The sequence below is a fragment of the Arthrobacter sp. DMZ02-1R genome (assembly GCF_057747935.1).
Map to the genome: position 1 here is coordinate 3,520,427 of NZ_CM173230.1, position 56,616 is coordinate 3,577,042.

A 56,616-nucleotide genomic window follows, 5' to 3' on the forward strand; every position below is an offset into this window, starting at 1 on the left:
GGCGTAGGACGAGTTGCGCAGGAGCCCGTGGCTCGCGTTGTTGCGGGACACTTCGGTGATGTCCAACTGCTGCTTCCCCCCATCGAGGTACCAGACTCCGTCCTCCACCCGGTTGGCCCACGGCGCCAAGGTGATTCCAGTGGCGCCGGGTGGGAGTTGATCGTCACCGTAGCTTTCCGTGAGCTGGACACCGGCGCGGCTGAACAGGCGCAAGCCGGCAGCGAGCTCGGTGACGACGGCGAGTGCGTCGCCACGGCGGATTTCGAATTGGCGGCCACTGGCAAATCGCCGGGATACGGTCTCTTCGCCCGGTGCGGAATACGGTGTTGTGGGAGGCATGGCACCACCGTACTGCATCCCGCGTGACACTCGGCCTCGTCGCTTAATGTTCAATTTTGTTAGATATTTTGCCTTTTTGAGCACCCTGTGTCACCATAAATCCATGACTCGCCTTACCAGCACACGCCTCGCCGACGGTCGGGAGCTGATCTATTTCGACGACGCCGGCTCACCGGAGCGTGAACCCGGGTCGCTGACAGATCACCGGGACCTCCCTCCACGCGCCGATCCCGGCGAGTTGCGTTACGATGCGCTGAGCGGCGAATGGGTCGCTGTCGCGGCGCACCGCCAAAGCCGCACGCACCTGCCGCCCGCGGACCAATGCCCGATCTGCCCGACCACGCCCGCGAACCCTTCGGAAATCCCCGCGCCGGACTACGACGTCGTGGTTTTCGAGAACCGTTTCCCCTCGCTCGGCCCGGCAGTCGGCACAATCCCCGGCGCTCCCTCTTGGGGAACATCGGGGCCGGCCTACGGCCGCTGCGAAGTTGTCTCGTTCACCCCCAGCCACACTGGATCCTTCGCTGAGCTTGGTGAAACGAGGGCACGCACCGTGATCGAGGCCTGGGCACACCGAACCGAGGCCCTCAGCGCCCTTCCGGGAATCCAGCAGGTGTTTCCGTTCGAGAATCGCGGCGCCGACATCGGCGTAACCCTCCACCATCCGCACGGACAGATCTACGCCTACCCCTACGTCACCCCGCGGGCGGCAAGCCTTGGCGTCGCCGCGGTCCGGCACTTCGACGACGCCAAAGGCGGGGAATCGCTGACGTCCTCGATCCTCAAAGCCGAACGGCAGGATGGAAGCCGCATGGTTCTCGAGGCCGAGCACTTCAGTGCCTACGTACCGTTCGCCGCCCGCTGGCCGCTGGAAGTGCACCTAGTCCCGCATCGGCAAGTTCCCGACCTCGCCGCCCTGAGTGGCGAAGAACGCGACGAGCTGGCCCACGTCTACCTCGAGTTGCTCAAGCGCATGGACGGCCTGTATCCAACGCCAACGCCGTACATTTCGGCCTGGCACCAGGCACCCCTGGATGCCGCCTTGCGCCGGTCCGGCCACCTGCATCTGCAGCTCACCTCCCCGCGCCGTGCCGCCGACAAACTCAAGTACCTTGCCGGGTCTGAGGCCGCCATGGGAGCCTTCATCAACGACACCACGCCCGAATCCGTGGCCGAACGGCTTCGCGCCGTCGCCAGCGATTCCCCACGAGCTGTTCCGGAAGGGGCTACAGCATGACCTCCACTCCCGACGCCCCTGCGCTGAGCGTCCTGTTCGAACGCTTCGAGTCGACTTTCGGTTCAGCGCCCGACGGCGTGTGGCAGGCGCCGGGACGCGTGAACCTCATCGGGGAACACACCGACTACAACGAAGGCTTCGTGCTGCCCTTCGCGATCGACAAGACCGCGAAAGTTGCGGTCCGGATCCGCGACGATTCACGCATCCGGCTGCTGTCCACTTTCGGCGAGCAGGGCCTGGTCGAAGCCGACATCACGGCGCTTGCCCCTGGATCCGCCAAGGGCTGGACGAAGTATCCCCTCGGTGTGGCTTGGGCCCTGGAACAGCGCGGGATCCATATCCCCGGTTTCGACCTGCTCATGGACTCCGATGTGCCCCTTGGTGCTGGGTTGTCCTCCTCACACGCCATCGAATGCGCCGTCATCTCGGCACTCAACGACCTCACCGGCGCGGGACTCGGCGCCGAAGACATGGTGCTCGCCACGCAAAAGGCTGAAAACGACTTCGTCGGCGCACCGACCGGGATCATGGACCAGTCGGCCTCGCTGCGTGGATCCTCGGGCCACGCCGTCTTCCTGGACTGCCGCGACCAAAGCGTGCAGTTGGTTCCCTTCGACGCCCAGGAGGCGGGCCTCGTCCTGTTGGTCATCGACACCAAGGTCTCCCATTCGCACGCGGATGGCGGCTATGCCTCCCGCCGGGCTTCTTGCGAACTGGGCGCCCAGGTGCTGGGAGTCCCAGCCCTCCGCGACGTCGGAATCGGCGATTTGGAGGAAGCCAGCGGGCTCCTGGACAGCACGACTTTCCGTCGGGTGAGGCACATTGTCACAGAGAATGACCGCGTGCTGCAGACCGTGGAGCGCCTCACCACGGACGGTCCAGCCCACATCGGCCTACTGTTGGACGCCAGCCACGTGTCCATGCGCGACGACTTCGAGATCTCCTGCCCGGAACTCGATCTTGCGGTGGAAACGTCCCGGGCCCACGGCGCCATCGGCGCCCGCATGACGGGAGGCGGATTCGGCGGCTCAGCCATCGCCCTCACCCCGGCGGGCCATGAGCAGGAGGTGCGCGACGCCGTCGTACGCGCCTTCGCAGCGGCCGGTTTCACGACGCCGGACATCTTCACCGTGACCCCGGCTGCGGGGGCGGCGCGCCTGGCCTGAATCCGGGCATCCGCCCGCATTCGGCTCGCGGCCCCGGCGTAAGCTGGGGACATGACTGAGGCTGTCATTGTTGCCACTGCCAGAAGCCCCATAGGACGAGCCTTCAAGGGGTCCCTGAAAGACGAACGTCCGGATGACCTCGCGGCGGCGATGGTGACTGCCGCGCTGGCAGAAATTCCCGCTTTCGATCCGGGAGCACTGGATGGCCGGGGCCTCGACGACCTTTACCTTGGCTGCGCCGAACCCAGCGGTGAGGCCGGTTCGAACTTGGCACGCGTGGTGACCGTCCTGGCCGGCCTGGACACCGTCCCCGCGTCCACGATCAACCGCTTCTGTGCCTCGAGCCTGCAGACTCTGCGGATGGCCTTCCACGCCATCAGCTCCGGTGAGGGCCACGCCTTTGTCTCCGCGGGGGTCGAATCCGTGTCCCGCTACCAGAACTGGGTTGGGGCCGGGGAAACGGACACCAGCCTGCATAACCCCCGGTTTGAAGGGGCGCGTGCCCGCACCGCAGCCCGGGCCGCGTCCAACACCCCATGGACGGATCCCCGCATGGGTGGACGGATGCCGGACGTCTACATCGCAATGGGACAGACCGCGGAAAACGTCGCCACAACCCACGGAATCAGCCGGGAGGAACAGGATCGGTGGGCGGTGCTGAGCCAGAACCGCGCAGAGGCGGCCATAGCCTCCGGCTTCTATGCCCGTGAGATCACGCCATACACCCGCAAAGACGGCTCCGTGGTGGACCGCGACGATTCACCCCGTGCCGGCGTCACCCTTGAGGCGGTCAGCGCGTTGGAGCCGGTCTTCCGCAAGGAAGGAACAGTAACGGCCGGCAACGCATGCCCGCTTAACGACGGCGCTGCCGCCGTCGTAGTCATGAGCGATTTCAGGGCCCGGGAGCTTGGCCTCGAACCGCTGGCGCGCATTGTCTCGACCGGAGTCAGTGCCCTTTCCCCGGAACTCATGGGCATGGGACCCGTGGAGTCCTCACGCCGGGCCCTGGCTTTGGCGGGGCTCAGCATGGCAGACATTGACCTCGTGGAACTCAACGAAGCCTTCGCCGTCCAGGTAGTGGCGAGCGCTCGCGAACTCGGCATCGATCCGGAGAAACTCAACGTGCATGGTGGCGCGATCGCCCTAGGGCACCCTTTTGGCATGACAGGTGCCCGAATGACCATCACTTTGCTCAACGGCCTCCGCGAACGGGACGGCACCTTGGGACTCGCAACCCTGTGTGTTGGCGGCGGCCAGGGCATGGCGGTGGTCTTCGAACGGCTGTCCTAGGTACCCCGGGTGTCCTAGGCCCCCGGGAGTGGGTGGTTAGTCGTCCCCGCGTAGGATCGCGAGCAGGCGGATGATCTCCACGTAAAGCCAAACGAGCGTGACGGTCAAGCCAAAGGCGGCAGTCCAGGAGTACCTCTGGGGAGCACCCTGCTGGACACCCTGCGCGATGCTCGTGAAGTCCATGACCAGCGAGAAAGCAGCCAGGCCAATCGCCAGGACTCCGATGAAGACGCCCAGCGGGATGCCGAAGATGTGCACGCTGGTGCCCAAGCCGAATGGCGAGTGGACAACGCCGGTCCACACCATGACCATGTTGATCACGGCGAAAACAAGGTAGCCGAGGGTGGCAACCATGAAGAAGCGCACCGCTTTGGGGGTGGCCCGCACCTTGCCGCTCTTGAAGAGAGCCAGCGTCACCCCGAACACGGCGAGCGTGCCGATGACGGCTTGCAGTCCGACTCCCGGGTACAAACCATCCAGGAGGCGCGTCAGGCCGCCGAGGAACAAGCCTTCAAGACCGGCGTAAGCGAGGATCAGTGCCGGAGATGGCTGCTTCTTGAAGGTGTTGACCATGGCCAGAACGAAGCCGCCCAACGCACCGACCACCATGAGGAGACTGGCCGTGCCAGGAGCCACGAACAAGGTGATGGCCGCGCCAAGCAACAGCACGGCGAGGCAGGCGGCAGTCTTGACGATGACGTCGTCGAAAGTCATGCGGCCGGTTTCGGCCGGACCGGCTGAAGGCTGGTTGTACATCTGCTGCAGCTGATCGCTGCTCATCTGCGGCTGGGCTGCCCAGGCGGGCTGGCCGTACTGGTTCTGGCCGTAGTGGGCCTGGCCGTACTGGTTCTGGCCGTGCGAATAGCTGGGAACAGGCGGTGCCTGCGTAGCTCCACGGAAATTCTTTCCGTTGAAGACCGGGTTGCCTCCGAGTGCCATGGTGGATGTCCTTCTTGGTAAGGGGGCGAAGTGATAGTTCACGCTACCAATTCCCACGCCTGGTCGGCAGCGAAAGTTCCACATGTTCGCAGACTCTTTAGTTACACCCGGGATCAACAAAGGTTTACGTTAGCTGGACTAACCGAATAGTTGCCTGCAGCTTCACAGTTGTTATCTGATCGCGACGTCCCGCGCCCTCTGGGGGGCATTTTTAAGGCTGGGTGAGCGGTAGCATAAGCGGATATGGGTGACGAATGTCACAAAGGCGGTGTCACTGCAGTGTGATGCTGCCGCGGAGCCCATGACCGTTCGCACCGGCCGCAATGGCGCAGCCGGGACCACCCCCAATGTGGAAGGTTTTCCATCTTGAGAAGCACATCCAGAGACCGGTCCAAGAGACCGTCCATGGGACTGCAGAAAGCCATGGGGGCGCTATTCGCCGTCCTCTTGGCGGCACTGCTCGCAGCCCCGGCGGCACAGGCAGACACCCCATCGCCGTCACCCGCCCCGGAACAGTTCCAGAACAGCATCAGCGGCTTCCTGCGTGACGATAACCGCGCCCCCATCCCCGGTGTCAAGATCACTGCAACCGGCAACGGCTTCGAGGGATCCGCGACATCAGGTGCCAACGGAGCTTGGAGCATCGGGGTCCCCGTGCAAGGGGCCTATGAGGTCAAACTGGACACCTCCACCCTGCCCAACGGCATCAAACTTGCCGAAGGCCAGGAGAATCCCCGCAAAGTCACCTTTAGCCAAACCTCCAACCTCTCGGTGATCTTCGCCTTTGGCAAGGGCATCGTGGTCACACAGCAGGACTTCGGCCAGAACCTGCTCAACCGCCTGGTTGCGGGCCTGAGCTTCGGGCTCCTGCTCGCGCTGGCCGCGGTCGGCCTGTCCTTGATCTTCGGCACCACCGGCCTGACGAACTTCGCACATGGCGAGATGGTCACGCTCGGAGCCGTGTTGGTCTTCACCTTCAATGCGATGAACCTGCCGTTCTGGCTGGCTATCGTCCTCGCATTGCTTGGCGGCGGACTCTTTGGCTACGTTCAAGACGCCGGACTCTGGCGCCCGCTGCGGCGCCGCGGAACCAGCCTGGTACCCATGATGATCGTGAGTATCGGCCTGGCCTTGGCGATCCGCTACGTCATCCAATTCTTTTTCGGCGGCGCCACGCAGCAGTTGCCCTACGCCCAGAGTACGGAAATCCAGATTGGACCAGTGTCCATCTCGCCCAACAACCTCTGGTCCCTGGTCATCAGCGCCGTGGTTATTGCCTTGATCGGCATCGTCCTGCTCAAGACAAGGCTCGGCAAGGCAACGCGCGCAGTGGCGGACAACCCCGCCCTGGCCGCAGCCTCCGGCATCGACGTCGACTCCGTCATTCGCATCGTGTGGATCGTCGGCGGCATGTTGGCAGCCCTCGGCGGCATCCTCTGGGCCTACTACCGGCCAGGTGTCACCTTCGACATGGGTTCGCAGATCCTGCTGCTAATCTTCGCCGGCGTGACCCTCGGCGGTCTTGGAACCGTCTTCGGCGCACTGATCGGTTCGATCGTCGTCGGAATCTTCGTAGAGCTGACTACGGTGTTCGGCCTCGCCGCCGACCTAAAATACGTCGGTGCCTTGTTCATCATGATTGTTGTCCTCTTGTTCCGGCCGCAGGGTATCCTCGGCCGGCGTGAGCGTGTGGGTTAGGAAACGGCCATGGACTTTGGATTTATTTTCTCCAGCGCTGCGGGCGAATTGATCAGCCCCACGACGGCGGCATACGCCCTTGCCGCGCTCGGCCTCGCCGTACACTTCGGGTACTCGGGCCTACTGAACTTCGGCCAGGCAGGATTCATGGCGGTCGGCGCGTACGGCTTCGCCATATCGACCCTGACCTTCAAGGTTCCGTTCTTTGTCGGTTTGCTCATCGCGGTCATCTGTTCGGTGGCATTTGCGTTCATCCTGGGTATTCCCACACTGCGGCTTCGCGCGGACTACCTCGCCATCGTGACTATCGCCTCCGCCGAAATCCTGCGGTACATCGTCACCACCAACCAGCTGACCGGCTTTACGGGATCGGCTAACGGCTTGGCGGCCTTCGAAGGCGATTTCTTTGTGATGAATCCGTTCCCGCCCGGCACATACCTGGGCATGAACAACCGCGACTTCTTCATCAGGGTTGTCGGATGGGGCTTGGTCGTCGTCTGCTGCATCTTGGTGTGGCTCCTCATGCGCAGCCCCTGGGGGCGCGTCCTGAAGGGAATCCGTGAGGACGAGAACGCCGTCCGTTCGCTCGGCAAGAACGTTTACTCCTACAAGATGCAGGCCCTGATGATCGGAGGCGTGCTTGGCGCCCTGTCAGGGATGATCTTCACTCTTCCACGAGGCGCGGTCCAGCCGTCCAACTACGGTACGGAGTTGACCTTCTTCCTTTGGACCTGCCTGCTCTTGGGCGGAATGGCCACGGTCCTCGGGCCCGTAATCGGCGCCATGATCTTCTGGGTGGTCTTGTCCCTGACCCAGAGCATCCTGTACGGCCTGATCGAGTCCGGAGCGGTGACATGGCTCACTACGGTCCAGGCCGGCCAGCTGCGCTACATCCTGGTGGGCGCGGCCCTCATGCTCCTGATGATCTTCCGCCCGCAGGGCGTCTTCGGCAACAAGAAGGAGCTCGCGTTCGCATGACTGAGCCTCGCGACAATTCGCATAACGTGAAAACAGAAGAAATCAACTACATGACCGATTCCCGGCCGATCGCCATCGGCGAGAACCTACCGGGCTGCAAGAAGAGGGACCCGATCGTGGTGGCGGAAAACGTCACCCGCAGCTTTGGGGGTATCAACGCCGTCGACGTCGAATACCTTGAGATCCCGCGGCACAAGATCACGGCACTCATCGGCCCCAACGGGGCCGGCAAAACCACCCTATTCAACCTGCTGACAGGCTTTGACACGCCTAATTCCGGTGAGTGGAAGTTCGAAGGAAACAATATCGCGGGAGTGTCTTCCTACAAGGTGGCCCGTATGGGCATGGTCCGCACTTTCCAACTGACAAAAGTCATGGGCAAGCTCACCGTCATGGAAAACATGCGGCTCGGTGCCGCCAACCAGCCAGGCGAGCGTCTCTCGAAAGCCCTGTTCAAAGGCATCTGGGGCGGCCGGGAAAAGGAAATCACGGCCCAGGCAGATGTCCTGCTGGAGAAGTTCAAGCTGGACGCCAAGAAGGACGACTATGCAGCCTCCCTCTCAGGTGGACAGCGCAAGCTCCTGGAGATGGCCCGTTCGCTCATGGTCCGGCCGAAGCTTGTGATGCTCGACGAACCCATGGCAGGCGTCAACCCGGCGCTGACCCAGTCCCTCCTTGACCACATCAAGAACCTGAAGGCCGAAGGCATGACCGTGCTCTTCGTGGAGCACGACATGAACATGGTCCGGCACATCGCCGACTGGGTGGTGGTGATGGCTGAAGGGCGGATAGTCGCCGAAGGTCCACCAGGTGAAGTCATGAAGAACCCGGCCGTGATCGATGCCTACCTGGGCGCCCACCACGACGTCGATCTCGGCAACGCCGAGGGCATCAAGGAACTCGAGGCCGAACTCGAGGCAGACGAAGAATCGATCGTGGGCACGGAAAATGCAGGCATTATCGCCCCCGAAGTCGTCGTCGCCCACCTGGAAAAGGAGGATGGCAGATGAGTGCAACCAGCGCAATGCCGGAAACGGGCAGCACACCGGCCGACGAGGCCGTGGTGAGCGTCACCAACCTGGTGGCCGGGTACCTGCCAGGCGTCAACATCCTCAACGGCTGCAGCATCGAAGCCCGCAAGGGTGAACTGATCGGCATCATTGGGCCCAACGGAGCAGGTAAGTCCACCCTCCTGAAGGCGATGTTCGGGCTGGTGAAGGTCCACTCCGGCTCGGTGGTGGTCCGCGGGCAGGACCTTACGGGGCTGAAGGCCAACAAGCTGGTGACGAAGGGAGTCGGTTTCGTCCCGCAGAACAACAACGTGTTTGCCACGCTTACCATCGAAGAGAACCTCCAGATGGGCATGTTCCAGAAGCCCAAGGCTTTTGCCGAGCGCTTCGATTTCGTGACCGAGCTTTTTCCAGAGCTGGGCAAGCGCCGCGCCCAGCGTGCGGGCTCTCTCTCCGGCGGAGAACGCCAGATGGTAGCCATGGGACGCGCCCTCATGATGGATCCGGCCGTCCTCTTGCTGGATGAGCCGTCCGCAGGCCTCTCCCCCGTCAAACAGGATGAGACTTTCCTGCGCGTGCACGAGATCAACCGGGCAGGTGTCTCGGTGATCATGGTGGAACAGAACGCCCGCCGCTGCCTCCAGATCTGCGATCGCGGCTACGTCCTGGACCAGGGCAAGGACGCGTACACCGGCACAGGCAGGGAGCTCATGAAGGACCCCAAAGTCATCCAGCTTTATCTCGGCACCTTGGCCGATACCGTGGAGGGCGAGGGACACTAAGCAAAAAGCCCGGCACTGCGTTGCCGGGCTTTTTGCTGCCCGCTTTGGCGCGCTCTCCAGCAGCCCGCTCTACCCGCTCCGGCAGCGAAGGGGCAAAGCAAAGGACCCCCGGAGGTTCTCCGGGGGTCCTGCTTACTTCGCTTCGTTATGGTTCAGTCTGGTCCAGCCTCCGGCTTAGAGCTTGCCGAATTCTTCGCGGATCGGCTTGTAGGTGTTGTCGTCGGAGTACTTGTAGATACCGATGTAGGCCTCGCTCGGATCACCGTTCTTGTCAAAGGTCACCGGACCGGACTTGCCGTCATAGTCGATGTCCTTGCCTTGGCGCAGTAGCGTCACGCAGCTCGGGAAGTCGAAGCATTTCTGGCCACCCTCGGACACATCCTGGAGATGACTAGCGATATCGGCGCCCTTCGTGCTCTTCGCTTCTTCGGTTGCCAGGGCGATCAGGTTGACAGCGTCCCAGGATTCACCAGCGTAGCTGTAGTCCTTCAGGCTCGGGTCGATGGCCAGGAGCTGCTTCTTGAAGTCATCCTTCGCGAAGGTGCCGGGGATGGTGCCCTGGGCTCCGGTCATCGTGCCTGGCTTGAAGTCCTTGCTGTAGTCGGAGGTGTTGCCGTCAACCATGAACAACTGCGTTGGCTTGACGCCCTTGCCTGTCAGCAGAGGAACGATGCTCTTGGCCTGGTCGAAGGAAATCAGGGCGATCGCGTCAGGCTTGGCTGCAATTACCTTGTCCACCTGGCTGCTGAACTGGGAGTCGCCTTCATTGAAGAGTTCCTCCGCAACAACCTTTCCACCGGCTGCTTCGAACGCTGACTTCACGTTCTTCTGCAGGCCTGTGCCATAGGCGTCGTTCAGGACGATCATGCCCAGGGTCTGGGCGCCGCAGGATGCCATGTAGTTTCCGAGGACCTTGCCCTGCAGGACGTCAGAGGGGGCGGTGCGCCAGTAGAGGCCCTTGTCGTCCCAGGTACTGAAGTCCGGCGAGGTGTTTGCCGGGGAGAACTGGATGACGCCGGCGCCCGTGATCTGGTTGATGACGGTCTTGGAAACGCCCGAAGACGCTGCACCGACGATAGCGCTGACTCCCTGGCCGAGGAGGGCCGTGGTCGATTGGGTAGCGATATCCGTCTTCGTGTCACCGGAATCACGGTGGATCACCTCGACCGGGTGGCCGAGGACCCCGCCTGCGTCATTGATCTGCTTGATGGCAAGGTTCACGCCCGCGATTTCGGGCGGGCCGAGGAAGGCCAGCGAGCCGGTCGTAGGCAGAAGCGAACCGATCTTCAAAGGCGCGGCGGAAGTGGTGGTCGAGGGAGGCACGGGACCGGTAGTTGTTGCAGTCTGGCTTGCGCCAGCACCTGCTCCCGCGCTGGGTGCGGGACAAGAGACGCCTGCAGGCGCGGCGGAACTGCTTCCAGTGGAGCTTGGGGTGGATGATCCACCACAGGCCGTGGCTAGAAGAGCGACGCCGATGCCAAGCGCGGTGAGCTTGGCCGCACGGGGTGCCGCTTGGGAAAGATCAAACATGGATTGTCTCCTCGATCGAGAGGTGCGATCTGCCATTGATGCGATTGATCAGGTGTTCCTGAATAAGACTCAAACTAATGCAATTGGACCGTGAACATAAGTGATTCAGGTCACAGCCCTATAACACTCGTTGCATGGGGGAAATCTTATGGTCAGCTGGGAGTTTCCCTGGACGTTTGCGTCAAGTCCAAGGCCATCCGCGCCGTGGCAAGGAATGCTAGCGTGCCCCAGCCGGGACTCGAACCCGGACTGAGCGGATTTTAAGTCCGCTGCCTCTGCCGATTGGGCTACTGGGGCGCCCGGATAATGGTAACCCAGCCCGCGGCCGGGCAGCGTCAAAGGCCAAGAGTCCGGCGCCCGTGGGGCGCTTCGAAAGGCGCGGCATAGCGGAAGGTGCCGCTGACGCCGTCGGGCCATGTCTTAAGAGGCAACAACTGGAAATGGTCTCCCCACGCGGGGTCGGGCGCCGTCACACCCAGTTGGCTGGCCGGAAGGTATCCGAAGCGCGGATAGAAATCAGCGCTGCCCAACAAGGCGATGCCCGGTTCGCCCGCGTCCTCGGCCCGTCGGGCGGTCTCCCTCAAGAGCGCAGATCCGATGCCGCGCCGCTGCAGGTGCGGCTGGACGCTGATGGGGCCGAGTCCCAAAAGTTCGAGATTTCCGAGCCAGGCGCGGGTGCTGATGATGTGCCCCACGATCTCCCCGCCGATCTCGGCCACGATGCTGAACTCCGGAAGATACTCGTCGCAGTCGAACAGTTCGCGCAACAGCTTCACTTCCGCCGGGATTCCTTCGACCGGCAGGCCCGTGACCGGGCTGATCGAGAACGCGCTGGCCGTCAGGTCCAGCACTCCCTCGCGGTCCGCTGGCATCTCCGTCCGCAGCACCAGCCCCTGTGCCAGCCGCAGCAGCACCTCCATGGCGTGCCCGCGGCCGGGGGATGGAACCAGCAGGTGGTCGTGATGGAACCCGGCCAGGACATTGCAGCTGATACCGGCTGCGGTGAGGGCGGAACTGACGGCCGCTGTCAGGCCCACCGCTTCCAGCGCGGAGTGAATCTGAAGGGTGATCCACGCGGCCTCGAAATCATAGGACAGTCCGAGACGCTCGGCTTCTTCGCGGCGCAGCACCACGGTGAGGCCCTCCGCTTCGCGGACAGCGGCTTCGATGTTGCCCTCAAGCGGTTTGCCATGCGGCCACAACGCGTACACATAGTCACCATCGCGAACCACGGGGTGCATGGATGTCAGAAGGGTTGTCAGATCGCTCTCGCCAGCCATGCAGACAAGTCTAGGACGCGCGGTCCCAGACAGAACCGGCCCCGTCGTCGCGGAGGCCTGGCCTTAACGACGACGGCGGCCGCCTCCGGGTAGGAGACGGCCGCCGTCGTCAGGACTGCTTCGGTATCGCTACTTGGCGTCGGCCGTAACCGGGGCCTTGGCCTCGGCGGGCTCAGCAGCCGGAGCGGGAGCCGGTGCAGCAGCCGGCTTGGGGGCCGGGGTAGCTGCGGACACGAACGCGCCGCGCGGGTTGTCGAGGTCCATCAGCTGGGTGGTGTCGCGTCCCATGATCATGCCCAGGAGCCAGTTGAAGATCACACGGACCTTGCGCTCACCGGTGGGGATGGCCAAGCCGTGGTAGCCGCGGTGGGCCAGCCAGGCGAGACCGCCCTTGAGGCCGATCCGGCCCAGGAGGTTGATGTTGGCAACCCCCTTCCATTCGCCGAAGCCAGCAACCGCACCGAGGTTCTTGTGCTTGTAGTCGCCCATGGGCTTGTCCCAGCGGGAGGCCCACAGGTTCTTGGCGAGGCGCTTGGCCTGGCGGAGTGCGTGCTGGGCGTTCGGAACGCAGGTACCGTCCGGCAGGCCACTGCCAGTGAGGTCCGGGACGGCGGCGATGTCGCCGGCGGCCCAGGCGTTGTCGATGATGCCTTCGTCGCCCGCGATGCGGAGGTCCGGCAGAACACGGACTCGTCCGCGGGGCTCCAGCGGGAAGTCGGTGGAGCGGATCATCGGGTTGGCCTGCACGCCTGCCGTCCACACGAGGGTGTCGGCTTCGAATTCCTGGGCGGGGGTCTTGTCCGGCAGGTTGATGAGCTTCAGGCTACCCTCGGCGTTGTCGAGGGAGGTGTTGAGCAGGACCTCGATGCCGCGGCTGCGCAGGTGTTCAACTACCCATTCGGCCTGGGCAGCGGTGACCTCGGGCATGATGCGGCCCATGGCTTCGACGAGAACGAAGCGGATTTCTTCCTGGCGGATGCGGGAGTTGTTCTTGACGGCGGCGCGGGCGAGGTCTTCCATCTCGGTGATGCACTCGATGCCGGCGAAGCCGCCACCCACAACCACGAAGGTCAGGGCCTTGGCGCGCTCAGCAGGGTCCGTCATGGTGGAGGCGACCTCGATGCGCTCGAGGACCTTGTTGCGCAGGGCTACTGCTTCTTCGATGGTCTTCAGGCCGATGCCTTCATCGGCGAGGCCCTTGATCGGGAAGGTGCGGGTGATGGCGCCGGCGGCAACCACGACGTCGAAGTAAGGAATCTCGAAAGGCGCGCCACCGTCAGCCGGAGCAACAACTGCGGTGCGGTTCTGGTGGTCGATGCTGGTGACGCGGCCCTGGATGAGTTCCGTCTGCTTGAGGTGCTGGCGGTGGGAGACGACGGCGTGGCGTGCCTCGATGTTGCCGCCGGCCACTTCGGGAAGGAAGGGCTGGTAAGTCATGTAGGGAAGCGGATCAACGACGGTGACGATTCCGCCGGCATTCGCGATCTTCTTCTGCAGCTTGAGTGCTACGTACAGGCCGACGTATCCGCCGCCGACAACGAGAACACGGGGACGGTCAATGAGCTCAGGGGTGGTTGCCATGAGAATAGAGTACAGCACCTTGTGAAAATCTTCACTAACTATTTCCCGGCGCCGCCACACCGGCGCCACGGACTATTTCGGCGTACTCGGATCCACGACGTCTGCCGCGCCAGTGGCTGGTTCTTCGAGCAGTTCCGGAGTGCTCCGGTAGGCGCGCCTCAATTGGACCGAGGCACCCGCGACGATGGCCACGAAGAGCGATCCGAAGCCGATGACCACCGCAGCGGGAACGGCTGTGTCCGCCTGGGAGGGCGCCTTCGCCACGGGAACCGTCGGATCCGCCAAGGTGGCTGCGGGGCTGCTGGGCTTGGACACCGGCTCTGGTGTGGGGCTACTGAGGTCCCCGCGTCGATGGACCCGGATCCAGTCCACGATGGAACCCACCGGATTGCTCTTGGCCTCGGGCACATCGGCTTTCAATGCCGCTTCGGCGTTGAGAATGCCGTAGCCATAGATGGGGTCCTTGCCAGGCGCTCCGGCGTCCTCTGCCGTGGACACAATCCGGTTGATGACCTGCTTGGCGCTCATATCCGGCCATTTCGAACGGATCAGGGCCGCGACACCGGAGACCAGGGGCGCGGAGCCGGAGGTTCCGGCCCAGTCTTCATAGCTCCCCCCGGGCAGGCCGCCCACCAGCTTTTCCGCGGGCGCCGAGACGCCGATGCTGATCCCCTGCGAAGAAGCATCGACGCTGGCAGTGCGGTTCCGGTCAAGGCCTGCCACGGTCAATACGCCGGGAATCGTGGCCGGCGCGCCCACCTGGACATTCCCGCCAATGCGGTTGCCCGCCGCGGCCACGATCACCACGTCCTTCTGTTCGGCATAGAGGAACGCCGCATCCCAACTCTGGGGCCAATCCGGCGAGGTGCTCCCGAGGGAAATGTTGATGACTTTGGCACCGTTGTCTACGGCCCATCGCACAGCCTGCGGAATCTGCTCCTGGTCCGTCTTTCCGGCAGGGTTCGGCGAACCGAGCCAAGCGGAGACAGACAGGATCTCGGCCTCGGGGGCGACGCCGACGATTCCGTCCGGGCCAACGGATCCGGAGGAGGGCGTGGACGACGGAGACGCCGACGGGCTGGCTGAAGCGTGTCCGCGGCCAGCCAGGAGCGTAGAGACGAGGGTCCCGTGCTCGGGTTTGGCGCCGATGCTCTTCTGCCCGTTTGGATCGCCCGAACCGGAAACGTCAGTTCCGCCGACCACGGCTCCCTTGAGATCGGGGTGTTGCCCATCTACCCCGCTGTCTATGATGGCGACTTTCACGCCCGCGCCCTTGGATACCTGCCAGGCGGCGGAGATGCCGTATTCGTTGAGCCAGTATTCCTTGTCCCGCCAGGAGTCTGCGAACGCCGCGGGCGCAGTCAGCAGGGCCCCTGCCAGGCTTCCCCCGGCCAACATGGCGGCCAGCGCGGCCGATGCGGTTCGGCGGCGCCAACGGTGCGGCAACGTCATCAGCGAATACTCAGCGCGATGCCGTCGAGGATGTCATGCTCGCTGGAGGTGGCCACGCTGATGGATCCATTCCCGAGTTCAGCCAGGCGCTGGAGTATGCGGCGCCATACGAGTGCTCCGGCTCCGATGACGTCGACGCGCCCAGGGTGCATGTAGGGCAGCCTGGCGCGCTCTTCGCGGCTCATTTCGAGCAGGCTCGTTGCGGCGTCGCTGATGGTCTCCAGATCCAGGCTGGCGCCGTGGATCAGTGCGGGATCGTACTCACTCAGGCCCAGTGCATGTGCCGTGATGGTGGTGATGGAACCCGCAACGCCCACGACGGCGGTGGCCCGGCCCAGCGGGACCGTGCGGCCGGCGAGGTCAATGGCTGCGTCGACGTCGGCTTCCGCGGCGGCGATCTGCTCCGGCGTAGGGGGGTCGTTGCGGAGGTGGCGTTCGGTCAGCCGCACGCAGCCGATATCAACGGATTTGGCCGCGATGACGCCGTCGGAGTCTCCAAGGACGAACTCGGTGCTTCCACCCCCGAGGTCCACCACGAGCAGCGGATCCTTGCCACGCGAAGGAAGCACGCTGCTTGCCCCGGCGAAGGACAGGGCGGCTTCTTCATCGCCTGAGATGACCTCGGGTTCGACCCCCAGCAGGTCCCGGATGCCGTCAACGAAGACGTCCCGGTTGCGCGCGTCGCGGCTGGCGGACGTCGCCACGAAACGGACACTCCCGGCCCCGTGATGGCGGATCAGTTCGGCGTAATCGCCCGTTGCCGCAAAGGTGCGTTCGAGCGCCTCCGGGGCAAGTTCGCCGGTGGCGTCCACTCCTTGGCCGAGGCGAACCACGCGCATCTCGCGGACAATGTCGCGCAGCGGAGACCCCGCATCGGCACCGCTGGAGTCCGCGATGAGGAGGCGAATCGAATTAGTGCCACAATCGATGGCGGCTACGCGGCTCATGCGTCGTGCTCCCCTGCAAACGGCTCGCCCGAAAATGCATCGGCGGTCTTGGAGTTGCGGACAGGCGCGGGACGGCCCACGATGCCCGGAAGCCCCTGCGGGCCGTGGCGGCTCAGGTCCTTGGACGGGGCCTCCCCCGCGCTGTCCCAAGCGCCTTCGCAGTAGCAACGGTCCGCGGTCCACCATTCGCTGATCGCTTCAATGGCCTCGTCGCCGAGCGGATTGACTCCGGGCCCGGCCGCCAGGGAGTGGCCAACCAAGACGTGGAGGCATTTGACGCGCGTGGGCATTCCGCCGGCCGAGACCCCCGCGATCTCCGGGACCGGTCCCGTCCCGGCACGTCCGGCGATTTCGTCACGCGCGCGAAGATAGGCCTCGTGGGCGCCCCGGTAGGCCGTTGCCAAAGGCTCGTCTGCCGTGAGCCGTTCATTCATTTCATTCATGAGCCCGCCCGCTTCCAGCCGCGACACTGCGGCGGTAACGACGGGGTGCGTCAGGTAGAACGTCGTGGGAAACGGTGTGCCATTGCTCAAACGCGGAGCAGTTGCCGCGACCAACGGATTGCCGCACACGCAGCGCGCGGGGATTTCGACGACGTCGCGGACAGGCCGCCCGAGCTGGCGGCTGAGTATTTCCAGATCGTGAGCTGATGGCTTGCGGGACTCCTGCGATGCAGGTGCCGAGTTGTCTTCCACTGGCGCTGCCATCCTTCCTGCCCTGTTTTGGCCGTGCCTATCAGGGCACGACGGCGGCGGGCACCGCGTCTAGTCTGTTGCCGAGCGTCTGATGGATTCCCACAGCCCATCCACCCACGGCAGATTGGCGGGGCTTCCGGAAGCTCCTGAGCCGGTGCGTCCGCCCGGTGTGCCGGCGGGAACTCCGCCGCCAAACACCCAGTAGCCTGCTTCACCCGGCATAACCATGTTAATGCGGTCGCGGGCCTGTTGTTTCACGTAGTTGGGGTCCTGCCAGCGGGTGATCTGCTTCTTGAGGCCTGCTTGCTCGGCCTGCTTGCTCGCGATGTCGGCCTCCAGGGCGGAGATTTCCGCCTTTTTCTCCAGGAAAATCTTGACCGTGGGCGCAAGCATGATGGTGATCGCAACCATCACCACGGCGAGTGCAAGCATGCGCCCTGAGAAGGCCTTTGCGGGCACGGGGCCGGTCGCTTTGTCCTTGCCGGGGTCTGCCTTTGAGGCAGACTTGGGCTTGCTTTGGGCGCCGCTTTCGGGTCCGGCAGTGGACGCCGTCTTGGACCCAGCGTGAGCCGGGGCCTCCTGCTGGGCAAGCGTTGCCTTACGGGACTCGCCGAAGTCGGCACGGATGATATGGCCGCCGTCGGGGTTCTTTTGGGGGGACCGCCCCAGTGCGTCGGCTCGGGGGACCTTGGGACGGCGGGTGGCCATGACACTCCTGTAATGCCTGGTGCTTGCCTGGCGGGTTGCTGCGCTTTGTGTGCCTCATGGAGCCTACGGTCTTGCCGAAGTGCTCTCACATTTCGTTAAACAGAACCGGTGGCTACGGTCTTTCCACCATAGCCACCGGTCAGCTGTTTCAACGGATACTAGCCCTTGAAACGCGGGAAAGCGCTGCGGCCGGCGTAGCGTGCGGCGTCATCGAGTTCTTCTTCGATGCGCAGCAGCTGGTTGTACTTCGCGACGCGCTCGGAGCGGGCCGGGGCACCGGTCTTGATCTGGCCGGCGTTGGTGGCAACGGCGATGTCAGCAATGGTGGTGTCCTCGGTTTCGCCGGAGCGGTGCGAGGTGATGGTGGTGTAGCCGGAACGCTGGGCCAGGGAAACGGCGTCCAAGGTTTCGGTCAGGGAGCCGATCTGGTTGACCTTGACGAGGAGCGAGTTCGCGGTGGCGGCGTCGATGCCCTGCTGCAGGCGGACAGGGTTGGTCACGAAGAGGTCGTCGCCAACCAGCTGGACCTTGTCACCGATGGAGTCGGTGAGGGTCTTCCAGCCTTCCCAGTCGTTCTCGTCCAGCGGGTCCTCAATGGAGACCAGCGGGTAGTCTGCAACGAGCTCGGCGTAGTAAGCGCTCATCTCGGTGGCCGAGAGGGCCTTGCCTTCGAACTGGTAGGCACCATCCTTGTAGAACTCGGAGGAGGCGACGTCCAGCGCGAGGGCGATGTCCTTGCCCGGGGTGTAGCCGGCGTTCTTGATGGCTTCCTGGATCAGGTCCAGTGCCGCGCGGTTGGACGGGAGGTTCGGCGCGAAGCCGCCTTCGTCACCGAGGCCGGTGGAGAGGCCCTTGGCCTGCAGGACGGACTTGAGGTTGTGGTAGACCTCAACGCCCCAGCGCAGGCCTTCGGAGAAGGTCTCGGCACCGATCGGGACGATCATGAATTCCTGGATGTCGACGTCGGAGTCGGCGTGGGAGCCACCGTTGAGGATGTTCATCAGCGGGACGGGAAGGACGTGGGCGTTCGGGCCGCCCAGGTACTTGTACAGGGGCAGGTCTGCGGACGCGGCGGCGGCGTTGGCCACGGCGAGGGAAACACCAAGGATGGCGTTGGCGCCGAGCTTGCCCTTGTTCGGGGTGCCGTCGAGGTCGATCATGGCCTGGTCGATGCTGCGCTGGTCCGTCGCGTCGAAGCCAATGAGGGCCGGGGCGATTTCGTCGATGACCGCGTCAACGGCCTTCTGGACGCCCTTGCCGAGGTAACGGCCCTTGTCGCCGTCGCGCAGTTCAACGGCTTCGTGCTCGCCGGTGGAAGCACCGGAGGGAACTGCCGCGCGGCCGATCTGGCCATCGGAAAGCAGAACTTCAACTTCTACTGTCGGGTTTCCGCGGGAATCAAGGATCTCGCGGGCGTGGATGGCATCGATAAGCGCCATGGACTGCTCCTTATGGTGAAGCGATTTACTGGGAATCTAGAGGGAAATTCTCGACGTCCTCGTCGCCACTAGCCTAGTCGAGAGCGGCCAACGTTACGGAACGGCGTCGGACCACTCACGTTATGTGGCTTCGCCGTCGCGTCCTTGGTAGCGGCGGACAGCGGCACGCAAGGCCCGTTCGGCGTCGAATCCCTTTTCTTTTGAGCCCGCGACGACGCCAAGCAGGAAGTCTCCAAGTGCGGCTTCGGAGTCGGGAACCTCCGTTGCCGCAACCGGGCGGCCAGCGCGTTCCGGACCGCCTGAGCGCGCCGCGCGCTCGGCACGGTCAAGGGACTTCTGCGCCAAGGCGAGGGCAGGGAGGTGGGGCGGAATGCCTTCGAAGGGATCCGAGCGTTCGGGCTTCTCGGCCTTCTTCACGGCATCCCACTTTTCGACGATTTCCTCCACGGTGGCCGGGAAGGATTCCTGCAGGGACCCGTCCGGCTTGAAGACGTGCGGGTTGCGCCGCACCATCTTCTCCGTAATGGCGCGGGCGACGTCGTCGAACGTGAACTGTCCCTGCTCCTCAGCGAGCCGGGCGTGGAGCACCACTTGAAGCAGCACATCACCCAGCTCGCCGCGAAGTTCGTCGGAAGTATCGGAACCGGAGGCCCCTGCCTCGATCGAGTCGACCACCTCATACGCTTCCTCGATCAAGTACTCGACCAGGGATTCGTGGGTCAGCGCACCCATCCAGGGACAGTGCTCGCGCAAAGAACCGATCCTTTGCACGAGCACCGCTATGGGACTTCCGGAGGCCGCGCCTGCAGGAGTTTGCTCAGGCAAGGTTGGCGTAGGCGTCGTTGATGTACTCCACCAACGCTTCTTTTTCGTCCAAGGGCAGGAACGACGACTCGGCAGCGTTGAGGGTCAGTTCCAGGAGGTCGTCGAGATCGTAGTCAAAGGTCTCCACGAGAAGCTCGAACTCGTCGGTGAGCGTGACGCCGCTCATGAGCCGGTTGTCAGTGTTGATGGTGACGTTGAAGCCCAGCTGGTAGAGCATGTCCAACGGGTGGTTCTCGATGCCTTCGCCGAAGTTCGCGATCGCTCCGGTCTGCAGGTTGGACGAGGGGCAGATTTCCAGCGCGATTCCGCGGTCGCGGACCCAGCCGGCCACCTCACCCAAGGTGACCATGCCAACGGTGTCCTCGGCGTCGTCGTCGGCTTCTTCGCCCTCGGCATCTTCGTATTCAACGGTGATGTCCTCGGCGATGCGCACGCCGTGGCCCAACCGCAGGGCACGGCCGTCCACCAGCGCGGACTGGATGCTCTCCAGGCCTGCTGCTTCGCCGGCGTGCACGGTAGCCGGGAAGTTGTGTTCTGCGAGGTAGGTGAAAGCGTCCTTGAATCGGGAAGGCAGGAAGCCATCCTCGGCTCCGGCGATGTCGAAACCGACCGCGCCGTTGTACCGGTGGCGGACGGCGAGCTCGGCGATCTCCTGGCCGCGGTCCGCGTGGCGCATCGCCGTGATGAGCTGGCCCACCTGGATCTGGCGGCCGGACTCCTCTACTGCATCCACGCCGGCGTCGAGCCCTTCCTGGACGGCGTCCACAACCTCGTCCAAGGTGAGGCCCTTCTGCAGGTGCTGCTCAGGTGCCCAGCGGATCTCGCCGTAGACAACACCGTCGTCCGCCAGGTCCTCCACGAACTCCTTGGCGACGCGCGCCAGGCCTTCCTTGGTCTGCATGACGGCTATCGTGTGGTCAAAGGTTTCGAGATAGCGGACCAAGGAACCGGAATCTGCGGACTCACGGAACCACTGGCTAAGAGCTACGGGATCCGTGGAAGGCAGGGTGTGGCCGACGGCCTCCGCCAGCTCGATGATGGTGGCCGGGCGCAGTCCCCCGTCCAAATGGTCGTGAAGGGAAACCTTCGGGAGGCTCTTCAGATCGAAGTCAAGGGCAGGGGCGGCATCAACAATAGGCTCAGTCACGTGTCCAACTCTAGGGGGACGGAAGGAGCTTAGCCAGCAGGGTTTGAGCGCTCGACGCCGGCAGTCGCCTTGACTGCGGTGCCTGCATCTGCCGCGGCTGCTTCCGCGGAAGCTGCTTCCTTCGTCTCAGCATCTTTCTTCTCAAGGTGCTTGTGCCACCAACGGAGGGTGTGGTCCACAATGACGCCGAGCACCACTGCGAATGCTACGGCAATCCCCACGCCGAGGAGCGGGTTGTTGTGCACCCAGTGGCCTGCCAGCGATCCAATCCCGATCGAATAACCTACCCAGGTGAAGCAGGCGAACGCATCCAGCCAGAAGAAGGTCTTGTGGCGGAACCCGGTTTGTCCAGCGACGTAGTTCACTGCCACGCGACCCCACGGAATATACCGTGCGGTGAAGATGAGCACGGCGCCGCGTTTATCCAGCTCGTAGTGTGCCCAGGCGAACATCTTCTTGACCTTCGGCTTGCGCATCCATTTCCAGCGGTCCAAGCCGATCTTGCGGCCAAGCATGTAGGCCGTGTTGTCGCCGGCCATGGCCCCGACCAGCGCCGTGGCGCCGAGGAGCCACAGGTTGGGCTCGCCGCGGTGCATTGCAAGGGCTGAGAGTCCTACAATCGCGGTCTCACTTGGAAGGATCGTGGCAAAGCCGTCGATGAAAAAGAAAACCAGGAGCACCGGGTAGATCCACGGTTGCCCGGCGGCGTGCTCGAGCATGTGGTTCATGAATTCCACGCAGGCATTGCTCCTCAAGGAAAGTCACGCGGTTGCGTGACACAGATCGCTATCCAGTGTCCCACGGCCGGACGATCGTTCGCTACGCCCCGGCCGGAGTAGAACACAACTTAACGCTAGCTTGAAACTTGGCTAGGTGACGGCTTCCTCTTCGGCCTCCCCCGCATCTTCGACCGCTTCGACCTCTTCTGGAGAGGGCGTGGAGCCACGAACTGTGCTGATGACCCGGTCCACGATGATTCCGAGGATGACTGCCGCGACGATCGCGATGATCGCTCCGAGCAGGTGGTTGTGTTCGAACCACTGCCCGAAGAACAGACCGATCGCCACCGAGTAGCTGGCCCACAGAACGGCAGACATGGCTGTAAGCGCCACAAACACGCCGTGCGAGAAGCGCGTGGCACCAGCGGTGAGGTTGACCGCCACACGGCCGATGGGGATGAATCGGGCCACCATGATCAGCGACGCGGCCCGGCGTCGAAGTTCCCGTCCAGCCCAACGGAACGCGCCCTGCATCCTTTGGGAACGCATCCACCGCCATCGGCGAACACCTATTTTGCGGCCGATCAAGTAGGCGATGTTGTCGCCAGAGAAAGCCCCGAGCGCGCCCACCAGAATCAGCAACCACGCGTTGGGCACTCCGGCCGTCGCGGAGACGGCAGCCAGTCCAACCACTACCGACTCGCTGGGAATGGGTGGGAGGAAACCATCGATCACGCAGCAGGCAAAGACCAGAAGCAGGACCCAGGGCTGCCCTGCGGCGGCGAGGATGAAGTCGTTGATTGCCTGCACGGTCTTCCTAACGAATGGCCGTAAGGATTGTCTCCCGGGCATCCGAAAATGCCCGGGAGACCAGCCTAGGAGATCCGGTCGATGATGAGCCGCTGTGCCGGCCGTGAGCCTTCCGGCGCGATGAGCACGGCCCCTTCCAAGGCTTCCTTGGCTCTTTCGAACTTTTCCGGGGTGTCGGTCAGGAGGGTCATCAGCGGCTCCCCCGCCCGCACCAAGGCTCCCGGCTTGGCATGCATGCGCACGCCTGCACCGGCTTGGACAATGTCTTCCTTCCGGGCCCGGCCAGCACCGAGCCGCCACGCAGCCACGCCCACGGACAGTGCGTCCAGTTCCACCAAGACGCCATCGGCCGGGGCAGGGATGATCTCGGATTCCTTGGCCACGGGCAGCACCGCACGCGGATCGCCGCCCTGCGCTTCGATCATGCGGTTCCAGACGTCCATTGCCCGGCCGTCCTTGAGCGCGGCCGCGGGGTCGGCGTCGCGCACGCCAGCACAGGCGAGCATCTCCTCGGCCAGCCTGATGGTCAGCTCGACGACGTCCTCCGGACCGCCACCGGCAAGCACCTCCACCGATTCCTCCACTTCGATGGCATTTCCCGCCGTCAAGCCCAGCGGAGTGCTCATGTTTGTCAGGAGGGCCACCGTGTTCACGCCGGCGTCCTTGCCCAGCGCCACCATGGTTTCGGCCAGCTCACGGGCGCGTGCCTCGTCCTTCATGAAAGCCCCCGAGCCCACCTTCACGTCAAGCACCAGGGAACCCGTGCCCTCGGCGATCTTCTTGCTCATGATGGACGAGGCAATCAGCGGGATGGCTTCCACGGTGCCCGTAACGTCCCGGAGCGCGTAGAGCTTCTTGTCTGCCGGCGCCAGTCCCGTGCCGGCAGCGCAAATGACCGCCCCGACGTCCTGCAGTTGGGCCAGGATTTCCTCGTTGCTCAGATCCGCACGCCACCCGGGAATTGCTTCCAGCTTGTCCAAGGTGCCGCCGGTGTGGCCCAGCCCCCTGCCCGAAAGCTGGGGAACCGCCACTCCGAAGACCGCCACCAACGGCGCCAGCGGAAGAGTGATCTTGTCCCCGACTCCCCCGGTGGAATGCTTGTCGGTGGTGGCCTTCATGCCGCCGTCGGGACGCCGAAGGCTGGAGAAGTCCATTCGCTCGCCCGAGGCGATCATCGCCGCGGTCCAGCGCGAGATCTCGTCGCGGTCCATCCCGTTGAGCAGAATTGCCATATTCAGGGCGGCCATCTGCTCGTCGGCGATGACGCCCCGGGTGTAGGCATCGATGGTCCAGTCGATCTGTTCGGGGCTCAGGGTGCCCTTGTCCCGCTTGATGCTGATGATCTGAACGGCATCAAACGCTTCAGTCTGTGTCACCGGTTCTCCTCGAGGTTGTCAGGACCGAAGGCATCGGGCAGCACTTGGTCCATGGTCTTGATGCCTTGTGTTGTCATGAGCTGCATGCCGGGTGCACGGAATTCATACAGCAATTGCCTGCATCGGCCGCACGGCATGAGGACGTTCCCCTTCGCATCGACGCAATAGAACGCCTGCAATCTGCCGCCGCCACCCATGTGGAGGTCACCCACCAGGGCACACTCAGCACACAAGGTGAGGCCATAGCTGGCGTTCTCGACGTTGCAGCCGCTGACAATCCGCCCGTCCACGGTGAGGGCGGCCGCCCCCACCGGGAACTTCGAGTACGGAGCGTAGGCCTTACCCATGGCAGCGACCGCAGCAGCCTCCAGGGCCGCCCAGTCCACGCCTCCGGTATCCGTGACTGCCACGGTCAACCCTTCACGTACGGTATGCCGCTTGCCGCCGGAGGCCGGGACCTGCCTACCAATCCAGCGACGGCGAAGACCGTCAAGGCATAGGGCAGCATGGCCATGAACTGGCTCGGCACGGGCGATCCGATGATGGTGATGACGCTCTGGAGGTTGTCCGCGAAGCCGAACAGCAACGCGGCCAGGAACGCGCCGATCGGGTTCCACCGCCCGAAGATCAACGCCGCCAGCGCGATGTACCCGCGGCCTCCGGACATATCCTTGCTGAAAGCGTCCACGGATACCAGCGTGAAGAAGGAGCCGCCAATGCCTGCGATCGCGCCGCCCATCAGCACGTTCCAGAAACGGGTCCGGTTGACATTGATGCCGACGGTGTCGGCGGCTTGAGGGTGCTCGCCGACGGCCCTCACACGGAGGCCCCACTTCGTGTGGAACAGGCCGAGGTAGACCACGATCACGGCGATGTACATCAAATAGCCCACGAGGGACTGGTGGAACAGGATGGGACCAATGATGGGGATATCGGACAGGAAGGGGATATCCACCGGCGGCAGGCGGCCGGGCTTGTTGAGGCCTTCCGGGTCGGCCGTCAGCAGCGTCGAGAACAGGAAGCTCGTCAGTCCACTGATGAGGACGTTGAGCACGACGCCCACGATGATCTGGTTGACGAGGTACTTGATGCTGACCACGGCCAGAACAAGGGAAACCAGCGCCCCTGCCACCGCCGCGGCGACCAGCCCGGCGTAGACGTTGTGCGTCACCGTGGCCACAACGGCCGCGGAAAACGCACCCAAAAGAAGCTGTCCTTCAATTGCGATGTTGACCACGCCCACGCGTTCGCACAGGACCCCGGAAAGGGAACCGAACACCAGCGGCACGGCCAAGGTCACGGATCCGGCGATCAGGCCGGCGAGGGAGATGGACGGCTCGGCGTCATTTCCGTGGGCAACGATCCAGACCATGAAGCCGATCAGGAAAAGGGCGGCGAAGGTACCTCCCACCCACCGGGGAATGGGCCGCTTTGCTTGCGTGAGGTACACCGTGTAACCCGCCAGGCCCAGCAAAACGACCGCGCAGATCCAGCCTATGGCCGCGGAAGGAACCGTGATCCGGACAACCTTCGCGACTCCGAGCGCGGCGAGGCCGAGGACCACCACAGCGGCGACAGTGGCCGCGGGCAGCCAGCCAGGCACCTGGCCTGAACCCGACGCGAGGCCTGAACGACGGCGGACGAACCATAGGTATCCGAGCCAGGCTGAAAGCAGAAGGGCCAGGACCAGCGTGACCCACGCAGCTACATTGGAGGCCGCTTCATTGGCTGCCTCGGCGATGCCGAAACCTGCCGACTTCGAATTGGACATGAATCCGAACAGCACGGTTCCCAGGATTGCGAGCAGGGACAGTCCGATTCCGGCCTTCCAGCTCACCAGTTCGCTGACACCCGGTTTTCCGGAGCGCGCAGGGGCGTCGCCGGCGGGCGTGCCACTGCCGGATGTTGTTGTTGTGGTGCTCATGCTGTTGCCGCTCCGCTCTCAATTTTTCCGGAGGGGACCGTTCCGGAGCCAGGGCCGCCCGGGGCCTTCTTCTTTTTCCGGGGATTCAGCCCGAAGATCGCACGCACCAATGGCGGCGCCGCAATGAACAGGACGATCAGCGACTGGATGACCAAAACGATATCGATCGGGGTCTGCGTCTGTGCTTGCATTGCGACCCCTCCAGCCCTGAACGCACCGAACAGGAGACCGGCGAAGAAGGTTCCCCACGGCGTCGAACGGCCCAACAGGGCAACGGTGATGGCGTCGAACCCGATGGAAGCCGCGACGCCTCCCGAGAGGTATTTCTCCGTCCCTGATACCTGCGCGATGCCAGCCAGGCCCGCAAGCGCACCGGCAATCGCCATGACCAGGATCACGGCCCGTGGAACATTGATCCCGGCGGTGCGCGCGGCACTCTGGTTGGCGCCGACGGCCCGGAATTCGAAGCCAAGGGTAGAGCGGTTCAGGAGCCACCAGACGAAGACCGTTGCCAGCACGGCCAGGAGGAAGCCTGCGTGGAGCCTGAACTGCGGACCGAGCAACTCCGGAAAGAGCGCCGACTGGTCCAGGAAGGGCGAGATCGGGTTGGTCGAGCCCTTGCGCTGGAAAGCCGGCGTGGTCAGGAGGAAAAGGAGCAGGAAGTTGGCGATGTAGTTCAGCATGATGGTCACGATGACCTCATGAGCGCCGGTCCTCGCCTTGAGGAGACCGACGACGGCGCCCCACACCGCGCCGCCGACAAGTCCGGCAACGATGACCACCAGCAGGTGGACCAGGAACGGCAAGTGCCACGTGAAGCCGACGTAGGCGCCGAACAGCGCACCAAAGATGATTTGACCTTGCGCGCCGATGTTGAACAGTCCCGCACGGAACGCCAATGCCACGCCAAGTCCGGCGCAAATCAACGGTGTGGACACCGTCAGTGTTTCTGTAATCGGGTACAGCTGGGCTGCGGCGTCGGCCCCGGCCCAGTTGAACAGCGAGCCCTGGACTAGCGCCACGTAAGGCCTGAACACCTCGGTGAGCATGTCCCCCGGCTGCGCGAAGAAATATCCTGCCGTTTCGGCCACTTTGGGGTTGGTCACGGCCATGAGGATTCCGCCGAGCACAATCGCGAGCAGCACTGACAGCACTGACACCATGGCGTTTCCGGTCACGATCTGCCGGAAGACCGAACCACCGGCGGCGTGCGGGATCCGTCCGCCCTGGCTGGTAGCCGGAACCGCTGACGGGGCCATCGCACCGTCAGCGGTGTCCAGTGCGACATCCAGGACGACCTCGTCATTCACTGTTTCCGGGCGCTCTGGCTCGACCTCGTTTTCCTGTCGAGGGGTGTTGGACTCAGACATGTGTTCCTCCCTCGAGGGTTTTGTGCGCAGTCAGTTCTGCCTCGTGTTCCGGAACGCCTGCCATCATCAAGCCCAACACATCGCGGGAGGTACCTGCTGGGACAATCCCCACGAGCCTTCCGCGGTAGAGAACGGCGATCCTGTCAGCGAGCTCAAGCACTTCATCGAGCTCTGTGGAGACGATCATCACCGGAGTTCCGTTGTCCCGTTCGGCAATGACCCGTTTGTGCACGAATTCGATGGAGCCGACGTCGAGCCCCCGGGTGGGCTGCGATGCAATAAAGAGCCTCAATGGCCTGGACAGCTCCCTTGCCAGCACCACCTTTTGCTGGTTTCCGCCGGAGAGCGTACCCACGGCCACGTCGATCGACGGCGTGCGCACATCGAACTCCTCGACCTTTTTCTCCGCATGGGCAGCAATCAAGGCCGGTTTCATGCCAATGCCCTGGGCGAAAGGCGGCTTGTCGTACAGGTCCAGGATCATGTTCTCGGAAATGGAGAACGTCCCCACCAGACCGTCGATCTTTCGGTCCTCGGGGACGAACCCGACGCCGGCGGAAAGGACTTGCTTGACGCTCTTGCCGAGCAGTTCGACGTCGTCGAGGATGATGGATCCGGTGACATGGGGCTGGACGCCTAGGATGGCCTCGGTGAGCTCGGTCTGGCCGTTGCCTTGGACTCCGGCGATGGCAAGCACTTCACCCTTGGCGATGTCGAAACTCAGCCCGTCCACGACGTGCTGGCCATTGTGGTCAACAACGGTGAGGTCCCGGACCTTGAAGGTCGCCTCACCCGGTTGGGCAGGCTTCTTTTCCAAGGTCAGGCTGACTGCCCGGCCCACCATCGCCGAGGCGAGTTCCGTTGGGGACGCCGAGGGGTCAGCCGAGCCCACCACTTTCCCCCGTCGGATCACTGTGATGATGTCCGAAATTTCCTTGACCTCACGCAGTTTGTGCGAAATGAAAACAATAGATTTTCCAGCAGCCTTGAGCTGCCGAATGATATCCAGGAGCTCGTCTGTTTCCTGCGGAGTGAGAACGGCAGTCGGTTCATCCAGAATCAGGACTTCGGCGTCGCGCACGAGCGCCTTGATGATTTCGACCCGTTGCTGCACTCCCACGGGAAGGTCTTCCACGAGGGCATCGGGGTCGACGTGGAAACCATATTGCTTGGAAATCTCGGAAATCTTGCGCCGGGTTTCATCCAAGTTCAGGAAACCGGCCGCCTTTGTGGCTTCGTTTCCCAATGCGACATTTTCGGCCACCGTGAAGACCGGAATCAACATGAAGTGCTGGTGGACCATGCCGATTCCTGCCGCCATGGCGTCGCCGGGACCCTTGAAGACCACAGGCTTGCCGTCGACCAGGATTTCACCGTCACTGGGGTCGTAAAGTCCGTAAAGGACATTCATCAGGGTGGATTTACCGGCACCGTTTTCCCCCAAAAGGCAATGGACTTGGCCGGGTTCAACCACGAGGTCGATGTGGTCATTGGCTACGAGGGATCCGAAGCGCTTCGTGATCCCTTTCAGTTCGAGTTTCAAAACTCCAACCCATCTATAAAGGATGGCTCCTCGTCATCACCGTGCTCCCAGCATAGTGCTCGGCAAAGGAGTGTCGAAGAGCAAAATTGAAGGCAACGCAGAACGCGCTGCCCTTCTGCCAAAACTCGGCTGAAGGGCAGCGCGGCGTGGTTTAGCCCGGACTATTACTTGGGGCTGGACTTTGATTGGACCTTCACTGCGCCGGAGATAATGTCCTTCTTCAGCTGGTCAAGATCGCTCTTCATGTCAGCCGGCACCGCGGAGTCGAGATCGTGGAACGGGGCAAGTGCCACGCCCCCGTTGTCGAGGGTTCCAACGTAGGGGCTGGGGTCGAACTTGCCGTCCTTGTCCGCCTTGATGACCGTTTCGACAGCAGTGGCCATGGTCTTCTGGACCGAGGTCAGGATGACCGACTTGTAGGCGGGTGCCGTCAGGTAGCCGTCCGAGTCGACCCAGATCAGCTTGGCGTCCGTGCCCTTTGCCTTGGCGTCAAGGATGGCACTGCCGGCGCCCGCACCAACGGGACCAGCGACTGGAAGGACGACGTCGGCGCCCTGATCCAGGAATCCCTGGGTGAGGACCTTGCCCTTGTCGACCTGCTTGAAGTCGCCTACGAACGTTCCGTCCTGCTTGTCCTTGTCCCAGCCAAGCAGCTGGACGGACTTGCCCTTCTTCTGGTTGTAGTACTTCACGCCGTCAGAGAAGCCGTCCATGAAGATACTCACGGTGGGAATGTTGAGACCACCGAACGTGGCAACCTTGCCCGTCTTGGAGGTACCTGCCGCCAGGTAGCCGGCCAGGAACGAGGCCTGGGCCGTGTCATAGACAATCGGTTTGACGTTCTTCGGGAAGGTGGGGTCCGAGTAGTCGATGATGGCGAAGTGGCTGTTCGGGTTTGCCGTGGCAATCGACTTGGTTGCATCCCCCAGGAGGAAGCCGACGGTAACCGTCAGCTTGCAGCCCTGCTGGACCATGGAACGAAGGTTGGGGTCGTAGTCCGTGTCGGCCTTGGACTGGACGTGCTTCTCCTGGATGGCAAGATCCTTGGCGGATGCCTGAAGGCCTTCATAACCTGACTGGTTGAACGACTTGTCGTCGAAGCCACCGGAGTCGGACACCATGCAAGCGGTGTAGTCCGACTTCGTGGCGCTGCCCGAGCTCGACGCAGACGGTGCGCTGCCGCAGCCTGCCAGCAAAAGAGTAGCGGCGCCCGCAGTTGCGACGCCTGCAAATGAACCGCGCTTCAGGGTGGCACGCAGTGATTGCTTCAATTTTCCTCCAGGAAGAAAGTGATTGATGCTACGACAGTTGGTCAATGAGTGTCCGTTTCGAAAACTCGAGGCTGAAATTCTGTTTTCACTGATGCTTCGCAGCACTGCGCCTGGGGCGCACTGATGCCACAACTTTAGTGGGATGGAACACACCCCGGTAACACAAAAGCCCAACAACCCTAAGATTGTTGGGCTTTTGTTACCAAGCAGTAGTGGAACTCCCAGCCAACGGTCCTACGATCCGGGCCGGAGCAGATGGGCCGTATCGCCCGGGGGTACGTCGCGCAGAGGTACTCAGTGCAGTCGGACCAGCATTTTGCCGGTGTTGGCCCCGTCAAGGAGATCAATGAAGGCCTTTGGCGCGTTTTCCAGCCCGTCTACGATCGTTTCGTCGTAGCGGACGGTTCCATCGGCGAGCCATCCGGCCATCTTCCCGGCAAACTCGGCGGCGTGCTGGCGCTGCCCACTGACGAGGAAGCCGCGGAGGGTCAGTTGCTTTCCAATGGCCACAGCCAGGTTGCGGGGGGCAGCTGCGGGTTCCTTGGAGTTGTACTGCGAGATCGCACCGCACATCGCCACGCGGCCGCCCACCGTGAGGACCGCGAGGGCAGCCTCAAGGTGCTCGCCGCCAACATTGTCAAAGTAGACGTCGATGCCACGCTCCCCCGCCGCCTCACGGAGTTGAGCCACCACTGGACCGTCGTGGTAGTCGAAGGCGGCGTCGAAGCCGAGTTCCAGCAAGCGCGCCACCTTCTTGGGGGAACCGGCACTGCCAATCACCTTCGAGGCGCCCATGGCCTTGGCGATCTGGCCCACGATCGAGCCGACGGCTCCTGCCGCGCCGGAAACGAAAACGACGTCGCCCGCTTTGAATTCGGCCACCTTGAGCAGCCCGGCATACGCCGTCAGTCCCGTCATGCCGAGTGCACCAAGGAACGCGGAGGTCGGCGCGAGGCCGGCCGGAACCGGCGTCACATGTGTGCCGTCCACCACGGAGAACTCGCGCCAGCCGAGCTGGTGCACGACGACGTCGCCCACCTTGTGCGCCTCGGAACGGGACGCGATCACCTCACCCACCGCGCCGCCGTCGAGCGCTTCATCGAGACGGAAAGGTGCCGAATAGGACTTCGCGTCATTCATGCGGCCGCGCATGTAGGGGTCAACCGACAAGTACTCGTTGCGGACCAGGATCTGGCCGTCCTGCAGTTCCGGCAGATCGGTCTCCGCCAGGCGGAAATTCTCCTGGACAGGACGCCCCTGCGGGCGGGATGCCAGCTGGATTTCGCGGGTGCGGCTGGGAAGGGCGGTGCTCACGCGGCCACCTCCACAAGCTTGATGTCGACGGCGATGTTGCCGCGGGTCGCGTTGGAGTAAGGGCAGATCTGGTGTGCCTTGGCCACGAGCTGCTCGGCAGTCTCCCGGTCGAGGGCCGGCAAGGCGATCTCAAGCTCGGCGGCAAGTCCGTATCCCTCGCGGCCTTCCAGGGCGCCGAAATGGATCTTGGCTGCCACGGCCGAATCGCTGAGATCCGCCCGCGCCTTGCGTCCTACCAGCCTGAGTGCCGAGTGGAAGCAGGCCGCGTATCCGGCTGCGAAAAGTTGCTCAGGGTTGGTGCCCTGGCCGTTTCCGCCCAGTTCCACCGGGCTGGCGAGTGCTACGTCCAGCTTGCCGTCGTTGGTGCGTGCATTGCCGTCACGGCCTTCACCGGAAGCAAGCGCCTCGGCTGTGTACAAAGTCTTCACTATGGTTCCTTTTCCTTCGGAGGGGATGGACGATCAGATGGCTGAATGGAGGGCGGCGGTGAGCCGGCCCAAGGTGTCGTGAAGCTGCGCGAGCTCGGCAGCGCTCAAGCCGGCGGCGGCGGCAAGGCGTTGCGGAACAGCCCCCGCCCGGGCACTGAGGGCCTGCCCGGCATCGCTCAGGTGGATCTCGACTCGCCGCTCGTCTTCGGCCGAACGCCGGCGCTCCACCAGGCCCAAGGCTTCAAGCCTCTTGAGCAGGGGTGACAACGTGCCCGAGTCAAGTCCGAGCTCGGTGCCCAGTTCCCGTACGCTTCGCGGCTCGTCTTCCCAAAGCACCAGCATCACGAGGTACTGCGGATACGTCAGCCCAAGCTCATCCAGCACCGGCCTGTAGACCGCCGTGGCCGCCTTCGATGCGGAGTAGAGGGCAAAACAGACCTGGTGGTTGAGACGGGGGGCTTCACTCATGGAAATAACGATAGCCCACAATTAGATTGTGCGCAACTCATTTGCCTAAAAGGTGAGCGCGAACTGGCAGCAGATGACCCCAACACCGGGGCAAAGGGGCATCTGCTGCCAGTTCGCGCTCGGACTTTTAGAGATCCCGGATGGTGCGCAATGCGGCGGCAGCCAGGACTTGGATGGCGAAGCCAAGGGCCCGTTCGTCCACAATGAAGTCACCCCTGTGGAGATCGTATTCTTCGCCGCCCGGCGTGTGGGTGCCGAGCCGCATCATGGCACCTGGCAGGTCGGCCAGGAACCAGGCGAAGTCCTCGCCGCCCATGGACTGGGGGGTCAGGACGACGGCGTGCTCACCGAGTTCAGCCCTGGCCGCGGCCTCGATGAGGGCAGTCTCGTGTTCCGAGTTGACCACGGGAGGGACCCCCCGCGTGTGCTCGAGGTGGACGTCCACCCCGTACGGCGCGGCAACTTGCTGGACGACGTCGTCTAACAACTCCCCTGCGCTATGCCATGCATCGCGGTCCAGGCAGCGCATGGTGCCGGCCATATAACCGTTGGCGGGGATGGCATTGGGCGCGGATCCTGCCGTGATCTGGCCCCACACCACCGAGACTCCGCTGCGGACATCCACGCGACGGGACAGCACGGCCGGGACGTTAATGGCGATCTGGGCCAGCGCGAAGACCAGGTCCTCGGTCAGATGCGGACGGGAAGTGTGGCCGCCACGTCCGGTCAGTTCGATTTTGATGGTGTCCGACGCTGAGGTGATCGCCCCGATCCGCGTGCCGATCTGGCCAACGTTGATGCGCGGATCACAGTGCAGCGCCAGAATCCGCGGGACACCCTGAAGGACGCCCTGCTCGATGCAGGACAACGCACCGCCGGGCATGGTTTCCTCGGCCGGTTGGAAGATGATGCGCACCGTGCCGCCCAGCGGCGATTCCTGGTGCATGGCGTGCAGCACCAAGGCGATTCCGAGCATGCTGGTGGTGTGGACGTCATGCCCGCAGGCGTGGGTCACGCCGTGGTTCTTCGACGCGAACGGAAGCCCGGTCTCCTCGATGATGGGGAGGGCATCGATATCACCGCGCAGCGCCGTGGCGATGGGCCCTTCGCCGACGTCGACCGTCAGGCCCGAGCCTTCCAGCCGTCGCGGCTCCAGTCCCGCGGCTTCAAGCCGCTCCACGAGCTTGTCCGTGGTGCGGAACTCCTTGAAGGACAGTTCCGGGTGCGCATGCAAATCCCGCCGGAATTCAAGGAGTTCCGGCAAAAGATCGTCAAGCCACGGCCTCACCACGGGAGTCGGCTCGGTTTCAGTAGTGAAATTGCGCACCTCACAACTCTAGCCATCCGCGCCCGTCGGATAACGAAAGGGGTCTCTTGGTTACGAACTGCGCCTCAAGCACTTTGTTTAGAGTACGTCGGTGTCCCCGCTGGCCTTGAGCGCGTCCACCGCTCCCTTGACGCGTTGAGCGTGCTCCTTGGTGGTGACAAGGAGGGCGTCCGGCGTGTCCACGATCACAACGTCCTTGATGCCGATAAGCGCGATCACACGCTTGGTATCTGAGACAACCACGCCGCTGGCGTTCTCGGTGAAGACACGTGCGCCTTCGCCGAGGACCGTCACTTCGTCGACGTCGCCTGCATTGTTGAGGCGGCCGATCGCAGCGAAGTCTCCGACGTCGTCCCAACGGAAGGTACCAGGTACGACGGCGACATCCCCGGCCGCTGCGGCAGGTTCTGCCACAGCGTAGTCAATGGCGATCTTGGGCAGCGTAGGCCACACGCGAGCCGTCACTTCATCGCGCTCCGGAGTGTCCCAGGCTTCCGCAATCTCCTGCAGACCGGCAAACAGGACCGGTTGGTTTGCTTCAAGATGCTTGAGCATGAGCGCCACCGGGGCGACGAACATTCCGGCGTTCCAGACGTAATCGCCGGTCTCGAGGTACTTCTTCGCAATGTCTTCGCTCGGCTTCTCGACGAATTCGATCACCGCATGCGCGTTCGGCGCGTCGTCGATGTTGAGCAAGTCACCGGTGCGGATGTAGCCGAACCCGGTTGACGGATGCGTCGGCTTAATGCCAATGGTGACGATCTTTCCGGCAGCAGCAGTGTGGATGGCCTCGCGCACAGTTTCCTGGAAGAGGTTGTCCGGGCTGATGACGTGGTCGGCTGCGAACGAACCCATGATGGTGTCCGGATCGCGACGGTACAGGATGGCGGCGGCGAGGCCGATCGCCGCTCCTGAGTCCTTCGGTTCACTTTCCAAGACCAACTCGTCGTCGCCCACTTCGGGAAGCTGGCGGCAGACAGCCGTCCGGTGCGCCACGCCCGTAACAACCAGGACCCGGTTGCCGGCCAGTGGTTCAAGCCGGTCGTATGTAGCCCGCAGGAGGGTGCTTCCCGAACCTGTGAGGTCGTGCAGGAATTTTGGCGCAGCAGCACGCGAAAGCGGCCACAGGCGCGTGCCCACTCCGCCGGCAGGAATAACCGCATGGAAGTGGCGCAATGGCGATTCGAGGCTCGCAGCGTTTTCTATACTCACCGCAACACCTTATCCGACACCCGCGCAAGTCCCACTTTGTGGTCTTCGTCTCACCCTCGCGGCGAAAAGACCGGAATTCAGGCGAACACCCGCAATCTCGTTACAAGAAGGGGCGCCTAAATTGAATAAGCTGTGAGCGAAGCCTAGATTTAGGCTGAGCTACGAGTGCTCTCGCAGCTGGCGTTCCCCCCGCATGGATCCCGTGCCAGCGCCGCTGTGTTGCAGGAAGGTTTATTCAGTGCCGACAAAACCAGCTGGCACCTTGTACCGCGGCCGTGAAGGCATGTGGTCCTGGGTTGGACATCGCATTACCGGTGTTGTGATCTTTTTCTTCTTGTTGGTCCATGTGCTGGACACCTCATTGGTGCGTGTGTCCCCGGAGGCCTATACGGCCGTCATCGGCGCCTACAAGAACCCCATCATGGCCCTCGGCGAAACGGGCCTCGTCGCAGCGATCGTTTTCCACGCCTTCAATGGCTTGCGCATCATCGCCGTTGACTTCTGGAAGAAGGGCGCCAAGTACCAGCGCCAGATGCTGTGGGTTGTCCTGGCACTCTGGCTGGTTACTTTCGCGGCGTTCGCTATCCGCCACCTGTCCCTCGCTCTGGGAGGCCACTAAGCCATGAGTACTGATATTCAGAATCCCCGCAGCGGAAAGATCGCCCCGCAGTACCGCCGCGGCACCGGTTCCAAGGGGAACTTCGAGATGCTCGCATGGCTGTTCATGCGGCTCTCCGGCGTCGTGCTCGTGGTGCTGATCTTCGGGCACCTCTTCGTGAACCTGCTGGTGGGAGAGGGCATCCACGCCATCGACTTCGGTTTCGTGGCTGGCAAGTGGGCAGACCCGTTCTGGCAGTTCTGGGACCTGGCCATGCTGTGGCTCGCGATGCTTCACGGCACCAACGGTGTCCGCACCATCATCAACGACTACGCCGAAAAGGACGCCACGCGCTTCTGGCTCAAGGTGGTCCTGTACGCGGCCAGCTTCGTCATCATCGTTCTGGGCACCCTGGTGATCTTCACGTTCAACCCGTGCCCCGTCGTCAACGGCGTTCAGCTGCCGGGCGGGTTCTGCCCGGCGCCGTAGCGGCTCCGCTGCACCGCCGGCAATGTCCGACAGTGCACAACACGCGGAGCAGGCTCCGCCGACCATCTGACTTAGAGAGAAAGAGCATCTGGTATGCAGGTCCACAAGTACGACGTCGTTATTGTCGGTGCCGGCGGCGCCGGCATGCGCGCCGCGATCGAATCCGGTCAGCGCGCACGCACCGCAGTACTGACCAAGCTCTACCCCACCCGTTCCCACACCGGTGCAGCCCAGGGTGGCATGTGTGCAGCCCTGGCCAACGTCGAAGAGGACAACTGGGAGTGGCACACGTTCGACACCATCAAGGGCGGCGACTACCTGGTTGACCAGGACGCAGCCGAGGTCATGGCGAAAGAAGCCATCGACGCCGTGCTGGACCTGGAAAAGATGGGCCTGCCGTTCAACCGCACGCCCGAGGGCCGCATTGACCAGCGCCGTTTCGGTGGGCACACCCGTGACCACGGCAAGGCTCCGGTTCGCCGCGCCTGCTATGCAGCTGACCGCACGGGCCACATGATCCTGCAGACGCTCTACCAAAACTGCGTCAAGCACAATGTTGAGTTCTACAACGAGTACTACGTCCTGGACCTGCTGCTCGTCGAAGAAGACGCAGTACGCGAAGACGGCACGCCGTACAAGCAGAAGCGGGTTGCCGGTGTTGTGTCCTACGACCTCGCATCCGGCGAACTCCACGTCTTCCAGGCGAAGTCCGTGGTCTTCGCCTCCGGCGGCGCCGGCAAGGTCTTCAAAACCACCTCCAACGCCCACACCCTGACCGGTGACGGCATGGGCATCGCTTTCCGCCGTGGCATCCCGCTGGAAGACATGGAGTTCTTCCAGTTCCACCCGACCGGCCTTGCAGGCCTGGGCATCCTCCTGACCGAAGGTGCACGTGGCGAAGGGGCTATCCTCCGCAACTCGGAGGGCGAACGCTTCATGGAGCGCTACGCCCCCACCATCAAGGACCTCGCCCCCCGCGACATCGTGGCCCGCGCCATGGCGAACGAAGTCCGCGAAGGCCGTGGTTGCGGCCCGAACAAGGACTACGTCCTCTTGGACCTGACCCACCTTGAGCCCGCGCACATCGAGGCCAAGCTGCCGGACATCACCGAGTTCGCCCGCACCTACCTGGGTGTGGAACCCTTCACGGAGCCTGTTCCCGTTTTCCCGACGGCGCACTACGCCATGGGCGGCATCCCTACGAACATCACCACCGAGGTGCTGCAGGACAACCAGACGATCGTGCCCGGCCTGTACGCCGCCGGCGAGGTTGCCTGCGTTTCGGTCCACGGCTCCAACCGCCTTGGCACGAACTCGCTCCTGGACATCAACGTCTTCGGCAAGCGTGCCGGCGTTGCCGCAGCGGAATACTCCAAGACTGCCGATTTCGTCGAGCTGCCGGAGGATCCCGAAGCACACACCCGCACCATGCTGTCCGGGCTGCTGGACGGCAACGGAACCGAGCGTGTTGCGCAGATCCGCAAGGAACTGCAGGAAACCATGGACACCAACATGCAGGTGTTCCGCACCAAAGAATCCTTGGAGCAGGTCCTCAGCGACATCGCCGAATTCGAAGCGCGCTACAAGAACGTGGTTGTCCAGGACAAGGGCAAACGCTTCAACCTGGATCTACTGGAGGCCGTTGAACTGGGCTTCCTCCTCGACATGGCGAAGGTCATGACGGTCGGTGCACTGCACCGTGAAGAGTCCCGCGGCGGCCACTACCGCGAGGACTTCCCGGACCGCGACGACGACAAGTTCATGAAGCACTCCATGGCTTACAAGGACAGCTCGGTCACCACCGAATCGTCAGCCGAATCCGTAGCGGGCATCCGTCTCGAGACCAAGCCCGTTGTCTTTACCCGTTACGAGCCAATGGAGCGTAAGTACTAATGACGACCGAAATGGCTGAGCCGGCCTCCAAGATCGAGCTTCCCGCAGGCATTGGCGGAGGTGGGGAAATTCCCACCTTCAACATCACCCTCCGCGTGCGTCGCTACAACCCGGAAGTCTCGGAAGAGGCCGCCTGGGAAGACCACCAGCTGACCATGTACGGCACGGACCGCGTGCTGGACGCCCTGCACAAGGTCAAGTGGGAGATTGACGGTTCGCTGTCCTTCCGTCGCTCTTGTGCGCACGGCATTTGTGGTTCCGATGCCATGCGTATCAACGGCCGCAACCGCCTCGCCTGCAAGACCCTGCTGAAGGACTTGGACACGTCCAAGCCCATCACTGTTGAGCCGATCAAGGGCCTCCCCGTGGAGAAGGACCTGATCGTGGACATGGAGCCGTTCTTCCAGTCCTTCCGTGAGGTCATGCCCTTCCTGATCAACAAGGGCCACGAGCCCACCAAGGAGCGGCTGCAGTCGGTCAAGGACCGTGAACGCTTTGACGACACCACCAAGTGCATCCTGTGCGCTGCGTGTACCTCGTCTTGCCCCGTGTTCTGGACGGACGGCCAGTACTTCGGTCCGGCCGCGATTGTGAACGCGCACCGCTTCATCTTCGATTCCCGTGACGACGCTGGCGACATGCGCCTGGAGATCCTCAACGACAAGGAAGGCGTGTGGCGTTGCCGCACCACCTTCAACTGCTCGGAGGCTTGCCCCCGTGGCATCCAGGTGACCCAGGCTATCGCCGAAGTCAAGCAGGCCATCCTGGCACGCAAGATCTAGTTTCCGAAGTTAGAGTACGACGACGGTGTCCCCCTTTGCGGGGTACGCCGTCGTCGTTGTTTAAGAGTCGTTCAGGAAAAGCCGGACAACTCGCAAAACGAAAGGCGGACAGGGTGTCCAAATCCATGAAGATCAGCTTCGAAGGCAGCACTGGAGATCTCCTGGCAGGAATCGTGGACGTGCCTGAGGGTCCGGTCCGGGGCTGGGGTGTGTTCTCCCATGGTCTGACCCTCGGCAAGGACAGCCCCTCTGCCTCGCGTATTTGCAAGGGCTTGGCGGACTTGGAGTTGGTATGCTTCGCTTCGACAACCTTGGGCTGGGCGACTCCGCCGGCGAATGGTCCGCGGGATCGTTCAGCGTGAAGGTGGCAGACACCATCCGCGCCGCCGGGTTCATGCGTGCGGAAGACAAGGAAATCTCCCTGCTTGTGGGCCACTCCTTCGGCGGGGCGGCTGTGCTGGCGGCTGCCCTCAGCCTTCCCGAGGTGCGTGCCGTTGCGACTGTGGGCGCCCCCTTCGAGCCCAAGCACGTGGAGCACATGTTCGACGCCGAAGTGAGCACGATCCTCAGCGAAGGCAGCGCAGAGGTCAACCTGGGCGGCAGGCGGATGGAAGTTCGCCGCCACTTTGTGGAAGACATTGAGCAGGCCGACCTCAGGGACTGCATCCGTACCCTGCACAGACCCCTCATGGTCCTGCACTCCCCCACGGACAACACCGTGGGCATTGACAATGCCAGTGAGATCTTCCAAGCGGCACGGCACCCGCGGAGCTTTGTTTCGCTCGAAGGCAGCGACCACCTGCTGACGGGTAAGGGACAGGCGGCCCGGGTTGCCCGGATCATCTCAGCCTGGGCCGGGCAGTACCTCGGCGACTAGCGCCTTACTTTCCCTTCGCGGGGAAGGAATGGATCGGAAGGTGCCGCGATCCGAGGGCGGCCTTGCGGTGGGACTCGTGTGCGTCCCCGTCCGCCTCCCTGATGGCCGACCACGCGGCGGACACCAGATAGACCTGGCTGACCAGGTTGAACCAGATGAGAAGCCCGATGATGATGGCGAAGGGCGCGAGGACAGGGTTCTGGCCCGCGCGCGCCAGCAACTCGGTGCTAAAGACTTGGAGCACGGTAGTGCCCACCGCCGCGATGATGGTTCCCTCAATGAAGGCCTGCCGCCCCAGCGGAAGGCTCCCCGCAAGCCGGAAGAGGATGGCCGCCGTCGCCCAGTTCAGCAGCAACGGCACCACCAGCTTGACGATGCCAATCACGGGTCCCGCGATGCCTTCATCCATGCCGAGGAGGCCAATCACCCAGCTGGCGGCCGTTCCAAAGACCAGGGAGACGCCTGCGCTCAGGACCAGCGCCGCGCCAAGCAACAGGAGCGTCCCGGCGTCGAACAATTTAGCCAGGACCGGGTTGCGGGGCAGCGGCGGCAATCCCATGACCCCACGCAGACCCTCGCGGACGCTCGCGATCCAGCCCAAAGAAGTAAACACGGTGACTACTGCGGCGATGACCGCCGTCCAGCCCAGGCCATTCGGATTGAGCAGGTCATGCGGATTGACCAGGCCCTCGCCGCCGTCCACCTTCAAGAGCCCCGGCGCACTCTTGGAGATGTTCGCAATGATGGCGTCCGCCAAGAAAGGCTGGCCGCTCAGGACGAGGCCTGCAATGGAAAATCCGGTGGTCAGCAACCCGGTGATGGAGAAGAACATCGTGAACCCGATGCCGGCGCTCATGAGCGGCCCGTGGCGCAGCGAGTAGTGTTGCCACGCCCGCGTGGGCCGGAAGGTGTTCAGCCGGGCAAGGAACAGCTGTACGAAGGCCATCAGCTTCGCCACAGTGCCGGCGTTGGAGCGCCGGGTATGGCCCCAATCGAGCCTGCGATGGATGAGTTGCAACTTGAGTTTGGCGAGCTCAGTTGGTTGAGGGGGAATCTCCGCTGCTGGCTGTGCTTTCCCGCGCTTGATCTGTGTCGCCGCCAAAATCGAGCTCTTCCCGTAGCTGCCAGATGCCGTTGTTGTCGTGCTCGTAAAGTCCCATGCTAACCACAGGGAAGGTGGCGGTGTAGTTCTTGAGCACCGTTTCGGCCTCATCCAGACTTTCGGGAGCGACGTCGTGGGCTACCGTCACGTGGGGGTGGTAAGGGAAAGGAAGATCCCGTTCCAGTGGCCCGGTCTGCAGTTGTTCATGCAGGCCCACACACTCCGTGAAACCGTCTTCGACGTTCAGGAATACCACAGGGGACACGGGACGGAAGGAGCCCGTGCCGGAAATCGTGATTTTGAACGGCGCCTGACGCCGGGCGACCTCCCGAACATGCTCCCGCGTAGCTTCCCAATCCCGCGCAGGCGTGGTGGTGACCAGCGTGATGTGGGCAGGGATGGCCTCGGCCATGGGATCACCGAAGGAGGCACGCCATTGCTGCAGCTCCTGCGCCACATCCGGAGGGAAACCCAGGATGACGCCCACGCACATGCTGTCGCCGCACGCGCCGGCAGACTGGCTTGCAGCTGTGTCCGGGCGGGCATCAGGGACCCGGCCGGCTCCCCTTGCAGGGGAGCCGGCCTTGACGCTGAGCTTGCCAGCTGCGCACATGGTTTTAGCGGATTCCTGGCGCTCCGCCGTAAGGCAGGAAGCCCACCTTGGCGTAGACGTCGGCAAGGGTGGCCGAGGCGATCTCGCGGGCTTTGTCCGCCCCATGGGCCAGGAGCCGATCGAGCTCGGCCGGGTCTGCCAGCAGCTCGTTGGCGCGGTCCCGGATAGGTCCGAGGTGCCCGGCGACGAGTTCGGCGAGATCGACCTTCAGGTGGCCGTACATCTTGCCCTGGTAATCCGCGACGATCTTTTCCACCGGCTGTCCGCTGATGGATGAGTAAATGCTCAGCAGGTTGGACACACCGGGCTTGGCTTCACGGTCGAAACGGATTTCCGTCTCGGTGTCCGTGACCGCCGACTTGATGCGCTTGGCCGTGACCTTCGGGTCATCCAGCAGATTGATCAAACCAGCCGGCGACTCCGCGGACTTGGACATCTTCGCCGTGGGGTGCTGGAGATCGTAGATCTTGGCCGATTCCTTCTGGATGAAGGCCTGCGGCACCTGGAACGTCTCGCCAAAGCGGCTGTTGAAACGCTGGGCGAGATCGCGGCTGAGCTCAATGTGCTGCCGCTGGTCCTCGCCCACGGGTACTCCGTGCGGCTGGTACAGCAGGATGTCGGCTGCCTGCAGGATCGGGTACGTGAAGAGCCCGACGCTGGCGTGGTCCGAACCGTGTTGCTGGGACTTGTCCTTGAACTGGATCATCCGCGCAGCTTCGCCGAAGCCGGTGATGCACCCCAGGACCCAGGCGAGCTGGGCGTGTTCAGGAACCTGGGACTGGACGAACAGGGTGCACTTGTTGACGTCTACTCCGCCGGCGATGTACTGCGCAGCAGTGACGCGCGTACGGCGTGCCAGCTCGGCGGGGTCCTGCGGCACCGTGATGGCGTGCAGGTCCGGGATGAAGAAAATGGCGTCATACTCGTCCTGCATGCGGACCCAGTTGACCAAGGCACCGAGATAGTTCCCCAGATGGAGGGAGTCGGCAGATGGCTGCATGCCGGACAGCACACGGTGCTTGGCTCCGGCAGCCAGTTTGGTGGATGTTGCCATGGTTGCGGCCGCAGCGGGTTCTGTTGTTGTTGTGGAACTGGTCATGGGGAAACTTTCGAAAGCTTAGAGCTGGTAGTCGACTACCAGCGGTGCGTGGTCGGAGAAACGGGTGTCCCACGACGGCGCCCGGTCCACGACGGCCGAAAGAGCAGCTGCCGCGAGTCCGGGAGTGGCCATGTGGTAGTCGATGCGCCAGCCAGTGTCAGTGTCAAAGGCCTTACCGCGCTGGGACCACCAGGTGTAGGGGCCATCGACATTTCCTGCCAGGCCCCTGTGGACATCCCTCCATCCGATCTCGTCGCCAAAGAAGCGGTCGAAGTACGCACGTTCTTCAGGAAGGAAGCCGGCACGCTTGGTGTTGCCCTTCCAATTCCTGATGTCGAGTTCAGTGTGGCCCACGTTGAGGTCGCCAACCACCAGGGCATGCTCACTGTGCTTGGCAAGCTCCGGGAGCCGCGTGATCATGACGTCCAGGAAGCGGTACTTGTCCACCTGTTTGGGGGTATCTACCTCGCCGGAGTGCACATAGGCACTGACGACGGTCAGGGTAGTGTCCTTGCCGCCGCCGTCTCGAACGACGTAATCGGCCTCCACCCAGCGTCCAGTGGTGGCAAAGTAATCATCGCCGATACCCACACGGGTGGCCGTGGGTTCCTGACGGGAGGCAATCGCTACGCCCGCGCGGCCCTTGGCCTCGGCTTCGGCGTGGAGGATGTGCCAGCCTTCGCCGATGAGCTGCTGAACCACCTCATCAGGCGCGCGGACCTCCTGCAGGCACAGGATGTCGACGTCGCGCGGTTCCAGCCACTCCGCCATGCCCTTCTTATAGGCGGCGCGAATGCCGTTGACGTTGACCGTTGCGATGCGAAGGAAGTCCTTCTTCAATGCCGAGCTCACCCCGCCTACTCTAGTCGATGATGGTGCCCGAGACGGGCTCGTCGCCGCCACCGGAGGACTTGATCATGTCCCGGGCGTTGCTTGACGTGATGGCGATGGTCTCCAAGGCGCGGTTGATGGTGTCTTCATCTGCAGATTCGCCCTTGGCGCGTTCCGCCTCCACCACGCGAACCTGCACCTGCACAATCTTGAACGAGTGGTCCAGTTTGAGGTCGCGGATTTCATCCGATTCGCTGCGTTCCGAGACCACGCGTGTGCCGCCGTGGTCCGCGCTCGACGACGACGGCGCCCGGCCGGTTGCCGCGTTGAACGCGTTCTGCGCTTCGGTGAGTTTTTCCCCAGCCCGCTTGGCAGCCCTCTGGATGCTGAAGACCACGAAAGCGGCCAGGGCGAGCCAGCCGAAGGAAACAACGGCGACGATCCAACCCACCACGTCGTTCTGGTTTGCAGCGAAGATCACGGCCACCAGGAAAGCGATGAGCACCACCGTCATGCCCAGTCCACCGATGCGGAAGCCCTTGAAAGGGCTCTTGGCGGAAGCGGACGGGGGAACAGATGGCGGGGAGTCGCCGAGAGATTGCATGCACCCATTGTCGCAAACTCCGCAGGACGAGCCAGCCGCTTCCACCCCCGGCGAACAGCCTGGTTCTATTTGAGGAAGAGCTTGCGCAGCCGTCCCGTGGTGAGCATGATGCCGAGCGCGATCATCACAAGATAGTAGGCGATATGGACTGCCGTGGCCGGACTGAAGGAACCAATGCTGATCTGCCGCAGGAGCTCCACGCCATGCCACAGGGGCATCGCCTGGATGAGCCACTGAATGTACTGCGGATAGACGGTTATCGGGTAGAACGTCGCGCTGAACAGGAACATGGGCAGCATGAAGAAGTTGATCCAGTCCATCTGCTGGAAAGTCTTCATGAAGCTCGTGATGCCCATGCCGAAGCTTGCAAAGCCGAAAGCAATCAGCACGGACGCCGGGATGACCAGGATGGCCCAGGGCGTCGTGATGAGGCCCATGACGGCCATGACCGCGGTGAAGCCCGTCGCGTACAGGAGTCCACGAAGCAAGGCGAGGAAAATCTCTCCGATGGCCACATCCAAAGGCCCGAGGGAGGTGTAGAGCATGCCTTGGTACAGCTTGGCGAAGTTCATCTTGAAGAAGACGTTCCATGTGGAGTCGTAGACTGCGCCGTTCATGGCGGACACCGCCAGAAGCGCGGGCGCAATGTAGGCCGCGTAACTGATTTCCTGGCCACCAGGACCGGCCACGGTGCCTACAATCGGGCCCAGCCCCACGCCCATGGAGATCAGGTACAGCACCGGTTCGAAGAACCCAGACACCAGGATTAGCCAGGTACTGCTTTTCGCCGCCATGAGGCCCCGGGCCACAACAGCAAGCGCATTGCGGGAATACAGCGGGCCGAACGTTCGCTCGCGGGCTGCTTCTGTGGCGCTGTGGCCCCCGGTCAGGGTGCTCATGCCCCCATCCTCCTAACGAACTGCCGCCGTGTCAGCGTCCAACCGGCGGCAGCTGCCCCAACAAGGAACAAGACGTGGGTCAGGGTCAACACGGGGCTCTCCTCGAGTCCGTAGGTGAAGACGCGCCCCAACTGCGTGCCGTGCCACACCGGCGAGATCCAGCCGATCCAGCGCACCCCCAGCGGCAGCGAGTCCAGCGGGAAGAAGGTCCCCGAAAACAGGAACAACGGCACCACGATGAACCGCTGCACCAAGGCGAACTGGCCGGAGTCTTTGGTGATGCTCGAGGCATAGGCCATGAGAGGCAGCCCGAAGGACAATCCGGCCACCGTGGCAACCACCGCCGACACCCACCCCCAAGGACTCGGCGAGGCGCCGAAGATGGCCACGATGACGAAGTAGACCACGGATTGCACAAGGAACTTCAGAGTGCTGGCCATGATGTGGCCCGCGGCAATCTGCTGCGGAACGAGCGGCGAAGCGTGCGGCCCGTAGAACACTCGGCGCCACTTGAAGCCGTCCATGATCGGGTAGGAGAAGTCCCCCGACGCCGTCATCACCGCGGATGAGACGAGCAATGCCGGCGCAATGAACGCAAGGTAGCTCACACCGCCGAACACCGCCGTACCGTTCGCGTCCACCAGGCTCGCCAGCCCGATGCCCATGGCAAACAGGTATGCCACCGGCTGCCCCACGCTGTAGAGGAACACGGACCAGCCGTAACCACGCATCACACGAAGGACCTGCTCGGCGTAGAAGAACGATCCCCAGCGCCGCGCCCGGCTGGCCGAGACTGCCGGCGAGTGCGCGCGCAAGGGATGGTCCGCCGTCGGGAGCTGTGCGTCAGCCATGCGTCCTCCCACTCAACTGCTGTCCGCTAGTCAACTGTCGGCTGATCAACTGTCGGCTAATCAACTGTCGGTTAATCAACAAGGCTCCGTCCGGTCAGCCGGAGGAAGACGTCCTCCAGCGAAGAACGCCGCACCAGCGAGGTCAGGGGGCGGAGCCGGCGTGCGGAGACTTGCTCCAAGGCCGATTCGCCGTCGTCCGCGTAGACGAGCACACGATCCGGCAGGGTCTCCACCCGTTCTCCGACGCCTTCGAGTTCGACGCCGATCGTGGCATTGCGTTCCGAGCCGAAGCGGAGCTCTAAAACCTCGCGCGTCGAATATTCGCGGATGAGGCTGGCCGGCGAGCCTTCGGCCATGATCCGGCCTTTGTCCACCACGATCAGCCGGTCGCAAAGCTGTTCGGCCTCATCCATGTAATGCGTGGTGAGGATCAGCGTGACACCTTGTTCCTTCAGCCTGAACAGCCGGTCCCAGAGGATGTGCCGGGCCTGGGGATCCAATCCTGTGGTGGGCTCATCCAGAAGCAGGATCTTGGGCTCGTTGATCAGCGAGCGGGCGATCGTGAGGCGCCGTTTCATCCCGCCCGAGAGGGCATCGACCCTGGACTTGGCTTTGTCTGTCAGCTGGGCGAACTCGAGCAGTTCATCGGCCTTCGGACGCAAGTAGCTCAAAGGCAGGCCGAAGTAGCGCCCATAGACAATCAGGTTTTCACGGACCTTCAGTTCCTCGTCGAGGTTGTCCTGCTGGGGCACCACTCCCAAGTGCGCACGGACTTCCGGCCCGTGGGTTTCCGGGTCCAGGCCCATGATGCTGAGCTTCCCGGACGTGCGCTAGGAGACGCCGCCAATCATTTTCATGGTGGTCGATTTGCCGGCGCCGTTCGGGCCAAGCAGGCCGAAGGACTCCCCTGCCGAGACTTCGAAGGAGATACCGTCGACGGCTGTGAGCTCGCCGTAGGCCTTGGTGAGGTTTTCGGCTGTGATGACTGCGGGTGGGTTCATCTGGAAGCTGGCTGACGTGGAGAAAGAGCGGGTGGCTTCATTGTGCACCCCAGCAGACTAGTAGAGCCAAGGAATACGTGAAAGAGGTATTCCGCAATTTTCTGGAATAACCCGGGTCCCGGCTCGCCCGAGGAAACCAAACTGCGGAGGATTCTGCTGGATCACTCCAAGCATCAGGCCCTGGAACCGCATGATTCCAAGGCTTGATGGTTTATCAAGGCGACTGATCCAGCAGAATCCGCCGGTCCCTCACTTCGTGGGATGTACCCGCAGCACTTCGAGGCGTTGGCGGTACTCGGTCTCATCGATTTCGCCACGTGCGTAGCGCTCCCTCAGTACGCTTTCGGCGCCCTGGGTTGCGGCCCAGTAGTGGTTCCGGCGCCACATGCGGCGGCCAAAGAAAATGAAGAAGCCGATAACCAGGATCCAAAACAACGGAATCAGGAGGAAAAATGGCCAGAAGACGAATCCGTCCCCCGGTCCATGGACGACGTCGGCGGGAAGTTGCGCGGCCGCGGCGCCGATGGTGGTGCTCAGTGATGTCAACATGTCCAGTCCAAACTCTCAACAGGCCGTATCTCGGCTCTGTTTCCAGTCTGGTTTTTCGCCCATCCAAACGCGTCGGCCACCGGGAGTCACTTGCGTCCGCCCGCCTACTCCCCCGGGAGACTGCGCGGAGCGGCTAGCTGCTCCAGCCGGGCCGGACCAAACCGGATTCGTAAGCCAGGACCACCAATTGCGCCCGGTCCCGCACCAGCAATTTTGTCATGATGCGGGAAACGTGCGTCTTGGCCGTCAGAGGGGTGATGAACAGCCGCTCGGCGATCTCGGCGTTGTTCAAGCCTTCGCCCACCAGCGCCAGGACTTCCCGTTCGCGTTCGGTGATCTGGTCCAAGGGAACTGTCTTGGACACCGCCTTGCTGTGAAGGGCCAGCTGGGCCATGATGCGACGGGTCACCGACGGCGAAAGGAGGGCGTCGCCGTCGTGCACCACCCGCACGGCGCGGATCAGCTCCTCCGGTTCGGTGTCCTTGACGAGGAAGCCGGCCGCACCGGCGCGCACAGCCTCGGCAATGTATTCGTCCAGTTCGAACGTGGTGAGGATGATGATGCGGGTGTGCGCAAGGCGAGGGTCAGCCAGTATTTGCCGGGTTGCGGCCAGCCCGTCGCCATCGGGCATGCGGATGTCCATGAGGATGACGTCGGGTGATTCACGCGCGGCCAGCCTGACCGCGTCCTTGCCGGTACCCGCCTCCGCCACCACTTCCATGTCCGGTTCAGCATCCAGGAGCGCCCGGAATCCCGCCCGGATAAGAGTCTGGTCATCGGCAAGCAGCAAGCGGATCATGGCCGGTGTTCTCCTTGGGTAAGGTTCAGCGGAAGTATCGCTTCGACGCGCAGCCCGGGATCCAGCGGCGTCAAGCCAAGCGTGCCGCCGAGAGCCTGGACACGCTCGTGCATGCCTGTCAGCCCGTTGCCGGCGGCCGCTCCCCGCATGCCTGCACCGTCGTCGTCGATCCTCACCTTGAGCGCGTTCCCCGCTAATTCCAGAAGTACGACGGTGGACGCCGCGCCTGAGTGCCTGCGCACGTTGCTCAGTGCTTCCTGGACAATCCGGTAAGCCGTTTCCTGCTGTGCTGTGCCCAGGTGTTCCGGGCCTACTCGTTCCGGGTCTACGGAGTTCTCGAACCGCACCTCCAGGCCGCCGCGCCGTGCGTCCTCCACGAGTTCCGGGATCCGCGCCAAACTTGGCGGTGCCGCAGGACTCAACGGAGCGTCGTCGCGCAGTACGCCAAGGAGCTGACGGACCTCGGCCAAGGACTCCTTGCTCGCCGCCTTGATGGCTTCCAGCGCCGGGCGGAGCTTCTCGGGATCGTTGGCGCCCAGGTGGAGCGCCACGGAGGCTTGGACGTTGATCATCGACAGGGAGTGGGCCACCACATCGTGGATATCGCGGGCGAGCGTGAGCCGATATTCGTCCCGTTCGGCTTGTTTCGCGGCTTCGCGCCGGCGCCGGTATTCGGCCATCCGTTCGCCCCGCCGCCTGAAGCCTTCACCGATCAGGACAAGGATCGCCACCCACGCGATGCCGGCGGATGCCCGGACAAGCCCGGTCTCGCCTCCCGTCAGGACCGAGAACAGCACGACGGCGACAGCGCAGATCCCTGCCCCAAGCCACGCCTGCCAGCGCAGCCCCGCAGCCGCCGTCAGGATGATGGACAGAGCCAGGGACAGCACGATCGGACCCCAGGCGTAACCGAGGAGCACATAGCTGAAAGTGGCCGCCAAGGTGACCGGAAGCATGACCACGGGCCTGCTGGACCGGAAAGCCAGGGCCGCGGGTCCCGCCAGCAACAGGATGAAGGCCAGGGGGTCCAAGGGGCGCAGCGCAACCTGGTGGCCCGCCGAAAAGACGGTCCCCAGGACTTGGATAAAGGCCACCGCGATCACGATGAAACTCGTAGGGGGACCCTGGAAACGCCGCTGCATGCTCCGAGCCTAACCGCGGCGGGCTCCGGCGTCGTCGGGTTAACGATGTAGGACGCCTACTCCCGAGGGAGTAGGCGTCCTAAACGGCGGTGGGGAGCAAAATCAGGCGACGCCGGAGATGCTTCCCGCTGCCAATTGGCGTTCCGCGGCTTCGACCACGTTGGTCATGAGCAGCGCCACGGTCATGGGACCGACGCCGCCGGGGTTCGGCGAAATCCAGCCGGCTACATCGGCAACGGCGGGATCGATGTCGCCGTGGACCTTGCTCTTGCCCGTCTCAGGGTCGGTTTCACGGGTTACACCGACGTCGAGCACGGCCGCGCCCGGCTTCACGTCCGCAGCCTTGACGATGTGCTTGGCACCCGCAGCGCCCACAATCACGTCCGCCTGCCGCAGCAGCTCCGAGAGGTTCTTGGTGCCGGTGTGCGTCAGCGTCACGGTGGCGTTCACGGCCCGCCGGGTGAGCAGCAGGCCGATCGAGCGGCCGATCGTGACGCCGCGGCCCACCACCACAACGTGCTTGCCGGCGAGGCTGTAGCCGTTGCGCTCCAGGAGCTCGATGACGCCGCGGGGCGTGCACGGCAACGGCGAGGTGATCTCTCCGTTGACGTTGAGCACCAGCCGGCCCAGGTTGGTCGGGTGCAGGCCGTCAGCATCCTTGGCGGGGTCGATCCGCTCGAGGATCGCGTCGGTGTCCAGGTGTTTGGGCAGCGGCAGCTGCACGATGTAGCCGTGGCAGGCGGGGTCCGCATTGAGTTCGTCAATGAGGGCCTCAACCTGGGCCTGGGTGGCATCCGCCGGAAGCTCACGCTGGATCGAGTTCATCCCGATCTCCACAGACTGCTTGTGCTTCATGGACACGTAAAGCTGCGAAGCAGGGTCCGCGCCTACGAGCACAGTGGCAATGCCCGGAGTTACGCCGCGGGCCTTCAGGGCAGCGACGCGCTCAGTGAGCTCAGATTTGATGGCGGCGGCGGCGGCCTTGCCGTCAAGGATCTTCGCGGTCTGCGCCATGGACGGGTTCACCACTGCTCGTGCTGCGGGTACAGCGGGAAGTCGGCGGCGAGCTTGTCGACACGGGCCTGCAAGGCTTCGACGTCGGTAGCGGAACCGGCCTTCAACGCCGAAGCGATGATCTCGGCAACCTCGGTGAACTCGGTAGCACCGAATCCGCGGGTGGCCAAGGCCGGGGTACCGATGCGCAGGCCGGACGTGACCATCGGCGGGCGGGGGTCGAACGGAACGGCGTTGCGGTTGACGGTGATGCCTACCGAGTGCAGGAGGTCTTCGGCCTGCTGGCCGTCAAGCTGCGAGTTGCGCAGGTCCACGAGGACCAAGTGGACATCGGTGCCGCCCGTCAGGACGGAAATCCCGGCTCCAGCAACATCAGCCTGGTTCAGGCGGTCCGCGATGATCTTGGCGCCTTCGATGACGCGTTCCTGGCGCTCCTTGAATTCCTCGCCCGCGGCGATCTTGAAGGCAACGGCCTTGGCGGCGATCACGTGCATAAGCGGGCCGCCCTGCTGGCCCGGGAAAACGTTCGAGTTGAGCTTCTTCGCCCATTCTTCCTTGGCGAGGATCACACCGGAACGGGGACCGGACAGCGTCTTATGCACCGTGGAGGTGACGACGTCGGAGTGCGGCACCGGGCTCGGGTGCAGGCCTGCTGCCACAAGGCCGGCGAAGTGGGCCATGTCCGTCCAGAGGAGCGCGCCAACTTCGTCGGCGATGGAGCGGAAGGCCTCAAAGTCGAGGTGGCGCGGGTAAGCGGACCAGCCGGCGATGATCACCTGCGGCTTCTCGGCGATGGCCTGCTCGCGGAGCTTGTCCATGTCCACGCGGAAGGTGTCTTCTTCAACCTGGTAGGCGGCAACCTTGTACAGCTTGCCGGAGAAGTTCAGCTTCATGCCGTGGGTCAGGTGGCCGCCGTGGGCGAGGGACAGGCCCAGGATCTTGTCGCCCGGGTTGATCAGGGCGGAGAGAGCAGCGGCGTTGGCCTGTGCACCCGAGTGCGGCTGCACGTTGGCGTACTCTGCGCCGAAGAGGGCCTTCACGCGGTCGATGGCCAGCTGCTCGGCGATGTCCACGTATTCGCAGCCACCGTAGTAGCGCTTGCCCGGGTAGCCTTCGGCGTACTTGTTGGTCAGGACGGAACCCTGGGCCTCCATGACGGCGCGGGGCGCAAAGTTCTCGGAAGCGATCATTTCCAGGGTGCCGCGCTGGCGGCCAAGTTCCTGTTCCAGAACCGCTGCGATCTCGGGGTCGAGTTCGGCAAGCGGCTGGTTGCTGATGGTCGCGGAGGTGATGGTGGTGGTCACGAAGATCTCCTGGATAGGCAACGGGTATTTCTACAGGTCAGGCTACCGGCTGGGTTTTTTCCATGCCCTTTGATTACGGGGCATGGCACAGCGACAGTAAAACGTGACCCTCGGCCCAGGCGTACGATCCGTGGTCTTCATCAATGCCGCTCCCTGGTGGTACACCACCCAACGCCAGTCGCGACGACTTAAACAGTACAACACGTGCGCAACGGTAGGCTTGACTGTGTGACTGCCTCCACCCTTCCCACGTCTTTTGTTGTAACCCTGTCCTGCCCGGACCGGCCCGGAATTGTGCACGCCGTTGCAGGCGCCTTGTTGGAGGCTGGCTGCAACATCGCCGATTCCCAGCAATACGGCAGCCCCAGCACGGGAAACTTCTTCATGCGGGTGGAAGCCACCACGTCCTCGACCCAGGCTGAACTGAGCTCGGCGCTTGCCCCGGTGGCCGAAGCATTCGGGATGAAGTGGCAGATCAACCCGGTGGGCCAGAAGGTCCGGACCTTGATTCTGGGTTCAAAGGACGCACACTGCCTCAACGATCTGCTCTTCCAACAGCGTTCCGGAACCCTCCCCATCGAAGTGCCGGCCATTGTGTCCAACCACCGGGACCTCGAAGGGCTGGCCGAGTTCTATGGCATTCCCTTCCACCACATCCCCGTCACCCCGGACACCAAGCCCCAGGCCGAGGCGAAACTCCTTGGGCTCATCCATGAGCACGGCATCGAGCTGACTGTCCTGGCTCGCTACATGCAGGTCCTCTCTAACGAGCTCTGCAAAGAGCTCAACGGCAAGGCCATCAACATTCATCACTCCTTCCTGCCGTCCTTCAAGGGTGCCAAGCCTTACCACCAGGCGCATGCCCGGGGCGTGAAGATCATTGGCGCCACCGCCCACTACGTCACGGCGGACCTCGATGAGGGTCCCATCATCGAGCAGGAAGTCATCCGCGTGGACCACGCACGTACCGCCGAGCAATTCGTGCAGATGGGCCGCGACGTCGAGGGCCGCACCCTCGCGCAGGCCGTGCAGTGGCATGCCGAACACCGCGTCCTCCTGGACGGCACCCGCACGGTGGTCTTCAACTAACGTTCCCGCCCAACTGGCTCGCAGTTGATGTCGTTTTGGGCGCCTATAACGGCATCTATTGCCAGCCAGTTGGGTGTTCTAGGCTGGGTGCATGGACGGCACCCGGAGGGCCTTCAGCGACGAAACCGATCACGAGACGGACCTCGCCACCTTCTACGACCGGCAGGCCCCCACCGAGAACACCCGGGCTCTGACGCCGCATCGGGTGGAATGCCGCGATTGGTTCATCCGCCTACTCAAGGAGGAACACAGGCACACGCTGTTCGAACTAGGCTGCGGCACCGGCGTCGAAGGACTGGAGTTCGTGCGAGCAGGCCTGCACTACACCGGCGTCGACCTGTCCGAGGAAAGCATCCACCTGGCACGGGCCAAGGGCTTGGACGCCAGCGTGGCAAGCGGCCGGTCCCTGCCATTCGCCGACGCCGTGTTCCCCGCCGTGTGGACCATGAGTACCCTCCTGCACGTCCCCAACACTCGAATCCACGACGTCGTCGGTGAACTCGTCCGGGTCGCCGCGCCAGGTGCGCCAATCGCCGTCGGGCTCTGGTCAGGTGACGATGAGGAAGTCCTCAACCCGGAGGACGAAGACGAACCGCGGCGGTTCTTCAGCCGGCGGAGCGACGCGACTCTGCTGCGGATCTTCGGGGCGCACGGCGCGGTGGAACACTTTGAGACCTGGCCCGAGGGCACTGGAGCGGAGTCCGGGCCGGGTGCGGGGAATTGGACGCAGCACTACCAGTTTCTGATCCTCCGGACGCCTTCCGGTCGAATCTAACTGGCAGTAGGTGTCGCAATGCGGGCTGATAACGACATCTACTGCCAGCCAGTTGGGTTGGGGTCGGCGTGTTCTAGGCTTGCCCCATGGCTCCCATTTACACCTTTGCCGGAGATACCCCGGCCATCCATGACACCGCCTTCGTGGCACCCACGGCGTCCATTATCGGCAAGGCCACCCTCGGCGAGGACTCCAGCGCCTTCTATGGCGTGTCTGTCCGTGCAGACACCGCTGCAATAAGCGTCGGTGCCGGCTCGAACCTGCAAGACAATGTGGTCCTGCACGCGGACCCCGGTTTCCCCTGCACCGTAGGCGAGCGCGTCAGCGTCGGACACAGCGCCGTCGTGCACGGGTGCACCGTGGAGGACGACTGCCTGATCGGCATGAGCGCCACCATCCTGAACGGCGCCGTGATCGGTACCGGTTCACTCGTGGCCGCGGGCGCCGTCGTGCTTGAGGGAACTGTTATCCCGCCGCGTTCCTTGGTTGCCGGAGTGCCCGCCAAAGTGCGCCGCGAACTGAGCGAGGAAGAACTCGACGGCGTGAAGCGCAACGCCGCCCACTATCGGGAACTGGCTGCGGCACACCGCGAGATGCACGCGGAGGGCTAGTCCAGGCTGATCGGACCCAACTCGTCCAACAGTTCACCGGGACCGGGGTTGCCTGCCACGGACGATCCACCCAGGTGGTTCACCACGCCCCACACAGCGTTCAGCCCTGTGGTGACGGCGCCTTCTGCCCAACCCGCGGTGAACGAGACGTCGTCGCCGGCCAGGAAGATGCCGCGCTGGCTCTCCGGCAGCTTGTCCTGCTTGAAGTGCGTGAACAGTCGCTGCTGGTAGCGGTAATGCCCGGGCAGGTTGGCCTTGAAGGCGCCCATGAAGTTGGGGTCGGCCTCCCAGGAGACCGTGATGGGCTGGCCCACAATGTGGCTCGCGATGTCCACCCCCGGGTAGATCTGCTCCAGCGAGTGCAGCATGAGCTTGACGCGTTCCTCGGCGCTCAGCGAAAGCCACTTCAGGGCGTCGTCGTTCCACGTGTAGGAAAGCAGGATCACGGCAGGCTTGTCCGGGCCGTCGTCGAGCAGGTACGTTGCCCGGTTGAGCCGGTCGGTCAGGGTCATGGACAATACTTCGCGGCCCGTTTCCGGGTCGATGTCCTTCCAGAACGGCCGGTCCACCATAACGAACGTCTTGGACGACTGCATGTAATGCGAACGCTCGATCGCGGTCCACAGCTCCGAGGGAAACAACGATTCCTGGGTGTGGATGCGCGTGGACAACAACCAGGACTGGCACGTGGTCACGACGGCGGAGTAGCCGGTTTCCCGGCCCCAACGTTCGCGCACCATGAGTTGGCCCGAAGGGCCGTCAACACTGTCGCGCTCAATGCGGTCTACGGCTCCGCGCGGGGAACCGGAATGCAGGGATGCCAGCGAGGTGCCCTCAGGCCAGTTGGCCATGCCCGACGGCGCGTGGTGCCACAGTGCCTCGGGGAGCCGTTGCGCTCCCCCAGTGATGAGCCGGTGCTGGTCATCGGCGTCGGTGTAGACAACGCGCAAAATCTCCAGGATGGAGTTGGGGAAGTCGGTGTCCCAGCCGCCCGTGCCGAAACCTACCTGCCCGAACGCTTCGCGGTGCGCGAATCCGGCATCCTTGAAGGACTTGCTTGCGGCGATGAAGCCGTAGAAGGTCTGCTCATCCAGGAGCGGGAGCAGTTCGTTCCATAGCTCCTTGATGCGCTTGGTGTCGCGTGCCCGGATGGCTTCCTGCATTTCCTGGAACGCAGCACCGTCATTCACTGCGGCCTTCCAGGCTGCGGCAACTTCGTGGAAGAACCCAGGAAGGTCCGCGGACGTGGCCGCATAATGCTTCTGCCCGGCCAGCTCGATCACCGTGCTTGATGTTGCGGGCGCGAGCGGGTTGGGGAATTCCTGGGTGTCCAGGCCGAGGAGGTCAACGTAGTGGTAGAACGCTTTGCCGGACACGGGGAACCGCATGCCGCCAAGGTCCGCGACCACGCCGGGAGCGGAGGGGAAGCTCGCGGTGCGGAGCCGCCCGCCGATCTGGTCAGCCTCGTAAACCACGGGACGCAGTCCGAGTTTCATGAGCTCGTAGGCCGTGACGAGTCCCGACAGGCCGGCGCCGATCACGGCGACCTCGGTGCCGTACAGTTCCGGCGGAACAACTGCCAGGCCGTCGGGGTGGGCCAGGTAGTGGTCGTAGCTGAAGGGGAAGTCCGGGTTCAGCATGGTGATCGGAGCGTCGGCCGGCGTTGCTTGGGAAATCCCCGTGTCCCCCGTGCGGGGTGTGGGTTCCGTGGGCAATTCGGTGGCGGTGGTCATGAAAGTTCTGCCTTCAAAGTTTCCGGGTCGTGGACCCTTGCGGATAGTTCACGGTATTCCTGTTCGGTCAGCGCGGCTACCTTGGAGTTCCGGCGTCCATAGCCGAAGTAGAGTGCGATCCCCACGAGCATCCAGCCGCCGAACACCACCCAGGTGTCTGCGCCCAAGTTGGCCATGAGGTAGGCGCACATCAGCGTGCCGAGGACCGGAGTGATCGGGTAGAGCGGCACGCGGAAGCTGCGCTTGAGCTCCGGACGGTTGCGCCGCAGGTAAATGACGGCGACGTTCACCAGCGCAAACGCGAAGAGGGTGCCGATGCTGGTGGCGTCGGCCAGCGCGCCGAGCGGGACAAGCCCTGCGGTGAGTGCGACGGCGGTGCCCACGATGAGCGTTCCAGCCACCGGGGTGCCGGTGCGCGGGGAGATACGGCCGAAGACTTCAGGAACCAGTCCGTCACGGGACATGGAGAGCAGGATGCGGGTCTGGCCGTAAAGCACGGTCAGCACGATGCTGGCGATCGCGAGCACGGCTCCAATGGAGAAGACGAGCGCGATCCATGGCTGGTGGGTGGTTTCCTCGAGGATCTGGACGAGGGCTGCCTCGGTGCCGCCGAACCATTCCCAAGGACGGGCGCCTATGGCGGCCACGGCAACCAGGACGTAGATGCTGGTCACGATCACCATGGAGAGCAGGATGGCCCGGGGCAGGTCGCGCTTGGGGTTGCGGGCTTCTTCGCCGGCGGTAGAGGCAGCGTCGAACCCGATATAGGAGAAGAAGACCCTGGATGCGGCGGCCGAGACGCCTGCGGCGCCCATGGGCATGAGCGGTTCGAAGTTCCCGGCGTTGAACGCGGTGAACGCAACGGCGCAGAAAAACAGCAGAATGACAATCTTGATTGTCACGATCACGGTGTTGATCCAGGCGCTTTCCTTGGCGCCGCGCACCAGCAGGATCATCGCGAGGACCACAATCAGCATGGCGGGGACGTTGACCACGCCGCCGCTGCCCGGCGGCTGGGACATGGCGTCCGGCAGCAATTGCCCGAACGCGGCGAGGGTTTCGTTCACGTATTGCCCGGCGCCGACGGCCACGGCAGCCACGGAGACTGCGTATTCGAGGACGAGGCACCAACCACAGATCCAGGCCATCCCCTCCC

General features: G+C 63.5%; 53 protein-coding genes, 1 tRNA gene, 2 pseudogenes and 1 riboswitch (2 of these 57 only partly in view). Of the genes and pseudogenes, 15 read left to right on the forward strand and 41 right to left on the reverse strand.

The features are described 5' to 3' along the window. On the reverse strand, positions 1-339 hold the 5' end (the start) of the coding sequence (locus AC3ANQ_RS16785; protein WP_488302079.1) for an aldose 1-epimerase family protein. 612 nt of this gene lie to the left of the window's left edge; the window shows 339 of its 951 coding nt (coding positions 1-339); it begins with the start codon at positions 337-339; its stop codon lies beyond the left edge, outside the window. 103 nt (positions 340-442) lie between these two features. Here AC3ANQ_RS16785 and galT point away from each other — a divergent pair, with 103 nt between their 5' ends. From galT to AC3ANQ_RS16800, 3 genes are read left to right on the forward strand one after another with little or no spacing between them, the layout of a single operon-like run. After that, a complete protein-coding gene (gene galT, locus AC3ANQ_RS16790; RefSeq protein ID WP_488302080.1) occupies positions 443-1,576 on the forward strand; it encodes a galactose-1-phosphate uridylyltransferase in 1,134 nt (377 codons plus the stop codon). Then, complete coding sequence (gene galK, locus AC3ANQ_RS16795; protein WP_488302081.1) at positions 1,573-2,742, forward strand: galactokinase; 1,170 nt, start codon at positions 1,573-1,575, stop codon at positions 2,740-2,742. Before galT ends, galK begins: the two co-directional genes overlap by 4 nt. Before the next feature lie 51 nt (positions 2,743-2,793). Next, positions 2,794-4,032, forward strand: coding sequence for an acetyl-CoA C-acetyltransferase (locus AC3ANQ_RS16800; protein ID WP_488302082.1), 1,239 nt, complete (start codon positions 2,794-2,796; stop codon positions 4,030-4,032). 36 nt (positions 4,033-4,068) lie between these two features. Here AC3ANQ_RS16800 and AC3ANQ_RS16805 read toward each other — a convergent pair whose 3' ends face one another. Next, positions 4,069-4,971 (reverse strand): Bax inhibitor-1/YccA family protein, encoded by a 903-nt coding sequence (locus tag AC3ANQ_RS16805; RefSeq protein WP_488302083.1) that lies wholly within the window; start codon positions 4,969-4,971, stop codon positions 4,069-4,071. Between the two features lie 423 nt (positions 4,972-5,394). Between AC3ANQ_RS16805 and AC3ANQ_RS16810 the strand changes: the two genes are divergently transcribed. Genes AC3ANQ_RS16810 through AC3ANQ_RS16825 form a run of 4 tightly spaced genes read left to right on the forward strand, consistent with a single transcriptional unit; the run spans position 5,395 to position 9,439 of the window. Beyond that, positions 5,395-6,669, forward strand: a complete 1,275-nt coding sequence (locus AC3ANQ_RS16810) for a branched-chain amino acid ABC transporter permease (RefSeq protein ID WP_488305357.1) — start codon at positions 5,395-5,397, stop codon at positions 6,667-6,669. A gap of 9 nt (positions 6,670-6,678) precedes the next feature. Then, positions 6,679-7,647 carry a branched-chain amino acid ABC transporter permease gene (locus tag AC3ANQ_RS16815; protein WP_488302084.1) on the forward strand — a complete coding sequence of 323 codons (969 nt, stop codon included), beginning with the start codon at positions 6,679-6,681 and terminating at the stop codon, positions 7,645-7,647. Further along, complete coding sequence (locus AC3ANQ_RS16820; protein ID WP_488302085.1) at positions 7,644-8,657, forward strand: ABC transporter ATP-binding protein; 1,014 nt, start codon at positions 7,644-7,646, stop codon at positions 8,655-8,657. The genes AC3ANQ_RS16815 and AC3ANQ_RS16820 overlap by 4 nt, the downstream gene beginning before the upstream one ends. Next, positions 8,654-9,439 carry an ABC transporter ATP-binding protein gene (locus AC3ANQ_RS16825; protein ID WP_488302086.1) on the forward strand — a complete coding sequence of 262 codons (786 nt, stop codon included), beginning with the start codon at positions 8,654-8,656 and terminating at the stop codon, positions 9,437-9,439. The genes AC3ANQ_RS16820 and AC3ANQ_RS16825 overlap by 4 nt, the downstream gene beginning before the upstream one ends. Positions 9,440-9,613: 174 nt before the next feature. Here AC3ANQ_RS16825 and AC3ANQ_RS16830 read toward each other — a convergent pair whose 3' ends face one another. From AC3ANQ_RS16830 to AC3ANQ_RS16945, 24 genes are all read right to left on the reverse strand, one after another. Further along, positions 9,614-10,969, reverse strand: coding sequence for an ABC transporter substrate-binding protein (locus AC3ANQ_RS16830; protein ID WP_488302087.1), 1,356 nt, complete (start codon positions 10,967-10,969; stop codon positions 9,614-9,616). 223 nt (positions 10,970-11,192) lie between these two features. Beyond that, positions 11,193-11,266, reverse strand: a tRNA-Leu gene (locus AC3ANQ_RS16835). 38 nt (positions 11,267-11,304) lie between these two features. Continuing rightward, a complete protein-coding gene (locus AC3ANQ_RS16840) occupies positions 11,305-12,249 on the reverse strand; it encodes an N-acetyltransferase (protein ID WP_488302088.1) in 945 nt (314 codons plus the stop codon). Positions 12,250-12,378: 129 nt separating this feature from the next. Further along, positions 12,379-13,830 (reverse strand): NAD(P)/FAD-dependent oxidoreductase, encoded by a 1,452-nt coding sequence (locus AC3ANQ_RS16845; protein WP_488302089.1) that lies wholly within the window; start codon positions 13,828-13,830, stop codon positions 12,379-12,381. A gap of 72 nt (positions 13,831-13,902) precedes the next feature. Continuing rightward, entirely contained in the window at positions 13,903-15,282 is a 1,380-nt protein-coding gene (locus AC3ANQ_RS16850) for a S8 family serine peptidase (protein ID WP_488302090.1), read from the reverse strand. Beyond that, a complete protein-coding gene (locus AC3ANQ_RS16855; RefSeq protein ID WP_488302091.1) occupies positions 15,282-16,229 on the reverse strand; it encodes a Ppx/GppA phosphatase family protein in 948 nt (315 codons plus the stop codon). Before AC3ANQ_RS16855 ends, AC3ANQ_RS16850 begins: the two co-directional genes overlap by 1 nt. Beyond that, positions 16,226-16,936 (reverse strand): DUF501 domain-containing protein, encoded by a 711-nt coding sequence (locus AC3ANQ_RS16860; protein WP_488302092.1) that lies wholly within the window; start codon positions 16,934-16,936, stop codon positions 16,226-16,228. Before AC3ANQ_RS16860 ends, AC3ANQ_RS16855 begins: the two co-directional genes overlap by 4 nt. Before the next feature lie 57 nt (positions 16,937-16,993). Continuing rightward, the gene (locus AC3ANQ_RS16865; protein ID WP_488302093.1) at positions 16,994-17,632 is read right to left on the reverse strand and encodes an FtsB family cell division protein; all 639 of its coding nucleotides are present in this window, start codon (positions 17,630-17,632) and stop codon (positions 16,994-16,996) included. A gap of 158 nt (positions 17,633-17,790) precedes the next feature. After that, positions 17,791-19,071 carry a phosphopyruvate hydratase gene (gene eno / locus AC3ANQ_RS16870; RefSeq protein WP_488302094.1) on the reverse strand — a complete coding sequence of 427 codons (1,281 nt, stop codon included), beginning with the start codon at positions 19,069-19,071 and terminating at the stop codon, positions 17,791-17,793. Positions 19,072-19,191: 120 nt separating this feature from the next. Further along, complete coding sequence (locus AC3ANQ_RS16875) at positions 19,192-19,803, reverse strand: MazG nucleotide pyrophosphohydrolase domain-containing protein (RefSeq protein ID WP_488302095.1); 612 nt, start codon at positions 19,801-19,803, stop codon at positions 19,192-19,194. Positions 19,804-19,888: 85 nt separating this feature from the next. Next, on the reverse strand, positions 19,889-21,043 hold the full coding sequence (locus tag AC3ANQ_RS16880) for an adenosine deaminase (protein WP_488302096.1): 1,155 nt from the start codon (positions 21,041-21,043) through the stop codon (positions 19,889-19,891). 29 nt (positions 21,044-21,072) lie between these two features. Then, entirely contained in the window at positions 21,073-21,762 is a 690-nt protein-coding gene (locus AC3ANQ_RS16885; RefSeq protein ID WP_488305358.1) for a DedA family protein, read from the reverse strand. Positions 21,763-21,912: 150 nt separating this feature from the next. After that, entirely contained in the window at positions 21,913-22,572 is a 660-nt protein-coding gene (locus AC3ANQ_RS16890) for a DedA family protein (RefSeq protein WP_488302097.1), read from the reverse strand. Positions 22,573-22,637: 65 nt separating this feature from the next. Then, positions 22,638-23,948 carry a thymidine phosphorylase gene (locus tag AC3ANQ_RS16895; protein ID WP_488302098.1) on the reverse strand — a complete coding sequence of 437 codons (1,311 nt, stop codon included), beginning with the start codon at positions 23,946-23,948 and terminating at the stop codon, positions 22,638-22,640. Further along, a complete protein-coding gene (locus AC3ANQ_RS16900) occupies positions 23,945-24,358 on the reverse strand; it encodes a cytidine deaminase (protein WP_488302099.1) in 414 nt (137 codons plus the stop codon). The genes AC3ANQ_RS16895 and AC3ANQ_RS16900 overlap by 4 nt, the downstream gene beginning before the upstream one ends. A 2-nt stretch (positions 24,359-24,360) precedes the next feature. Next, positions 24,361-25,872: an ABC transporter permease gene (locus AC3ANQ_RS16905; protein WP_488302100.1), complete on the reverse strand. Its 1,512-nt coding sequence runs from the start codon at positions 25,870-25,872 to the stop codon at positions 24,361-24,363. Then, positions 25,869-27,242: an ABC transporter permease gene (locus tag AC3ANQ_RS16910; protein WP_488302101.1), complete on the reverse strand. Its 1,374-nt coding sequence runs from the start codon at positions 27,240-27,242 to the stop codon at positions 25,869-25,871. Before AC3ANQ_RS16910 ends, AC3ANQ_RS16905 begins: the two co-directional genes overlap by 4 nt. After that, a complete protein-coding gene (locus AC3ANQ_RS16915; protein ID WP_488302102.1) occupies positions 27,235-28,785 on the reverse strand; it encodes an ABC transporter ATP-binding protein in 1,551 nt (516 codons plus the stop codon). The genes AC3ANQ_RS16910 and AC3ANQ_RS16915 overlap by 8 nt, the downstream gene beginning before the upstream one ends. Before the next feature lie 164 nt (positions 28,786-28,949). Next, positions 28,950-30,056 carry a BMP family lipoprotein gene (locus AC3ANQ_RS16920; protein ID WP_488302103.1) on the reverse strand — a complete coding sequence of 369 codons (1,107 nt, stop codon included), beginning with the start codon at positions 30,054-30,056 and terminating at the stop codon, positions 28,950-28,952. A 294-nt stretch (positions 30,057-30,350) separates the two neighbouring features. Continuing rightward, entirely contained in the window at positions 30,351-31,370 is a 1,020-nt protein-coding gene (locus AC3ANQ_RS16925; protein ID WP_488302104.1) for an NADP-dependent oxidoreductase, read from the reverse strand. After that, positions 31,367-31,798, reverse strand: coding sequence for an organic hydroperoxide resistance protein (locus tag AC3ANQ_RS16930; RefSeq protein WP_488302105.1), 432 nt, complete (start codon positions 31,796-31,798; stop codon positions 31,367-31,369). Before AC3ANQ_RS16930 ends, AC3ANQ_RS16925 begins: the two co-directional genes overlap by 4 nt. Before the next feature lie 33 nt (positions 31,799-31,831). Next, positions 31,832-32,266, reverse strand: a complete 435-nt coding sequence (locus AC3ANQ_RS16935; RefSeq protein ID WP_488302106.1) for a MarR family winged helix-turn-helix transcriptional regulator — start codon at positions 32,264-32,266, stop codon at positions 31,832-31,834. A 127-nt stretch (positions 32,267-32,393) separates the two neighbouring features. After that, positions 32,394-33,593 carry an amidohydrolase gene (locus tag AC3ANQ_RS16940; protein ID WP_488302107.1) on the reverse strand — a complete coding sequence of 400 codons (1,200 nt, stop codon included), beginning with the start codon at positions 33,591-33,593 and terminating at the stop codon, positions 32,394-32,396. Between the two features lie 78 nt (positions 33,594-33,671). Next, the gene (locus AC3ANQ_RS16945) at positions 33,672-34,805 is read right to left on the reverse strand and encodes a mannose-1-phosphate guanylyltransferase (RefSeq protein WP_265978567.1); all 1,134 of its coding nucleotides are present in this window, start codon (positions 34,803-34,805) and stop codon (positions 33,672-33,674) included. 238 nt (positions 34,806-35,043) lie between these two features. Between AC3ANQ_RS16945 and sdhC the strand changes: the two genes are divergently transcribed. The 5 genes and pseudogenes from sdhC (at position 35,044) to AC3ANQ_RS16970 (ending at position 39,444) form a co-directional block, all read left to right on the forward strand. Next, positions 35,044-35,424 (forward strand): succinate dehydrogenase, cytochrome b556 subunit, encoded by a 381-nt coding sequence (sdhC, locus tag AC3ANQ_RS16950; RefSeq protein WP_268024339.1) that lies wholly within the window; start codon positions 35,044-35,046, stop codon positions 35,422-35,424. A gap of 3 nt (positions 35,425-35,427) precedes the next feature. Beyond that, entirely contained in the window at positions 35,428-35,892 is a 465-nt protein-coding gene (locus AC3ANQ_RS16955) for a succinate dehydrogenase hydrophobic membrane anchor subunit (protein ID WP_488302108.1), read from the forward strand. Positions 35,893-35,985: 93 nt separating this feature from the next. Continuing rightward, complete coding sequence (sdhA, locus tag AC3ANQ_RS16960; protein ID WP_488302109.1) at positions 35,986-37,785, forward strand: succinate dehydrogenase flavoprotein subunit; 1,800 nt, start codon at positions 35,986-35,988, stop codon at positions 37,783-37,785. Further along, positions 37,785-38,567: a succinate dehydrogenase iron-sulfur subunit gene (locus tag AC3ANQ_RS16965; protein ID WP_268024345.1), complete on the forward strand. Its 783-nt coding sequence runs from the start codon at positions 37,785-37,787 to the stop codon at positions 38,565-38,567. The genes sdhA and AC3ANQ_RS16965 overlap by 1 nt, the downstream gene beginning before the upstream one ends. A gap of 113 nt (positions 38,568-38,680) precedes the next feature. Beyond that, positions 38,681-39,444, forward strand: a pseudogene (locus AC3ANQ_RS16970) (alpha/beta hydrolase family protein). Positions 39,445-39,448: 4 nt separating this feature from the next. Here the strand turns inward: AC3ANQ_RS16970 and AC3ANQ_RS16975 are convergent. The 13 genes and pseudogenes from AC3ANQ_RS16975 to glyA all read right to left on the reverse strand — a co-directional run bounded on the left by AC3ANQ_RS16975 (position 39,449) and on the right by glyA (position 51,252). Beyond that, the gene (locus AC3ANQ_RS16975) at positions 39,449-40,546 is read right to left on the reverse strand and encodes a YihY/virulence factor BrkB family protein (protein ID WP_488302110.1); all 1,098 of its coding nucleotides are present in this window, start codon (positions 40,544-40,546) and stop codon (positions 39,449-39,451) included. Then, positions 40,479-41,159, reverse strand: coding sequence for a 2'-5' RNA ligase family protein (locus tag AC3ANQ_RS16980; protein ID WP_488302111.1), 681 nt, complete (start codon positions 41,157-41,159; stop codon positions 40,479-40,481). The genes AC3ANQ_RS16975 and AC3ANQ_RS16980 overlap by 68 nt, the downstream gene beginning before the upstream one ends. A gap of 4 nt (positions 41,160-41,163) precedes the next feature. Next, a complete protein-coding gene (gene trpS / locus AC3ANQ_RS16985; RefSeq protein ID WP_488302112.1) occupies positions 41,164-42,258 on the reverse strand; it encodes a tryptophan--tRNA ligase in 1,095 nt (364 codons plus the stop codon). A gap of 18 nt (positions 42,259-42,276) precedes the next feature. Beyond that, on the reverse strand, positions 42,277-43,110 hold the full coding sequence (locus AC3ANQ_RS16990) for an exodeoxyribonuclease III (protein WP_488302113.1): 834 nt from the start codon (positions 43,108-43,110) through the stop codon (positions 42,277-42,279). Between the two features lie 10 nt (positions 43,111-43,120). Continuing rightward, positions 43,121-43,693, reverse strand: a complete 573-nt coding sequence (locus AC3ANQ_RS16995; protein WP_488302114.1) for a hypothetical protein — start codon at positions 43,691-43,693, stop codon at positions 43,121-43,123. 65 nt (positions 43,694-43,758) lie between these two features. After that, positions 43,759-44,592, reverse strand: a complete 834-nt coding sequence (locus AC3ANQ_RS17000) for an ABC transporter permease (RefSeq protein WP_488302115.1) — start codon at positions 44,590-44,592, stop codon at positions 43,759-43,761. Continuing rightward, positions 44,589-45,443: an ABC transporter permease gene (locus AC3ANQ_RS17005; protein WP_488302116.1), complete on the reverse strand. Its 855-nt coding sequence runs from the start codon at positions 45,441-45,443 to the stop codon at positions 44,589-44,591. The genes AC3ANQ_RS17000 and AC3ANQ_RS17005 overlap by 4 nt, the downstream gene beginning before the upstream one ends. Positions 45,444-45,514: 71 nt before the next feature. Further along, positions 45,515-46,444: pseudogene (locus AC3ANQ_RS17010) on the reverse strand (ABC transporter ATP-binding protein). A 249-nt stretch (positions 46,445-46,693) separates the two neighbouring features. Beyond that, entirely contained in the window at positions 46,694-46,993 is a 300-nt protein-coding gene (locus tag AC3ANQ_RS17015; protein WP_488302117.1) for an SHOCT domain-containing protein, read from the reverse strand. Between the two features lie 133 nt (positions 46,994-47,126). Then, on the reverse strand, positions 47,127-47,792 hold the full coding sequence (locus AC3ANQ_RS17020; protein ID WP_488302118.1) for a response regulator transcription factor: 666 nt from the start codon (positions 47,790-47,792) through the stop codon (positions 47,127-47,129). Further along, positions 47,789-48,934 (reverse strand): sensor histidine kinase, encoded by a 1,146-nt coding sequence (locus AC3ANQ_RS17025; RefSeq protein ID WP_488302119.1) that lies wholly within the window; start codon positions 48,932-48,934, stop codon positions 47,789-47,791. Before AC3ANQ_RS17025 ends, AC3ANQ_RS17020 begins: the two co-directional genes overlap by 4 nt. Before the next feature lie 102 nt (positions 48,935-49,036). Then, positions 49,037-49,948 carry a bifunctional methylenetetrahydrofolate dehydrogenase/methenyltetrahydrofolate cyclohydrolase gene (locus tag AC3ANQ_RS17030; protein ID WP_488302120.1) on the reverse strand — a complete coding sequence of 304 codons (912 nt, stop codon included), beginning with the start codon at positions 49,946-49,948 and terminating at the stop codon, positions 49,037-49,039. Between the two features lie 8 nt (positions 49,949-49,956). Continuing rightward, complete coding sequence (gene glyA, locus AC3ANQ_RS17035) at positions 49,957-51,252, reverse strand: serine hydroxymethyltransferase (RefSeq protein ID WP_488302121.1); 1,296 nt, start codon at positions 51,250-51,252, stop codon at positions 49,957-49,959. Positions 51,253-51,358: 106 nt separating this feature from the next. Beyond that, positions 51,359-51,444: riboswitch (ZMP/ZTP riboswitch) on the reverse strand. Positions 51,445-51,480: 36 nt separating this feature from the next. On the opposite strand from glyA, the gene purU reads away from it, so the two are divergent. From purU to AC3ANQ_RS17050, 3 genes are all read left to right on the forward strand, one after another. Further along, a complete protein-coding gene (gene purU, locus AC3ANQ_RS17040) occupies positions 51,481-52,341 on the forward strand; it encodes a formyltetrahydrofolate deformylase (protein ID WP_488302122.1) in 861 nt (286 codons plus the stop codon). 91 nt (positions 52,342-52,432) lie between these two features. After that, positions 52,433-53,116, forward strand: coding sequence for a class I SAM-dependent methyltransferase (locus AC3ANQ_RS17045; protein WP_488302123.1), 684 nt, complete (start codon positions 52,433-52,435; stop codon positions 53,114-53,116). Between the two features lie 86 nt (positions 53,117-53,202). After that, positions 53,203-53,727, forward strand: coding sequence for a gamma carbonic anhydrase family protein (locus AC3ANQ_RS17050; protein ID WP_488302124.1), 525 nt, complete (start codon positions 53,203-53,205; stop codon positions 53,725-53,727). On the opposite strand, the gene AC3ANQ_RS17055 is transcribed toward AC3ANQ_RS17050, so the two are convergent. Together AC3ANQ_RS17055 and AC3ANQ_RS17060 are read right to left on the reverse strand one after the other, a co-directional pair. Further along, complete coding sequence (locus AC3ANQ_RS17055) at positions 53,724-55,460, reverse strand: flavin monoamine oxidase family protein (RefSeq protein ID WP_488302125.1); 1,737 nt, start codon at positions 55,458-55,460, stop codon at positions 53,724-53,726. The two genes, AC3ANQ_RS17050 and AC3ANQ_RS17055, sit on opposite strands and share 4 nt — an antisense overlap. After that, positions 55,457-56,616: the 3' portion of an amino acid permease gene (locus AC3ANQ_RS17060; RefSeq protein ID WP_488305359.1), read on the reverse strand. The gene runs 271 nt beyond the window's last position; the window shows 1,160 of its 1,431 coding nt (coding positions 272-1,431); the start codon falls outside the window, past its right edge — the gene reads right to left on this strand; the stop codon is at positions 55,457-55,459. The genes AC3ANQ_RS17055 and AC3ANQ_RS17060 overlap by 4 nt, the downstream gene beginning before the upstream one ends.

Bases quoted from the DNA above. Each gene is read 5' to 3' on its own strand.
- galT (WP_488302080.1), top strand. From the start codon at position 443: ATGACTCGCCTTACCAGCACACGCCTCGCCGACGGTCGGGAGCTGATC.
- galK (WP_488302081.1), top strand. From the start codon at position 1,573: ATGACCTCCACTCCCGACGCCCCTGCGCTGAGCGTCCTGTTCGAACGC.
- AC3ANQ_RS16800 (WP_488302082.1), top strand. From the start codon at position 2,794: ATGACTGAGGCTGTCATTGTTGCCACTGCCAGAAGCCCCATAGGACGA.
- AC3ANQ_RS16805 (WP_488302083.1), bottom strand. From the start codon at position 4,971: ATGGCACTCGGAGGCAACCCGGTCTTCAACGGAAAGAATTTCCGTGGA.
- AC3ANQ_RS16810 (WP_488305357.1), top strand. From the start codon at position 5,395: ATGGGGGCGCTATTCGCCGTCCTCTTGGCGGCACTGCTCGCAGCCCCG.
- AC3ANQ_RS16815 (WP_488302084.1), top strand. From the start codon at position 6,679: ATGGACTTTGGATTTATTTTCTCCAGCGCTGCGGGCGAATTGATCAGC.
- AC3ANQ_RS16820 (WP_488302085.1), top strand. From the start codon at position 7,644: ATGACTGAGCCTCGCGACAATTCGCATAACGTGAAAACAGAAGAAATC.
- AC3ANQ_RS16825 (WP_488302086.1), top strand. From the start codon at position 8,654: ATGAGTGCAACCAGCGCAATGCCGGAAACGGGCAGCACACCGGCCGAC.
- AC3ANQ_RS16830 (WP_488302087.1), bottom strand. From the start codon at position 10,969: ATGTTTGATCTTTCCCAAGCGGCACCCCGTGCGGCCAAGCTCACCGCG.
- AC3ANQ_RS16840 (WP_488302088.1), bottom strand. From the start codon at position 12,249: ATGGCTGGCGAGAGCGATCTGACAACCCTTCTGACATCCATGCACCCC.
- AC3ANQ_RS16845 (WP_488302089.1), bottom strand. From the start codon at position 13,830: ATGGCAACCACCCCTGAGCTCATTGACCGTCCCCGTGTTCTCGTTGTC.
- AC3ANQ_RS16850 (WP_488302090.1), bottom strand. From the start codon at position 15,282: ATGACGTTGCCGCACCGTTGGCGCCGCCGAACCGCATCGGCCGCGCTG.
- AC3ANQ_RS16855 (WP_488302091.1), bottom strand. From the start codon at position 16,229: ATGAGCCGCGTAGCCGCCATCGATTGTGGCACTAATTCGATTCGCCTC.
- AC3ANQ_RS16860 (WP_488302092.1), bottom strand. From the start codon at position 16,936: ATGGCAGCGCCAGTGGAAGACAACTCGGCACCTGCATCGCAGGAGTCC.
- AC3ANQ_RS16865 (WP_488302093.1), bottom strand. From the start codon at position 17,632: ATGGCCACCCGCCGTCCCAAGGTCCCCCGAGCCGACGCACTGGGGCGG.
- eno (WP_488302094.1), bottom strand. From the start codon at position 19,071: ATGGCGCTTATCGATGCCATCCACGCCCGCGAGATCCTTGATTCCCGC.
- AC3ANQ_RS16875 (WP_488302095.1), bottom strand. From the start codon at position 19,803: ATGGGTGCGCTGACCCACGAATCCCTGGTCGAGTACTTGATCGAGGAA.
- AC3ANQ_RS16885 (WP_488305358.1), bottom strand. From the start codon at position 21,762: ATGCTCGAGCACGCCGCCGGGCAACCGTGGATCTACCCGGTGCTCCTG.
- AC3ANQ_RS16905 (WP_488302100.1), bottom strand. From the start codon at position 25,872: ATGAGCACCACAACAACAACATCCGGCAGTGGCACGCCCGCCGGCGAC.
- AC3ANQ_RS16910 (WP_488302101.1), bottom strand. From the start codon at position 27,242: ATGTCTGAGTCCAACACCCCTCGACAGGAAAACGAGGTCGAGCCAGAG.
- AC3ANQ_RS16935 (WP_488302106.1), bottom strand. From the start codon at position 32,266: ATGAGTGAAGCCCCCCGTCTCAACCACCAGGTCTGTTTTGCCCTCTAC.
- AC3ANQ_RS16955 (WP_488302108.1), top strand. From the start codon at position 35,428: ATGAGTACTGATATTCAGAATCCCCGCAGCGGAAAGATCGCCCCGCAG.
- sdhA (WP_488302109.1), top strand. From the start codon at position 35,986: ATGCAGGTCCACAAGTACGACGTCGTTATTGTCGGTGCCGGCGGCGCC.
- AC3ANQ_RS16965 (WP_268024345.1), top strand. From the start codon at position 37,785: ATGACGACCGAAATGGCTGAGCCGGCCTCCAAGATCGAGCTTCCCGCA.
- AC3ANQ_RS16980 (WP_488302111.1), bottom strand. From the start codon at position 41,159: ATGTGCGCAGCTGGCAAGCTCAGCGTCAAGGCCGGCTCCCCTGCAAGG.
- trpS (WP_488302112.1), bottom strand. From the start codon at position 42,258: ATGACCAGTTCCACAACAACAACAGAACCCGCTGCGGCCGCAACCATG.
- AC3ANQ_RS16995 (WP_488302114.1), bottom strand. From the start codon at position 43,693: ATGCAATCTCTCGGCGACTCCCCGCCATCTGTTCCCCCGTCCGCTTCC.
- AC3ANQ_RS17000 (WP_488302115.1), bottom strand. From the start codon at position 44,592: ATGAGCACCCTGACCGGGGGCCACAGCGCCACAGAAGCAGCCCGCGAG.
- AC3ANQ_RS17005 (WP_488302116.1), bottom strand. From the start codon at position 45,443: ATGGCTGACGCACAGCTCCCGACGGCGGACCATCCCTTGCGCGCGCAC.
- AC3ANQ_RS17015 (WP_488302117.1), bottom strand. From the start codon at position 46,993: ATGTTGACATCACTGAGCACCACCATCGGCGCCGCGGCCGCGCAACTT.
- AC3ANQ_RS17020 (WP_488302118.1), bottom strand. From the start codon at position 47,792: ATGATCCGCTTGCTGCTTGCCGATGACCAGACTCTTATCCGGGCGGGA.
- AC3ANQ_RS17025 (WP_488302119.1), bottom strand. From the start codon at position 48,934: ATGCAGCGGCGTTTCCAGGGTCCCCCTACGAGTTTCATCGTGATCGCG.
- AC3ANQ_RS17030 (WP_488302120.1), bottom strand. From the start codon at position 49,948: ATGGCGCAGACCGCGAAGATCCTTGACGGCAAGGCCGCCGCCGCCGCC.
- AC3ANQ_RS17045 (WP_488302123.1), top strand. From the start codon at position 52,433: ATGGACGGCACCCGGAGGGCCTTCAGCGACGAAACCGATCACGAGACG.
- AC3ANQ_RS17050 (WP_488302124.1), top strand. From the start codon at position 53,203: ATGGCTCCCATTTACACCTTTGCCGGAGATACCCCGGCCATCCATGAC.
- AC3ANQ_RS17055 (WP_488302125.1), bottom strand. From the start codon at position 55,460: ATGACCACCGCCACCGAATTGCCCACGGAACCCACACCCCGCACGGGG.